Source organism: Nitrospirota bacterium (genome assembly GCA_016180645.1).
Classification (GTDB): Bacteria; JACPQY01; JACPQY01; order JACPQY01; family JACPQY01; genus JACPAV01.
Genome location: JACPAV010000004.1, coordinates 115,344 through 173,014 on the forward strand (window position 1 = coordinate 115,344; position 57,671 = coordinate 173,014).

At 60.1% G+C, this 57,671-nt stretch carries 54 protein-coding genes (2 of these 54 cut by a window edge); 28 read left to right on the forward strand and 26 right to left on the reverse strand.

The window, feature by feature from the left end; translation table 11 throughout:
- The 3 genes in view from HYT87_03575 to HYT87_03585 are tightly spaced (each overlapping or abutting the next) and all read left to right on the forward strand, a layout consistent with a single transcriptional unit that may run on beyond the window.
- Positions 1–640, forward strand: partial view of an Ig-like domain-containing protein gene (locus tag HYT87_03575; GenBank protein ID MBI2058827.1) — the 3' end only. 2,930 nt of this gene lie to the left of the window's left edge; only the last 640 of its 3,570 coding nucleotides appear in the window; the start codon falls outside the window, past its left edge; it ends in the stop codon at positions 638–640.
- Positions 624–2,432 (forward strand): tetratricopeptide repeat protein, encoded by a 1,809-nt coding sequence (locus HYT87_03580; GenBank protein MBI2058828.1) that lies wholly within the window; start codon positions 624–626, stop codon positions 2,430–2,432. The genes HYT87_03575 and HYT87_03580 overlap by 17 nt, the downstream gene beginning before the upstream one ends.
- Entirely contained in the window at positions 2,413–4,179 is a 1,767-nt protein-coding gene (locus tag HYT87_03585) for a HAMP domain-containing protein (protein MBI2058829.1), read from the forward strand. Before HYT87_03580 ends, HYT87_03585 begins: the two co-directional genes overlap by 20 nt.
- A gap of 92 nt (positions 4,180–4,271) precedes the next feature.
- On the opposite strand, the gene HYT87_03590 is transcribed toward HYT87_03585, so the two are convergent.
- Positions 4,272–4,568 (reverse strand): nucleotidyltransferase domain-containing protein, encoded by a 297-nt coding sequence (locus HYT87_03590; GenBank protein ID MBI2058830.1) that lies wholly within the window; start codon positions 4,566–4,568, stop codon positions 4,272–4,274.
- Positions 4,569–4,880: 312 nt separating this feature from the next.
- Positions 4,881–6,779 (reverse strand): response regulator, encoded by a 1,899-nt coding sequence (locus tag HYT87_03595; protein ID MBI2058831.1) that lies wholly within the window; start codon positions 6,777–6,779, stop codon positions 4,881–4,883.
- 241 nt (positions 6,780–7,020) lie between these two features.
- Here HYT87_03595 and HYT87_03600 point away from each other — a divergent pair, with 241 nt between their 5' ends.
- The 6 genes from HYT87_03600 (at position 7,021) to HYT87_03625 (ending at position 11,884) form a co-directional block, all read left to right on the forward strand.
- Entirely contained in the window at positions 7,021–7,575 is a 555-nt protein-coding gene (locus HYT87_03600; GenBank protein ID MBI2058832.1) for a DUF374 domain-containing protein, read from the forward strand.
- Between the two features lie 94 nt (positions 7,576–7,669).
- On the forward strand, positions 7,670–8,980 hold the full coding sequence (locus tag HYT87_03605; protein MBI2058833.1) for a hypothetical protein: 1,311 nt from the start codon (positions 7,670–7,672) through the stop codon (positions 8,978–8,980).
- A 25-nt stretch (positions 8,981–9,005) separates the two neighbouring features.
- Positions 9,006–10,088, forward strand: a complete 1,083-nt coding sequence (gene lpxK, locus HYT87_03610; protein MBI2058834.1) for a tetraacyldisaccharide 4'-kinase — start codon at positions 9,006–9,008, stop codon at positions 10,086–10,088.
- Positions 10,076–10,975: a lysophospholipid acyltransferase family protein gene (locus HYT87_03615; protein MBI2058835.1), complete on the forward strand. Its 900-nt coding sequence runs from the start codon at positions 10,076–10,078 to the stop codon at positions 10,973–10,975. The genes lpxK and HYT87_03615 overlap by 13 nt, the downstream gene beginning before the upstream one ends.
- A gap of 39 nt (positions 10,976–11,014) precedes the next feature.
- The gene (locus HYT87_03620; GenBank protein MBI2058836.1) at positions 11,015–11,230 is read left to right on the forward strand and encodes a hypothetical protein; all 216 of its coding nucleotides are present in this window, start codon (positions 11,015–11,017) and stop codon (positions 11,228–11,230) included.
- A gap of 111 nt (positions 11,231–11,341) precedes the next feature.
- Positions 11,342–11,884 carry a hypothetical protein gene (locus tag HYT87_03625; GenBank protein MBI2058837.1) on the forward strand — a complete coding sequence of 181 codons (543 nt, stop codon included), beginning with the start codon at positions 11,342–11,344 and terminating at the stop codon, positions 11,882–11,884.
- Between the two features lie 5 nt (positions 11,885–11,889).
- Here the strand turns inward: HYT87_03625 and HYT87_03630 are convergent, their stop codons facing one another.
- From HYT87_03630 to HYT87_03640, 3 genes are read right to left on the reverse strand one after another with little or no spacing between them, the layout of a single operon-like run.
- Complete coding sequence (locus HYT87_03630) at positions 11,890–12,972, reverse strand: glycosyltransferase (GenBank protein MBI2058838.1); 1,083 nt, start codon at positions 12,970–12,972, stop codon at positions 11,890–11,892.
- Positions 12,969–14,210, reverse strand: coding sequence for an O-antigen ligase family protein (locus HYT87_03635; GenBank protein ID MBI2058839.1), 1,242 nt, complete (start codon positions 14,208–14,210; stop codon positions 12,969–12,971). Before HYT87_03635 ends, HYT87_03630 begins: the two co-directional genes overlap by 4 nt.
- Positions 14,176–14,769 carry a class I SAM-dependent methyltransferase gene (locus HYT87_03640; GenBank protein ID MBI2058840.1) on the reverse strand — a complete coding sequence of 198 codons (594 nt, stop codon included), beginning with the start codon at positions 14,767–14,769 and terminating at the stop codon, positions 14,176–14,178. Before HYT87_03640 ends, HYT87_03635 begins: the two co-directional genes overlap by 35 nt.
- A 47-nt stretch (positions 14,770–14,816) precedes the next feature.
- On the opposite strand from HYT87_03640, the gene HYT87_03645 reads away from it, so the two are divergent.
- From HYT87_03645 to HYT87_03680, 8 genes are all read left to right on the forward strand, one after another.
- On the forward strand, positions 14,817–15,872 hold the full coding sequence (locus HYT87_03645) for a glycosyltransferase family 9 protein (GenBank protein ID MBI2058841.1): 1,056 nt from the start codon (positions 14,817–14,819) through the stop codon (positions 15,870–15,872).
- A 319-nt stretch (positions 15,873–16,191) separates the two neighbouring features.
- The gene (locus HYT87_03650) at positions 16,192–16,449 is read left to right on the forward strand and encodes a hypothetical protein (protein MBI2058842.1); all 258 of its coding nucleotides are present in this window, start codon (positions 16,192–16,194) and stop codon (positions 16,447–16,449) included.
- A 129-nt stretch (positions 16,450–16,578) separates the two neighbouring features.
- Complete coding sequence (locus HYT87_03655) at positions 16,579–17,952, forward strand: glycosyltransferase family 39 protein (GenBank protein MBI2058843.1); 1,374 nt, start codon at positions 16,579–16,581, stop codon at positions 17,950–17,952.
- A 227-nt stretch (positions 17,953–18,179) separates the two neighbouring features.
- Positions 18,180–19,097: an ABC transporter ATP-binding protein gene (locus HYT87_03660; protein MBI2058844.1), complete on the forward strand. Its 918-nt coding sequence runs from the start codon at positions 18,180–18,182 to the stop codon at positions 19,095–19,097.
- On the forward strand, positions 19,097–20,218 hold the full coding sequence (locus HYT87_03665) for an ABC transporter permease (protein ID MBI2058845.1): 1,122 nt from the start codon (positions 19,097–19,099) through the stop codon (positions 20,216–20,218). The genes HYT87_03660 and HYT87_03665 overlap by 1 nt, the downstream gene beginning before the upstream one ends.
- Positions 20,218–21,027 (forward strand): MBL fold metallo-hydrolase, encoded by an 810-nt coding sequence (locus HYT87_03670; GenBank protein ID MBI2058846.1) that lies wholly within the window; start codon positions 20,218–20,220, stop codon positions 21,025–21,027. The genes HYT87_03665 and HYT87_03670 overlap by 1 nt, the downstream gene beginning before the upstream one ends.
- 97 nt (positions 21,028–21,124) lie before the next feature.
- Positions 21,125–21,436: a hypothetical protein gene (locus tag HYT87_03675; GenBank protein ID MBI2058847.1), complete on the forward strand. Its 312-nt coding sequence runs from the start codon at positions 21,125–21,127 to the stop codon at positions 21,434–21,436.
- A 49-nt stretch (positions 21,437–21,485) separates the two neighbouring features.
- On the forward strand, positions 21,486–21,716 hold the full coding sequence (locus tag HYT87_03680) for a hypothetical protein (protein ID MBI2058848.1): 231 nt from the start codon (positions 21,486–21,488) through the stop codon (positions 21,714–21,716).
- Positions 21,717–21,786: 70 nt separating this feature from the next.
- On the opposite strand, the gene HYT87_03685 is transcribed toward HYT87_03680, so the two are convergent.
- Genes HYT87_03685 through HYT87_03695 form a run of 3 tightly spaced genes read right to left on the reverse strand, consistent with a single transcriptional unit; the run spans position 21,787 to position 24,399 of the window.
- On the reverse strand, positions 21,787–22,179 hold the full coding sequence (locus HYT87_03685; GenBank protein ID MBI2058849.1) for a hypothetical protein: 393 nt from the start codon (positions 22,177–22,179) through the stop codon (positions 21,787–21,789).
- Positions 22,180–22,188: 9 nt separating this feature from the next.
- On the reverse strand, positions 22,189–22,977 hold the full coding sequence (locus HYT87_03690; protein ID MBI2058850.1) for a hypothetical protein: 789 nt from the start codon (positions 22,975–22,977) through the stop codon (positions 22,189–22,191).
- 15 nt (positions 22,978–22,992) lie between these two features.
- Positions 22,993–24,399, reverse strand: coding sequence for a hypothetical protein (locus tag HYT87_03695; protein ID MBI2058851.1), 1,407 nt, complete (start codon positions 24,397–24,399; stop codon positions 22,993–22,995).
- Positions 24,400–24,480: 81 nt separating this feature from the next.
- On the opposite strand from HYT87_03695, the gene HYT87_03700 reads away from it, so the two are divergent.
- The 3 genes from HYT87_03700 to HYT87_03710 all read left to right on the forward strand — a co-directional run bounded on the left by HYT87_03700 (position 24,481) and on the right by HYT87_03710 (position 25,905).
- Positions 24,481–24,855: a helix-turn-helix transcriptional regulator gene (locus HYT87_03700; protein ID MBI2058852.1), complete on the forward strand. Its 375-nt coding sequence runs from the start codon at positions 24,481–24,483 to the stop codon at positions 24,853–24,855.
- 391 nt (positions 24,856–25,246) lie between these two features.
- Entirely contained in the window at positions 25,247–25,492 is a 246-nt protein-coding gene (locus HYT87_03705) for a hypothetical protein (GenBank protein MBI2058853.1), read from the forward strand.
- Positions 25,489–25,905: a type II toxin-antitoxin system VapC family toxin gene (locus HYT87_03710; protein MBI2058854.1), complete on the forward strand. Its 417-nt coding sequence runs from the start codon at positions 25,489–25,491 to the stop codon at positions 25,903–25,905. Before HYT87_03705 ends, HYT87_03710 begins: the two co-directional genes overlap by 4 nt.
- 16 nt (positions 25,906–25,921) lie before the next feature.
- Here HYT87_03710 and HYT87_03715 read toward each other — a convergent pair whose 3' ends face one another.
- Positions 25,922–29,176, reverse strand: coding sequence for a DEAD/DEAH box helicase (locus HYT87_03715; GenBank protein MBI2058855.1), 3,255 nt, complete (start codon positions 29,174–29,176; stop codon positions 25,922–25,924).
- A gap of 90 nt (positions 29,177–29,266) precedes the next feature.
- The gene (locus tag HYT87_03720) at positions 29,267–30,325 is read right to left on the reverse strand and encodes a hypothetical protein (GenBank protein ID MBI2058856.1); all 1,059 of its coding nucleotides are present in this window, start codon (positions 30,323–30,325) and stop codon (positions 29,267–29,269) included.
- Between the two features lie 114 nt (positions 30,326–30,439).
- Here HYT87_03720 and HYT87_03725 point away from each other — a divergent pair, with 114 nt between their 5' ends.
- On the forward strand, positions 30,440–31,753 hold the full coding sequence (locus HYT87_03725) for a hypothetical protein (GenBank protein ID MBI2058857.1): 1,314 nt from the start codon (positions 30,440–30,442) through the stop codon (positions 31,751–31,753).
- On the forward strand, positions 31,750–35,088 hold the full coding sequence (locus HYT87_03730) for a DNA polymerase III subunit alpha (GenBank protein ID MBI2058858.1): 3,339 nt from the start codon (positions 31,750–31,752) through the stop codon (positions 35,086–35,088). Before HYT87_03725 ends, HYT87_03730 begins: the two co-directional genes overlap by 4 nt.
- A gap of 135 nt (positions 35,089–35,223) precedes the next feature.
- On the opposite strand, the gene HYT87_03735 is transcribed toward HYT87_03730, so the two are convergent.
- On the reverse strand, positions 35,224–35,556 hold the full coding sequence (locus HYT87_03735) for a type II toxin-antitoxin system PemK/MazF family toxin (GenBank protein MBI2058859.1): 333 nt from the start codon (positions 35,554–35,556) through the stop codon (positions 35,224–35,226).
- Positions 35,537–35,758 (reverse strand): antitoxin family protein, encoded by a 222-nt coding sequence (locus HYT87_03740; protein MBI2058860.1) that lies wholly within the window; start codon positions 35,756–35,758, stop codon positions 35,537–35,539. Before HYT87_03740 ends, HYT87_03735 begins: the two co-directional genes overlap by 20 nt.
- A 201-nt stretch (positions 35,759–35,959) precedes the next feature.
- On the opposite strand from HYT87_03740, the gene HYT87_03745 reads away from it, so the two are divergent.
- The 3 genes from HYT87_03745 (at position 35,960) to HYT87_03755 (ending at position 38,332) form a co-directional block, all read left to right on the forward strand.
- Complete coding sequence (locus HYT87_03745; protein ID MBI2058861.1) at positions 35,960–37,597, forward strand: hypothetical protein; 1,638 nt, start codon at positions 35,960–35,962, stop codon at positions 37,595–37,597.
- Positions 37,598–37,673: 76 nt separating this feature from the next.
- On the forward strand, positions 37,674–37,853 hold the full coding sequence (locus tag HYT87_03750) for a hypothetical protein (protein MBI2058862.1): 180 nt from the start codon (positions 37,674–37,676) through the stop codon (positions 37,851–37,853).
- Positions 37,854–38,053: 200 nt separating this feature from the next.
- Complete coding sequence (locus HYT87_03755) at positions 38,054–38,332, forward strand: type II toxin-antitoxin system RelE/ParE family toxin (protein MBI2058863.1); 279 nt, start codon at positions 38,054–38,056, stop codon at positions 38,330–38,332.
- 121 nt (positions 38,333–38,453) lie between these two features.
- Here HYT87_03755 and HYT87_03760 read toward each other — a convergent pair whose 3' ends face one another.
- Together HYT87_03760 and HYT87_03765 are read right to left on the reverse strand one after the other, a co-directional pair.
- Positions 38,454–40,535 carry a hypothetical protein gene (locus HYT87_03760; GenBank protein MBI2058864.1) on the reverse strand — a complete coding sequence of 694 codons (2,082 nt, stop codon included), beginning with the start codon at positions 40,533–40,535 and terminating at the stop codon, positions 38,454–38,456.
- Positions 40,532–41,560, reverse strand: a complete 1,029-nt coding sequence (locus HYT87_03765) for a DUF72 domain-containing protein (GenBank protein MBI2058865.1) — start codon at positions 41,558–41,560, stop codon at positions 40,532–40,534. The genes HYT87_03760 and HYT87_03765 overlap by 4 nt, the downstream gene beginning before the upstream one ends.
- A 126-nt stretch (positions 41,561–41,686) precedes the next feature.
- On the opposite strand from HYT87_03765, the gene lexA reads away from it, so the two are divergent.
- From lexA to HYT87_03780, 3 genes are all read left to right on the forward strand, one after another.
- Positions 41,687–42,295 carry a repressor LexA gene (gene lexA / locus HYT87_03770; GenBank protein ID MBI2058866.1) on the forward strand — a complete coding sequence of 203 codons (609 nt, stop codon included), beginning with the start codon at positions 41,687–41,689 and terminating at the stop codon, positions 42,293–42,295.
- 192 nt (positions 42,296–42,487) lie between these two features.
- Positions 42,488–42,745: a hypothetical protein gene (locus HYT87_03775; protein MBI2058867.1), complete on the forward strand. Its 258-nt coding sequence runs from the start codon at positions 42,488–42,490 to the stop codon at positions 42,743–42,745.
- Positions 42,726–44,021 (forward strand): metallophosphoesterase family protein, encoded by a 1,296-nt coding sequence (locus HYT87_03780; GenBank protein MBI2058868.1) that lies wholly within the window; start codon positions 42,726–42,728, stop codon positions 44,019–44,021. Before HYT87_03775 ends, HYT87_03780 begins: the two co-directional genes overlap by 20 nt.
- Here the strand turns inward: HYT87_03780 and HYT87_03785 are convergent.
- The 12 genes from HYT87_03785 to HYT87_03840 form a co-directional block, all read right to left on the reverse strand.
- Positions 44,018–44,320, reverse strand: coding sequence for a (2Fe-2S) ferredoxin domain-containing protein (locus tag HYT87_03785; protein ID MBI2058869.1), 303 nt, complete (start codon positions 44,318–44,320; stop codon positions 44,018–44,020). The genes HYT87_03780 and HYT87_03785 overlap by 4 nt on opposite strands.
- Complete coding sequence (gene nadA / locus HYT87_03790; protein ID MBI2058870.1) at positions 44,307–45,509, reverse strand: quinolinate synthase NadA; 1,203 nt, start codon at positions 45,507–45,509, stop codon at positions 44,307–44,309. The genes HYT87_03785 and nadA overlap by 14 nt, the downstream gene beginning before the upstream one ends.
- 127 nt (positions 45,510–45,636) lie before the next feature.
- Positions 45,637–46,293, reverse strand: coding sequence for a tetratricopeptide repeat protein (locus HYT87_03795; protein MBI2058871.1), 657 nt, complete (start codon positions 46,291–46,293; stop codon positions 45,637–45,639).
- Between the two features lie 13 nt (positions 46,294–46,306).
- Positions 46,307–48,745, reverse strand: a complete 2,439-nt coding sequence (gene gyrB / locus HYT87_03800) for a DNA topoisomerase (ATP-hydrolyzing) subunit B (protein ID MBI2058872.1) — start codon at positions 48,743–48,745, stop codon at positions 46,307–46,309.
- Between the two features lie 11 nt (positions 48,746–48,756).
- Complete coding sequence (dnaN, locus tag HYT87_03805; GenBank protein ID MBI2058873.1) at positions 48,757–49,878, reverse strand: DNA polymerase III subunit beta; 1,122 nt, start codon at positions 49,876–49,878, stop codon at positions 48,757–48,759.
- Between the two features lie 165 nt (positions 49,879–50,043).
- Complete coding sequence (gene dnaA, locus HYT87_03810) at positions 50,044–51,372, reverse strand: chromosomal replication initiator protein DnaA (protein ID MBI2058874.1); 1,329 nt, start codon at positions 51,370–51,372, stop codon at positions 50,044–50,046.
- Positions 51,373–51,767: 395 nt separating this feature from the next.
- Positions 51,768–52,352 carry a riboflavin synthase gene (locus HYT87_03815; protein MBI2058875.1) on the reverse strand — a complete coding sequence of 195 codons (585 nt, stop codon included), beginning with the start codon at positions 52,350–52,352 and terminating at the stop codon, positions 51,768–51,770.
- A 3-nt stretch (positions 52,353–52,355) separates the two neighbouring features.
- Positions 52,356–53,453, reverse strand: coding sequence for a bifunctional diaminohydroxyphosphoribosylaminopyrimidine deaminase/5-amino-6-(5-phosphoribosylamino)uracil reductase RibD (gene ribD, locus HYT87_03820; protein MBI2058876.1), 1,098 nt, complete (start codon positions 53,451–53,453; stop codon positions 52,356–52,358).
- Positions 53,454–53,571: 118 nt separating this feature from the next.
- A complete protein-coding gene (locus tag HYT87_03825; protein MBI2058877.1) occupies positions 53,572–54,000 on the reverse strand; it encodes a hypothetical protein in 429 nt (142 codons plus the stop codon).
- A gap of 1,159 nt (positions 54,001–55,159) precedes the next feature.
- On the reverse strand, positions 55,160–55,618 hold the full coding sequence (gene nrdR / locus HYT87_03830; protein MBI2058878.1) for a transcriptional repressor NrdR: 459 nt from the start codon (positions 55,616–55,618) through the stop codon (positions 55,160–55,162).
- 15 nt (positions 55,619–55,633) lie between these two features.
- On the reverse strand, positions 55,634–56,944 hold the full coding sequence (locus HYT87_03835) for a serine hydroxymethyltransferase (protein ID MBI2058879.1): 1,311 nt from the start codon (positions 56,942–56,944) through the stop codon (positions 55,634–55,636).
- Between the two features lie 26 nt (positions 56,945–56,970).
- Positions 56,971–57,671 carry the 3' portion of a sigma 54-interacting transcriptional regulator gene (locus HYT87_03840; GenBank protein MBI2058880.1) on the reverse strand. 667 nt of this gene lie beyond the right edge of the window, so only the last 701 of its 1,368 coding nucleotides appear in the window; the start codon falls outside the window, past its right edge — the gene reads right to left on this strand; the stop codon is at positions 56,971–56,973.

Here is a 57,671-nt window from a genome sequence, read left to right on the forward strand (position 1 = left end):
GATCGGTCTCACGTCCTTTGAAGTTCACCGCTCGACCATCACTTCCTTTGTGGTTGAGGACGATGTATCGCCCACGGCGGCCGCCGCCGTCGATTTCATCGCTCTCCCGGAAAATCGGTTGTTTCAGAACTATCCCAACCCATTCGATCCGAGAGCGGAGGCGACGGTGATTCCGTTCAACTTGATGGAAGAGTCGCAGGCTTCGCTTATCATTTACGATTCAACGGGTCGGCCCGTGCGCACCGTTTTTGAAGGTTCAAGCCGGCCGCTGGGTCCACAGACGGAGAAGTGGGACGGAAAAGACAGCCGAGGCCGGGCGCTCGGGAATGGGCGCTACACCGCGCTGCTGAAAACCCGCGGTTACGCGGCCTCCATCGACATCGTCCTTCTCGCCGGGGGCAAGAGCTGTTTCATCGCGACCGCCGTATTCGGATCGAGCACGGCCCCCGAGGTGGTGAGCCTGCGAAGATTCCGTGATGATATTCTGCTGACTTCCGCCATCGGTCGTCGTTTTGTTGAATTTTACTACCGAACTTCGCCGCAGATTGCGCGGTGGCTCCAGGACAAACCGGCCCTACGCTCATGCCTGCGATTCCTCCTCTCCCTTCTCTCACGTCTCCTACATGCAGCGACCGCATAGACTCGCAGGGTGGACCGTTCCGATCCTCCTCGCTCTCCTCCCGCGGGTCGCCGGGGCCTTCACCACGGGCGCGCGCTTCCTCACCTTGATGGATCATCCTCGAGCCGTGGCCATGGGCCGGGCCGGTGCCGGGCTGGCCGATGACTCCAGGTTGGTCGGGCGGAACCCCGCTGCGCTCTCCGCTTCGACTCGATGGGAAGGAGGAACTTGTTTCGCTGTTCCAGCGGCCGACGCGCTGGGAGCCTGCGGTGAGGCCGCGTGGGGTCATCCCTGGTTGGGATCGTTCGGTGCGTATCTGTACGCGGAGAACGCGGGAGAATTTCCCGTGAAGGAGGACCAAGCCGCCTTGCCGAAGAGCGGCGGGGAGAATCGGGAAGTCGTTGCCGGCCGATTCGCGCGGGACATTATCCCGACGGTCAGTGTCGGAGGCACCGGAAAACTGTTCAGGCAGGAAATCTTGTCTGTTTCTTCGTTGGGTGCGGCAGTCGATCTGGGCGGCGTCTATCGTACGCCCGTGGAAAATCTCCAGGTGGGCCTGGCCGCTCTCAACGCGGGGCCGGCCTTTCGTTCAGGTTCAGCCCGCGAGCTTCCTCCGAGTGAATTCCGGATCGGCCTGGGGTACGGCCTACGCCGTCGCGATTTTCCTTTTCTCGCCGGTGATGCCGCACTCGCGGTGGATGGGGCGCTTCCGCTGGAGGGAGGATTCCGCCTCCATGCAGGTGCCGAGTACGTCCTTCTCGAACTTCCGCGCTGGATCGGGTGGGGCCCCGAACTCTCGGAGACGGCTCGCAATAACTCGGAAGCGTCGTTTCTGGACGAATGGAGACGGATTTCTTTCGCCGCGCGGATCGGGAGCGAAATCGCAGCCGACCGGACGGTCCTCAGTTTCGGGGGGGGGGCGGGGGCCGACGGACTGTCGCTCGACTACAGTCTCAGCATCGAGCCGATCGGAAGCGCGTCCCACCGCATGTCGCTCCGCTACGAGTGGGGGGCGCCGACCCGAAAATCCGCCGCCGACGTTCTCTACACCCTCAAGAAAGAGCGGATGCGGGAACAGAAACAGGAGATCATCCGCAAGGCCATCGACAGGACCTCCCGCAAATTCGTCCGGCAAGCCCTCGACCAGGCGGAATATCAGCTCGGTGTGGCGCGCGATCTCCAGGCGGAAACGCTCGGCTTGGATTCGTACCAGTCGGCGTCCTCGCTCGTCGAGCAGGCCAAGAGTCGGGTCAAGGAGAAGCAATACGATGACGCGTGGATTCTTGCCTCTCAGGCGCTGCTTGAGGCCCTGGATCTCAACGAAGATCTTCGGCGGGCGGCAGCGCTCAGCGAGGCGCGATCACAAATACTCGCGGAACAGAAAACCGAGGCGGAGAAGGCCGATCGGGAGGCGAAAGCAAAGGGGAGGAGAGGGCGAAGGAAGCCGCAGGCGCCTCCCAAGCTTGTTGAACCGCCCGCCACGGAGACAACCGTCCAATTGGACGAGGCGCAGGAGAAACGTCACACCGAGGCCGAGCGGTTTTACTCGAAGAAGGACTTCGAGGGCGCCGTCAAGATCTGGGAGGAAATGGCCCGCCAGATTCGTGGGTTCAAGCCGATCCTCGCGGGTCTCAGTAAGTCCTGCCGATTTCTTGGGCTGGCGGCCTATCGATCCGGAAATTACAGTGAGGCCGCGGAATGGTGGCAAAGAGGGTTGAAGCACGATCCTCTCAATCCGGAGATGAAGACGTTTCTGGCCAATGTGGAGACCAAAATTGAAACCATCCGATCCATTGAAGCCAAGACCCGGTAGCGCCGCGGAGGGGAAAGCCCCCCACGGCGATCCCGCGCCGGGGTCGCCCGCCCGCGCCGCCGTGAATGCCGCGCCTCCCACCGTGCGCTTCGGGCTTCGCGCAAAATTCTCCCTTTTCATGGCTGGCTTCACGGCGGTCCTCGTCGGGTTGATGGCGGCCTTGGTCATGCGACATGAGTCGCGTCTGCTCGAGCGCGAACTGCGATCAAGGGCGCAACTCGTGGGGCATTACCTGGCGGAGAACAGCCGGGATGCGCTCCTCATTCCCGACGACCTGAACTTGAAGCTGGCGCTCGATTCGTTCGTGGCCTCTCTCTCCAAAGAGGAAGACGTTCTGTTCGCCAACGTCCTTAACCACCAAAACGAGATCGTGGTTCCCATGTCGGAAGAGGGCGCGGCGAAGCGGTATGTCGAACCGCCGGGGGTTCAAGCCCGAGCATCAGCGGGAGTCGCCGAGGTGGAGGTGGCGCGGTGGGGCCGCATCTACCTCGTTGCCGCACCAGTGGCGGAGGGGGGAAAAACCATCGGCAGCGTGCGCGTCGGATTCAGCCGGGAAAAAATTCGCAAGGCTATTCGGGAATCGCTGGCCGTCCTCGGCGCCATCCTGGCCGTCCTTCTCGTGTTCGGCTTGGTCGCGGCGACTTCCCTGGGCCGTTTGCTTTCGACGCCGATCATCCGCATCTCTCAGACCTTGGAAAAAGTAGGGCGGGGCGACCTCAACGTCCGCGTATCGCAGAAAGGGCGGGATGAACTCGGTCAACTGGCCCTCACGGTCAACACCATGATCCAAGGCCTTCAGGAGAAAGAACTGATGCGCGATGCCTTCGGGAGCTACGTCGCTCACGAAGTGGCCGATGAGATACTCAAGAAGAAGAACAAGCTCCTCGGGGAGAATGTCGAAATCACGGTGCTGTTCTCCGACATCCGAAACTTCACCCCGCTGAGCGAATCCATGGACGCGCCCAGGCTGGTTGGCCTCCTCAACCGTTATTTCACTCGCATGGTAGAGGTTATCCACGCACACGGCGGGATCGTGGACAAGTTCATCGGCGACGCCATCATGGCCATCTACGGGGCGCCCCTTCCGAAGCCCGATCACGCCGAGCGCGCGGTGCAGACGGCGGTGGACATGATCGCCGCACTCAAGGAATTGAACGCTCATCTCAACGGCGATGGTCTGCCCACGCTCCGGATCGGTGTGGGCATCGCCACGGGGCCGGTGGTTGCCGGAAGCATCGGATCGCAGGATCGGATGCAGTACACCGTCATCGGCGACGACGTGATCCTCGCCTGGCGACTTCAGGATCTCACCAAGGCGCTGAAGGCTCAGATCCTCATTTCATCAAGGACGAAGGCTTTGATTTCCGCAGGCTTTGCCACGCGTCTCCACCCGGCCCAGTCGGTGAAAGGGAAAAAAGCCGCCACTGATGTATATGAAATTCTTCCGGAGGGGGAGGGCGCGGCCGTGACTCCGACCCCTGAAGTTGAGCCCGTGATCAGTCCGGACGATTCGCCGTCTCGCACCGTTTCGGAATCGGGCGCCCGTTCCGAGTACGAAAAGGCCAAATCCCGGCTGGCGGAGTGGCAGAAACGATTGCCCAACCCCATGGCCGATCCCACTTTTGCCAAGTCTGTCGCCCTGCTGCGGGAGGCCAAGGATCTCTATTTGAGGAAGGACTACGGAGCCTGCGTGGAAGCTTCGCGGCAGGTCACGCAGAACTTTCGAGCTGATTCAGGAGCGAATTGAAGCGCGTTAAGGCGGCCGGGAGTTCGCGGTAGATGCGATCCGCGAATCGATCAACCGCTTGGCGAAGTGCCGAGCGCTGCCAGCGCAGTCGGTCAGCGGTCATTCAGCGGCCGGCCGGTGGTGAGGACGGCCTCTCGAAACGATGGGGAAACGTTCCCGAGATCGACCAAATCAACCTTCTGGAGGATCGGAAGGTCCTCCAGGTCGCCGCGGATGCCGGACAACACGGCGAGATCAATGGGGTGGTCCGCCCAAATGCCCACGTCATAGTCCGATCGGACCGTAGCCCCTCCCACTGCGCGGGATCCAAACAGAAACAGACGGTAGGGCTGCGAGGGCATCCTGTGCGCCACCACCGCGGCGATTTGGCGTTCCGGGTCCATAGTCATTCCGGCATTGTATCACAGCTCCCACCCCGCATTCAGCGAGGTCGTCAGGCGCGTGTGACACGGTGGAAGGACTTCGGGATTCGATGCGCGGCCAGTCCGCCCGGAGGGCGGATCTGCGGATCACACGGGCATCGGCAGGGCGCCGGTGGCACCCCGCCCCGGTGGCCCGAACTCGCCCGGCGTTGCGCTTCGGCGGAGCCGATTCGGTTTCAAATCGCCAGGGTTGTCCGTTGTCTATTGACCCCCCCCCCGTTTCCACTTGATCGCTCGGCCGACGCCGTTGCGGCGTCGAGAAAAATGCAGCCTCATCGGCTAGTGCACGTCCAGAGTTTCGCGGACTTTTTGGGAGAGGAGATCGAGGCTGAAGGGCTTTTGGAGAAACGCGGCGCCAGGCTCGATACCCTCCAACGAGGCTGCGCCCCGCTCGGTGTAGCCGGACATGTACAGCACGCGGATCTCCGGTCGGAGTTTCCGGATACTCACCGCCAACTCGCGTCCGTTCATTACCGGCATGACCACATCCGTCAGCAGCAGGTGAATCCTCCCCGCCTGGCTCTCGACCAGCTTGATGGCCGATGGCCCATCCGCCGATTCCAGCACCGTGTAACCCTTCGTCCGCAACAACTGGCGGGTCAGGTCTCGAACCATTTCGTCATCCTCGACGAGCAGAATCGTCTCGTTCCCACCGGCGGCGCTCCGCTTCACTCCCGGAACTTCCGAAGGGAGGGCGTCGCCCGCGAGGGGGAGGTAGACTTTGAAGGTCGATCCCTTTCCGCGTTCGCTGTAGGCCCCGACATTCCCGCCCGCCTGCCGGACGATGCCGTACACGGTGGCCAGCCCCAGCCCGGTTCCTTCCCCCGGCGCCTTGGTCGTAAAAAACGGCTCGAAGAGATGGGCCATGACTTCCGGCGTCATCCCGAGGCCGGTATCGCTCACGGAGAGCATCACGTAGGGGCCCGGACGAGCTCCTTCATGTTCCCGCGTGTAGGCCTCATCCAGATCCACGTTCGTCGTGCCCACTTGGATTCGGCCGCCGGTCGGCATGGCGTCACGGGCGTTGACGGCGAGGTTCATGACGACCTGCTCCAACTGACCAGGGTCGATTCGCACCTTCGCGCGATGCGCCTTGAGATCGGTGGCCAGGTCCAAATCCTCTCCGATCAGTCGTTTGAGCATTTGGGCAATGGCTTTCAGCGATTCGTTCAGGTCGACCACTTTGGGTCGGATGACCTGCTGTCGGCTGAAGGCGAGCAGTTGGCGCGTGAGGGAAGCGGCGCGGACGCCCGCCGCTCGCACCCCTTCGATATCCTTTCGGATGGGATCATCCTGACGCATCGTGCGGAGTATGATTTCGGTGTGACCCAGAATCACGGTCAGAAGATTGTTGAAATCGTGAGCCACGCCGCCGGCCAATCGGCCCACCGCCTCCATTTTCTGGGCCTGCCGGAGCTGGGCCTCGAGACTGCCGCGCTCCGAAGTATCCATGAACGCCACCACGGCTCCCCGCACGACCCCATCCTCCCGCATCGGAGTGCAGATGAATTCGACGGGCAGGGGGGTCCCGTCCTTTTTCCAATAGACCTCGTTCCGGCCACGTCGGGTCTGGCCCTTCCGCAGCACATTTAGGATCGGGCACTGGTCCGCCGGGTAAGGCGATCCATCGACGTGGGAGTGGTGGACCGTGGCGTGCAGGGGCCGGCCGCACAGCTCGTCCTCTTCATACCCGAGCAAGTTTGCCGCCGCAGGGTTCACCAGCGTGATGGCCCCGGTCAGGTCGATGCCCACGATCCCTTCGCCGACGGAGTCGAGTACCAGCCGGTTCTGCTTCCGGAGGGATTCGGCTTCCCGGTGCGCCTGACTTTCGGATCTTCGAGTGCGTACTTCCCTGTAGAGGTCACGCATCCAGCCGGAGCCCACGCCGACGACGATCCAGCTCACGATGGCCGGCCACGCTTCCGTGAAAACGCCGACGGCTTTCACGCCATGACTCTGGAAAAGCCAGGCATTGAGGGGGACAGCCAGTACTCCGGCCGCGAGCCCGCCTCTCCATCCGAATAGGAAAGCCGTGACGAGGATGGGGAGATTGACCAGGGCAGCCGTGGCGTCCCCCACCCTCGGATAGAAAAAGGCGAAGAGGGCCACGTACGCCCCGGCGGCAGCCACCGAGGCCGCCCATCGGCGAAGGGGGCGGGTGGGAGGACTCTCTGTCATGTCGGACCCTTCATAACGCCAAAATCGGAAAATGCCAACAGGGAGTCACCCCAGCCATGGAGGGCGAGCGCCGAAGATCGGCGGCACGAGCCCCATTCCTCACCTATCGAGGCTAAACCTCCACAGCGGCTATCGAGGCCATGGTCCATGCCGTGCCCTCCATGGCACGGCGACATTGCATGGCCCCATACCGTCCTCGACATGGGGTTTAGCCTCGATAGAATTATGGTAGAATCCGCGGATGCTTGCCGCCGTTACTCGCTGGTTCCAGGAATCCCTCCTGCCGTGGCTGGGTGCCTTGTTGATTCGATCCTTGCGGCTCACGCTCCGGTTGCACATCGCCGGCGAGGAGCACGTGCGGCCCTACATGGAGCGGAACAGGCCCATCATCATCGCCTTCTGGCACGGCCAGCTTTTGATGATGCCCTATGCCTATGCGAATCGACAGGCGTCGGTTCTGGTCAGTGAGCACCGCGACGGGCGTCTGATCGGAAACGTCATTCGCCACTGGGGTTTCAATGTAGCGCACGGGTCCCGCACGCGGGGGGGACTCGGCGGCTTCATGTCCCTCGTCCGCTCCCTCAAACACGGCGTAACGGTTGCGATTACGCCGGACGGCCCACGCGGGCCGGCTCGTAGAGCCGACCCCGGCACGATCATGCTGGGCAAGGCCGCCGAGGTGCCCATTCTTCCCCTGGCGTTCGGTTGCTCAAAAAAAAAGTCCTCCGCACGTGGGACGGCTTCACCCTTCCCCTTCCATTCTCCCGCGCCGTGCTTCTCTGGGGCGAACCCCTAGTCGTTTCCAAGAACGCCGGGAAAGAAGATCTCGAAATCGCTCGCGGACGCCTGGAGAGGGCCCTGAACGAGCTCACGTCCAAGGCTGACTCCCTGTGCCGATCCTGATTTTCGCGTACAACGTTCTTTGGGGCCTCGCCCTGGTGCTGCTCCTGCCGGCCTGGTGTTTCGCCGCGCTTTTCTCATCCAAACTCCGGAAGGAATTGGTGGGGCGATTCGACGTCCTGAGAACGCTCGATCCTGGTTCGCTCGACCTCCAGGCCGGTGGATTCTGGGTTCACGCGGCGAGCGTGGGGGAGGTGGTCACCGTGATGCCGCTCCTCCGCCAATTGGAGGCGCGCGGCCGCGCGTGCTCGCTCCTCACCACGTCCACCTTGAGAGGATCCGAAATGGGCAGACGCGAATCCCGCGGCCGGTTTCCCTCCCTCGTCCTACCGCCCGATCTCTATCCGCTTGTTCGGCTCCTCTTCGCAGCCGCCCGCCCGAAGGCGCTCATCCTGGTCAACAGCGAATTCTGGCTGAATCTGATTTATCTCGCCCACGTTCGGCGGGTCCCGGTCCTCCTCGTCAACGGGAAACTCTCCGAGCGTTCGTTCCGGTCTTTCATGCGCTTCCGGTTCCTCCTCGCGCCGATCTTTCTGGTCCCCCGGCTATACTTGGTGAGAACCGTGGAGGATCGCGACCGCTTCTGCGCGCTGGGGGTGCCCGCGGAGCGGGTTCACGTGGTGGGAAGCCTCCGGTTTGCGGCCGCTGTCCAACGGGTGCGGCAGGGGTCGCCGGATTCTTCTCCGCTGGCGTGGCTTTCCACGCACAAGTTCGTGATCGGCGGCAGTACGCGTGCCGGGGAAGAACCGGTTCTCCTCGACGCCTTCGCAAAGCTCCGAAAAAGTTTCGACGACCTCAAGCTCATGATCGTCCCCCGCGAGTTGGAGAGAGTAGGGGAGATTGTACGGATGGCCACCGATCGGGGATTCGAACCGGTGCGCGCCTCCGGACTGATGGAGGCGGCCGGGTCCGCTCCTCCCTCCTGGACCGCACCCGTGCTGATCTGGGATCGATTCGGCGAACTGGCCCATCTTTATCCGCATGCCCGATTGGCGTTCGTCGGCGCCAGCCTTGTGAATCTGGGCGGCCACAATCCTCTCGAGAGTGCCCTCTGGGGAGTTCCCACTTTGTTCGGTCCGTCGCGTTTCAACGTAGTGGAGGAGTGCCAATTCGCCGAATCGCGTGGTCTCGGCTACGTGATCCGGAACGCCGATGAGATGTCATCCACCGCCGAGCGGCTTTTGCGGGCCGGGAACGGCCGACCGGCCAACGATTCCTACCGCCTGTTGGAGGACGCCGAAGCGCACGCCGAGAGCCTCGAACGCACGCTGGAGAAGCTGCGGGCGTATCTTCCGGCTTGACGGATCTCTTTCCCCATCTTGGGGCATGGGATACGATGCCCCCGCCATGGCCGTGATGCGATCTCTTCTGCCGAGGCTCACTTCCATGAATGCCGTGAGCATCTGGCTTCTTCCCCTCTACCTGCTTTATCGCGCGGGCTGGTGGATCCATTTCGCCTGGAAGAAGCTCGCCGCCCCCCCCTTGGTGGAGACCCGGGCGAAGGTCATTTCGATCGGCGGCGTCGAATGGGGCGGAAGCGCCAAGACCACGTTGGCCATCGAACTGGCCCGCTACCTCATCGGAAAGGGAAAGCGGGTGGCGGTCCTGTCGCGCGGGTACGGACGGTCTTCGGCTGGGGTCATGGAGGTTGATGCCGGGGACCCTCGGGCGGCGGAGATTTTCGGGGACGAGCCCACGCTCATCGCCAGAGAAGTGCCCGGCGCCGCGGTCTGGGTCGGCGCAGATCGCGCGGAGTCCGCGCGCGCCGCGGAAGGGGCCGGAGCCGTTGACGCGATCGTTTTGGATGATGGACTCCAAGTCATGAGTCTCCGGAAGGATCTCGATATCGTCGCGCTTGATCCCGACCTGACTCTGCGATCTCCCGGATGGCTGAGGCAACTCTTTCTTAGAACTCCGCTTTGGATGGTCCGTGGCGCGCGTGTGAGAATCTACCTCGGCAGCACATCCCCCGGGCAAACGCCGGGCGTCCGAGGCCTTCGAGTGGGTTACCGCCTCCAAGGCATGATCAACCTGTGGACCGGCGACCCCGTGCCCCTCGAAGCGATGCACGGTGCCACGATCGTCCCGTTCTGCGGGATCGCGCGTCCGGATCGATTCATCGAAACTCTCCAGGAGGGGGGACTAAGCGTTGCAGGCTCCATGGTCTTTCCCGACCATCATCTGTATCGGCCGCGGGACTTCGATGCCCTGACCGCCCTGGCGGAAAATCAGGGCGCCACCACTCTTGTAACCACGACGAAAGACGCCATCCGCTTCACCCCCGTGCTCCGATCAAAAGGCGGGAACGACACCGGCCGGTATCGATTCCTCGCGGCCCGGACTGAACTCTCCTGGCATCCCAATCGGTCGATGCTTGAAATCGAACTCGACTCGCTATGGAAATCGTGAGGCGCTCCCTCTGGCGGGTGGAATCGTACCTTCTGCAGGGCCTCCTGTGGTTTTTTCGTCTTCTTCCTTTGGCGGTCAGCCGATCGCTCGGCGCTGCTCTCGCGCGCGCTCTGTTTGGAATCGTTCCCTATCGAGTGAACATGATCGAGCGACACCTCGGCCAAGTGATTTCAGGTCGAGTGGAGTCCCGGCTCATGCGCCGGCGCGTCCTTTCCGGCGTGGGACACACCCTCGCCGAATACGCGCACCTGCCCAGGATCCGATCGGACAATCTGGAGCAGTACATCCGGTTTGAAAACGAACACCACTATGCCGAGGCGATACGAGCCGGAAAGGGCGTCATCGGATTCAGCGGACATTTTGCATGCTGGGAGTGGGTCGCCTGCCACACCCTCCGATATCCGACGATGAACGTCGGCGTCATCGTGCGTCCCATCAAGAATCCGTATGTGGACCGGTACGTCAACTCTCTTCGCCGATCCAAAGGTCTCCAGGTGTTCGACATGAGGGATTCCTTCAAGCCCATGCTCGGCCATCTACGAAACGGCGGCCACGTCGCGTTTTGGATCGACCAGAACTGCCTCCGTGGAGAGGGAATCTTTGTGGACTTCCTGGGAAGGCCGGCTTGCACATTCAAGGGGTTCAGCCTGCTTTCGCTGCGGTCCGGATCTCCGCTGATGCCCCTGTTCGCGCTCCGCGATCCGTCGGATGGACGGATGATCATCCGCTACGAGCCGCCGATCTTCCCCTCTCGGGAGGGCGGCCTCGATCGGGCGACACACGACCTCACGCAGAGATGCACGGCGGTCATCGAGCGCTTCGTCCGTCAGTACCCCGAACAGTGGTTTTGGCTCCACAACCGCTGGAAAACCAAACCCGAGCCCTGATACCATTCCAAGCCGGGGGACGGGAAACCGGAGGTGTTTATGCAAGATTTCGGTCAAGAACTTCGAGCGATTCGCAAAGTTCTGTGGGTCCTGGCCGCGTTATGGCTGGTGCAGATCATTCTCAGCCACGGAACGGTCTTCGCACCCGGCAGCGTGGTCGCCGAAGAGCCTGAAAACACCGTCAGCGTCGACATCGTCAAGATTGCGGGCCACACGATCGTTGGGCGAAAACTGCCGGTCGAAACCCAGGAGTAGGGGAGGGTCTTCAGACCCTCCCGGTGGGAGGGAGCATCTAAAGATGCTCCCCTACGATCCCCTCGTCGCTCGGAGCTAAAGGCCTCCGCCGGACCGTCCGATTTACCTCCTATGTGGCACCGCCATCTCCTGCGTCTGGCGCCCTGCCTGTTCGCCCTGCTGGCCCTGCGCTGTGGAACAAGTGAGTTCGATGTCCGAATCAGCGGTGTGACTCCTCTCTCCAAGTCCGCTGTCTCGCCCAGGACGACGACGAACAGCGATGTAGTGGAAGCGGATGGCTCAAGCCTCCCGGATGAGGTTTCCGTTACGATCGAGAACTTCATGGAGTTCCCTACCCTTGAACTTCGGATCGAGCAGTACCGGGTGGACTACCGACGGCTGGATGTGGAATCCGTGGAGGGCATCACCACCCCCCACAACATTGCCAACGTCCCGATCCTGGCCGTGGTCCCCGCAAAGAACAGCACCAGCATCGATGTGGAGATCGTCAAGGCCAATGAGAAACAGCAGCCTCCGCTCGCTGCGCTTCGTTCGGGCGGCGATCGGATCGAAGTCGTCGCCGAAATCACTTTCTTTGGCCGAGTCCTGGGGCGCTCGGCGGTGGTGTCCCTCACCACCCGCCACTTGATTACGTTCGCCGACTTCCCGGACTGACCTTCTCAAGCTCCAGGTAAGTGGGACTCCTCCAGCAACTCTCGGTAGATTCCGGCCGTTTTCTCCACCATGGTTTCCGGAAGAAATCCGGATCTCACCTGCCGTTGAGCTTTCTCCGCAATGTGGGAGCGAATGTCCGGATTCTCGATGAGCTTCCTGAGCGCCAGAGCCAATGCCGCAACGTCCCCGCTCGGATAGAGCAACCCGGTCTCTCCATCGTCGAGGATCTCGGGCACCCCGCCCACGCGGCCGGCCACGGCCGGAACGCCGGCTGCCATTGATTCGAGGACCACATTTGGTAGTCCCTCTCCATCGGAGCAAAACGCCAGGACATCGATGTCGCCGAAGAACTGCCGGAGGTCCGCCTGATACCCCAGAAGCGTCACGACCTCCCGCAGCCCCCTGGCCTGCACCTCACCCGCAATGCGGTCCTTCATTCCCCCCCCACCCGCCATCCGCAAAGTGACGTTCAATCCTTCCTTTCTCAGCCGTTCGACCGCCTCGATGGCATCGAGGGGCCGCTTGTTGTTTTCAAGGCGACCGGCAAATCCGACAACAAAGGCACCGCTCCTTGCCGAGCGGACCACGGGCTGACCGGCATTCCCAGCGCAGGAATAGACGACCGACACGCGCGCCGCCGCCACGCCTCCCCGCACCAGCGTGTTCTTCACGGCTTCGCTGACGGCGATGTAACGCTCCACTCCAAATCGATATTTCAGCCGGCTGAATCCGTTTCGGCGAATCGGGTAGTTCACACGCCGTGAGACCACGAGCCTGAAATCTGGAAATACGAGTTCCGCAAGCCGGGCTATAGCGTGAGAACGCGACGTGTGTGCATGCACGATGTCGGGCTCCTCTTTCCGAACAGTTCGGGCCAAGTGGAGGGCGGAGAGCATGTCCCCTTCAAAGCGAGGCCGGAACGCGCGCGTACCGGCCCGAATCGGCTGCAACCTTTCGCCCAGCGGGCTCCTCGGCCGGCAGAAAACCACGGATTCATGCCCCCGGTCGATCAGGCCTCGGTGGAGCAGGGTCAACTGGTTCTCGGCCCCGCCCCAGACGGTGGATTCATCCAAGTGAAATATCTTCATGCGACCGTCTCGTTCGAGCGCCGGCCCGCCAGCGCCAAGACCGCACAGAAAACGATGAAGGGTTCATCGCGGATCGGATATTCCACCAAGCCGTGAATCGCAAGCGCGCCCCAAGCCAGTAGCGCAGCCTCCGCCCCCGGTTCTCTGCGACGCTTCCAGAGCGCCCAAGGGATCGCGCCGACGAACGCGACCACACCGATCAATCCCGCAGGCCCTGCCTCAAACAGGCCGGCAAGGAAGATATTGTGAATGTGCCGATAAACCGAGGTGGACCAGCCCGGATCCAACTGCTTCGAGAAAGCTCCCAGCCCATAGCCGGTCCACGGCCGTGTCCGGTAGAGTTCCCACGCATCCACCCACACGTCCCGCCTCCATTGGAGACTGGATTCTTTGAAGCCGGCCCTGATGTCCGTCGTAAAACGCTCGCCCCCCCCCCCCGGAATGGCCAGCCAGACACCCAGGAGAATCAGCACGGGAATAACCCACCGCCGGCTCCGCTTCGACCATCGAAAGAGGGCATACACAAACGTGAGCGCCATGACCACGAAGCCGACTCGGGATAGCGTCAAGGCGATCCCCAGTGCAAGGACGGACCCGAGCAGCGCTGAGATCCAGGGCGCGCGGCGCCCAGGCGATTGGACGAAGTGCAGGATCGCCACAGGGAGAAGGAATTCCAAGTAGATTGCCGATGAGCTTTGGGCCACCGCGAAGATGGGGATTCGCTCCTGCGGGGTTGAGGCCAGATGCCGCCCCGAGGCCAAGAAAGCAACGATGGCGGCAAGCTCGACCGCGGCTGTGCAAGTGAGAAGCGACCATCCCAGCGTTCGACCCGCCCTGGGCGCCACGCGGAGGAGTCTGGAGAACATAAACAACACAAGCAGTCCCTGTGCGGTCTTCCACCACCACTTCAGCGTCAACGCCCGGTCCGGCGTGGAGAAGAGCGACAAGCCGAACCCTACGGCCAGCGCCAGCGACCCCGCATCCAGAAGAGAAAATGGGCGCGTACGGATACGCCCGGTTGTCCACAGCCCCAGGAAGATGATCGCTATCATCCCCAGGACGACGTTCTTCGGCCACTCCGCCCAGGGCAGGAAAAAGGCCAGCAGCGCAAAGACGACGGCGAGCACATTGTCCACCGACCTTGGGAGCGGTGCGGGCACCGTGCTCAATGCGCCGATGGGACTTGGCCGACCCGCCATCGGTTCAATTCCGGACGAGGAGCGAGAGCGTTTGGGCATGGACGAGCGGAAGCACCCTCTCCGTCCGCGTCACGCTGAATCCATGCGTCTCCGCCTCCTTCTCAAACTGACCGGGGGCCAGCATGTTGATCCGCACCCTCTTGCTGAATCGGCCCCCGATGCGGCGCGACAAGGCATGGAGTCCCGCCTGCCGGTAGTGCGAAACAAGGGCGTAGCGCGTCGAGACTCTTCCCAGCTCCTCCATCACGGCGGCCCGCACTTCCGCATCCCGCAAGTGGTGCCAGAGCCGGACCACGCAGACGAGATCGAAGGAGCCGCTTCGAAAGGGCAGGTGCCGTATGTCACAGCACACTCGAGGACCAGAACCGTCAGCCGCGTGGACCAAGGAGAGAATTTCCGCCGATCGATCAGCCTGGACCATGAAATTCGCCACCGCGCCGGCCTCACCGGCAATCCGGCCATATCCGCATGGTACGTCCAGGACTCGGAATGGACCGCGTGGAGCGATCTCCGAAAGGATGGACCGGATCGCCCTCCTCTCTAGAAGGTCGACGATTCTCTGATCCCGTTTGAAACGCTTTAGATAGGCTCGATTCATTCAGTGGTCCTGACAAGGCGTTCTGCGGCAGGTATCATAGTCCCCCCATGCCCACGTTGAAAGCACAGCGCACGACCGACGAATCGATCCACCTACTCTCTGGTCAGAAAGTCCTTCTGGTCCAGACGGCCTACCCGGGCGATGTTCTCTTCTGCCTACCTCTCGCGGTGGCCCTCAAGGCGAAGGAGCCGGGCATTCGATTGATCGGGGTAACGTCCCGCGAGGCGGCGGACGTCTGGCAAGGCCAGCCCTGCTTCCAAGATGTGGTCGTATGGGACAAGCGCGGCAAGGAACGAAATCCAGTGGACATGATCCGATTGGCCGGTCGGCTTCGACGCATGAGGCCGGACATCGCCGTCGTGGCGCACACTTCCGCCGCCTCGGCCGTCCTTGCTCGACTCAGCGGCGCGGCGGAACGAATCGGGTTTCGCAAAGGGCCGGGTTCTTTCCTGCACACCCGGCGGCTGGAGTTTCCCAAGGACACTTTTGAAGGCCGGTATCGAGACTTCTACCCGCTGCTCGGTCTGAGGTTGCCCCCCGACGGCATGATTTTCACCGTGAGCGATGTCCCACTGGGGCGCGCACGGAAGATTCTCTCGGAAGAAGGCTGGTTTGAAGCCAAGCAACGAATCGCCATCACCTTCGGGAGCAAGATCGCGACGAAGAAATGGCCGGACGAGAAATGGGCCGATTTGTTGAAGCGATTATCCGGCGAGCCGTCGACGAGAATGATCCTCCTCGGAACTTCAGGTGAAACCGAAGAAGCGGAGCGAATTCGTTCCGGAGCGCCGAACCACGTGACCAACCTGACCGGCCTGACCGTGCAAGAATCCGCCGCGGCTTTGCAGTCCGCAACGTGGGTCATTGGCGTGGACAGCTTCGGCCTGCACCTCGCCAGGTTCCTCGGCGTACCCAGCATTGGTATTTTCGGTCCGACCGATCCAAAGGCCCTTACCTGGCGTCCCAACCAGAAACCCGTCTTCGTTGAAGACCTCCCCTGCCGCCCCTGCACCGTCTTCCATGCGCCCCATCGCTGCCCGAAAGGCCATCACAACTGCATGAACCTGCTGGAAGCGACCCAAGTTGTCAGGGTTATGTTCTGATGCCATGGGAAAAATCCTACTTCATCTCCCTCTCGGAAAACGGGGAAGACCGACTGCGGGTTCACGTGTGGACCGAGAAGGGTCAAGTTCGAGGTTTCGCGGTTCAGCATGAGGCCCACTCGCGGGGGAAATGGCGCCCCGTAGTTCGATACGACACGGCGCACCCATTTGCCCACAAAGACATCCTTCACCCCGATGGTTCGCAGGACAAGCAACCGGTCTACTTTCCCAGTTTCAACATTGCACTTTCATTTGCTATCAAGGACCTCAGAACAATATGGCGATGGTATCGATCGGCCTATGAGCAGGAGATGAAGAGATGAAGCGGTTTGGCGCAGTGGAAAAGAACTTGGATCTGGCGCATTTGTTTCTTCTCTACACCCTCGAACATCCTGACCTGTTGGATCTCATCCCGCCCGGTGCTGAAGTGGTTTTCCTTCCCGCGCAGGATAGGAAATTGCTGGCCATCAACAAACGACTTGCGCAAAGTTTGAGAAGGAAGGGGCGGAGGGTCGTGACCTTTCATGTTCGCCCGGTCAGGCGGGAGACAGCCGAGTTCCTTCCGGAGGCCGCATAGGACACTGCTCCGCTCTTGCCGTTTCGGTTGCACTCGAAGAAAAGTTCCCCGTGGTCCGCGGTCACGCGGTGGATGCGAATCCAATAGGACCGCCCTATCAAGCGACCACGTTCCATGCCAAGATGGGACATGGCAGTAGTTGCCCGGAGCGCCGCCTTTGAGCCACGACCCCTGAAGGCGGTTGCCCTGATCCTCTCGCTGGCGGCCGTCCTGCGGCTACCTCTGTTTGCCACACCGTTCAACAACGAGCACGCCTGGAACGAAGGCCACTATGCAACGACGGCCCTCAATTTCGACCAGTACGGACCTTGGACGCAGATGAACGACCTCGGTGAAGACCACACGACAACGCCGTTGTATCCTTGGATCATCTACGCGAGCTTCAAGCTTTTCGGCGTGAGCGAAGCGGCGGCCCGCTTGCCCGGTTTCCTGTTCGGACTGCTCTCGGTCTATCTTGTCTTTTCCATAGGGAGAAAACTTCAGGACAGGCGAGTCGGCCTCCTAGCGGCACTGTGCGCCGCGGCAGCCCCCTCCATCATCTACTTCTCCAGGAACGTCCAGTTGGAGTCTATGTCCGGCTGCTTCGGACTCCTTGCCTTCTCGCTGCTCCTTTCCTGGCGGCAGAAGCTCGCGAACCGCTCCCTAGCCTGGGCGACTTCAGCCCAGGCGCTCTCGATCTTGACGAAACAGACGATGGTCCTTGCTTTTGTGCCTTTTTATTCCCTTTTCTTCAAGAGGGAGCCGAAGAAATTCGCGTGGTTCATGGGGCTCTCGGTTCTCCCCTCTGCGACATGGGTTGTCTTGAACTACCTTGACACGGGAGGCGGCACGGGTTGGTACTTCTCCAGACCGGGGGAGCACAACCTGCATGGAATTGTTCCGGCTCTGGCAAAGGGTTTCCTGTGGCTGCCTGAACATGTTGGCCCCCCCATTTTCCTTTTTGTCGTGATCGGTCTGATGAAGCCGCTTCCGGAGAAACGCCATCTTCTTGCCTACAGCTTAATTTGGCTTGCCCTGGCGGTCCCCTATCCCATAGCGTTCATGGGGAACAGGTACTACGACTATCCTGGCCTCTACGGTCTCTGCCTGATTGCGGGCAGCGGCCTCGCAACCCTGAGAAAGCAAAACATCCTCGCCGTGGCCGTGGCGGCAATTGTCTGCTTCGGTGGGGCGAAGGTCGTTCTGAGATACCGGGCCAACCGTTTCAGCCAGATGGCGAAGTCGGAAACGGTCCCGTTCTTCTCCGCCAAGGAGGTTCGGCGGATCAACTTGGACGGCGGGAGGGTTCTGGTCGACTATCCCCAAACGGCTTTCTATGCGGGGGGAGACCCAGCGTACATTCAGTGCGCCCATGGGGACGTTCGCTCCGGCGTCGACGGGAGTCACCCATACGTCATCGCAAACTATTTCGGCAAGTTCTACACCGCGGAAGAGTTCGATGCATTCATGACAGAACGCGGTTATGCAAAGATTCTACCTCTTGCCTATTCCAATATGAGATGAAACCGAAGCCCTCCGGGGTCAACCGAGGACCTGTTCGTACGCCTTCACGGCCCCTCCGACCATGGCATCCGGAAATTCCCGGGACAGGATCCTTCATTCACGGATAGGTATGGTGTCCCCCCATTACCCCGATCACAACAATTGCATAGGCCAACTGCCGCCGGACACCGTTCTTGAGGCCGCGAGGCGTTTGCTGTAGACCATTACTGCAAATACGGGCACCTGACATGAACACCATTGAGACCCACGCGCTGACCAAAACGTTCGGGGCATCCGCCGCCGTCGATCGGCTCAACCTGTCCATCTCGGAAGGAGAAGTTTTCGGGTTCCTCGGCCCGAATGGGGCGGGGAAGACGACGACGATCCGGCTGCTGGTGGGAATTCTTGCGCCCTCTTCAGGCGAGGCGAAAGTGCTAGGCTTCGATGTCGTGCGCCAATCCGAGGAAGTGAAGAAACGGATCGGCTACGTCGCGCAGGCGTTCGGACTCTATCCCGATCTCACCGTGGAGGAAAATCTCGAATTCTACGCCTGGCTCTACAACCATTCCGATAAATCGCGCTTCAACGAGTTGATCCGTGCCTACGGGTTCGAGGAACACCGCAGGAAACTCGCCCGCGAACTATCGGGTGGTTATAGGACTCGGCTGGCGCTCATCACGGCCTTGGCACACAAACCTTCGCTCCTATTCCTGGACGAACCCACGGCGGGGGTCGACCCCGTCACCCGGAAAGAACTCTGGGACATGTTTTATGCCCTGAAAGGGCAGGGCACCACGCTCTTCGTGACCACGCACTACATGGAAGAGGCCGAACGGTGCGACCGTCTCGCTTTCATCTACAAAGGGAAACTCATCGCGCTTGGAGCGCCGCGCGAAATGAAGAGCCTCCTCGCCGACCGGGACGTTTTCGAAATCCGAACGACCTTCCGTCCCGATGTCGTTCAGGCCGTGAAGAATTGCCCCGGCGTCGAGACCTTCAACCAATTCGGAAACACCCTGAAAGTGGTTTTACGAAAGAGCCGGGAGAACGGCACCGCGCTGGCGAAGGCCCTGAAACCCTGTGGATTGGACCCCGCGAGCGTGGCAACCGCCGAACCGACGATGGAGGATGTTTTCGTGGCGCTCACCCATCGCGGAGGATCCTGATGCGAATGCTTCGCGCGGTTGTCCGCAAGGAATTCATCCACATCCGGCGGGAGAGGCGGATGCTCGTCTTCATCTTCGGCGCTCCGCTCCTCCTCCTCGCCCTCTTCGGCTACGCCCTCCGGCTCAAGGTGGACAACTTGAACGTCGCGATCCTCGACGGCGACACCAGCATCTTCAGCATGCAGATCCGCGACACCATCATCTCCGAGGCGGGATTCCGCCTTATCGACGTGCGCGACGAGGATGAGATCCGCGAGCTGCTCTACAAAGGCAAGGCCCGGCTGGGACTCGTCATTCCCGACGATTTCTCGGACAAGCTGACGAACAATGAGACGGCCACGCTCAAGCTCTTCGTGGACGGGAGCATGCCCGTGCTTGCGATGGCCGCGATGAACGGCGCGAACGTCCTGACCGGGGAGGATCTCGCGGCCAACCTTGTCTTCGAAGATCCCGAGAAGGAGTCCCCCAAGTTTCGCCCACCGCCGGTGCGTGTGGACAAAGAGATCCTCTTCAACCCGGACCTCAAGGACACAGACTTTTTCCTGCCGGGCATCATCGGCATCATCATCATGCAGGTGACCCTCATCCTCGCTTCGCTGAGCATCGTGCGCGAGCGTGAGCAGCGTACGATTGAACAACTTATGGCCACACCCATCACCCGCCGGGCGCTCATCGTGGGCAAGATGATTCCATATGCCGTCATCGCCGCGGTGGATTTCGCCGTCATCATCGGGGCGGGGCATCTCCTGTTCGACCTCCCGTTCAAGGGCGCCCCCATTCTCATCGTGCTCCTCGCGGCGCTCTACATCTGTTCACTCCTCGCCCTCGGCGCCCTGATATCGTCGTTCTCACAGACTCAACCGCAAGCCGTGTTCCTCGCGGTGTTCATTCTCATCCCCTCGGTCCTTCTCTCCGGTTTCATTTTCCCCATCGAAGCGATGCCCACGTGGCTCCAGCCCGTCCCACGGCTCCTCCCGCTCACGTACTACATGGATGGCATCCGCGCGCTCACGATCAAGGGGACCGGCTTCGGGACGGTTGCCGTGGACTTCGCCGTCCTGGCCGGCTTCATGATCATCTTCACGCTCCTCGGCATCCAGAGATTCAAGAAAACCCTCTGATGAGCACGTCGAACGGTCTCTACAGCCGCGATGCCTTCGCGGGCCTGCCCACCGCCTCGGTTTGGGTCGGCCACTCCACATTCCTTTTCAAGATCCGAGACAAGATCTTCATCACCGATCCGGTCTTTTCGAAGCGGGTCACCATTCTCCCGCGCCTCAAACCACCCGCAATCTCGATCGATCAGATCCCGCAGCTGGACTACATCCTCGTCTCCCATACACACTTCGATCATCTCGACCGACCGAGTCTGAAGACGCTGGCCTCAGCTTTTCCCCTTGCCCGGCCTATCTTCCCGGCGAGGGCCCAGTCCTACGTGCGGGATGTGGCCATGGGAAGGAGCCTTTTCCTCGAAGTGGGTGAGTCGTATTCGCTGGACGGTCTGCGGATCACCCGCGTCCCTGCCCAGCATTTCGGCGGGCGCTATGGCTTCGATCAGCTCTGGAAACCGACCTACGGGGGGCTGATCGCGGAGTATGGCGGCACGGCGGTCTACTTCGCCGGCGACACCGGCTACTGCCGCGCCATGTTCGAGGAAATTGGAGCGAGAGCGAAACTGGATCTCGCCCTTCTGCCCATCGGGGCCTATTCGCCGCCCCCCATCCGTCATCACCACATGAATCCGGAGGATGCGGTGAACGCGATGACCGATCTCGGCGCCCGCGCGATGATCCCGATGCACCACTCGACGTTCATTCTCTCTGCGGAACCGACCAAGGAGCCGATCACGCGGCTCCGATCACTCGCCGCCCGCCGCCCCGAGCTGAAAATTCACTTTCCCCGCTTCGGCGAAATCCTGCCCGTGCCGTAGCCTGACCCCAGTACTCGCCCCATCGCAAGGATACAGCTTCAGGAGGTATACGTGCCCGGCTTCTTGCAATGCCCAACGGCCCTGCTAGAAATGCGACATGGAGGCCGTGCTGGTAGAAATCAAGCGGCTTGTGCGGGCCGGACGTTTTCTGTTCACGGACAAGGCGGGGCTTGAGATGGAAGTGGATGGCATCGATGAAGACGACGTTAAAGAGTCGATTCTCAACGCCTCAGCCATCAAGAAAACGATCCGTTCGCGAAGTTCGCGGCGAAACAAGCCGGGTGAAAAGCTTTACGTCATCCATGGCCCGACAAATCATGGCGTGTGGATTTACACCAAGGGCACGATTCGTGGGGAAGGGGAGGCCGCGATCTACTATTTTCTGATTTCATCGAAGGTGCTAGAATGAAATGGGTTGTATGGTGTTGAGTCGATGCCCGTCCTGCGACAGTCGGCGCGTGAAATACGTGATCTCCGAGTACACGGTGAGATTGAACCCCATGCACGGGGTCACCGTTCCGGCGCTGAGGCGTCTTCGGTGCATGAAGTGCAAGGGCGAATTTTTCGACGCCGAGGCGATGGCCGTGAAATCTCACTACCTCAGAAATGACCCCGTTTGGCGGGAGCGGCGTCGTGCGCTGTTCCAAAAAGTAGCCTTGCGTCGAAAGACGACGGCCCAGGCCGCGTAGCATCCGGGGCCGCTTGAGGCGGGTAGTTTCTCCCGGGAGTCAATCAATATTCAACTTTGACCCCCAAGCATTACTTCCCCCATTCGACACCACCCAGCGCCTTCAACCCAACTTTCATAACATACAGTTCGTCCGGGGTCGGGGGCGTGCTGCATTCATTTGGGTCCGAAGTGTCGAGCTTCCCCCCTTCGCCCAGTCTCACATAGACACAGTAGCTGTTCCGAATCATCGCCCCGAACGAGTTCTGAGCATCTACGACCACATGAACGATATATTGCGGGGGAGCTTGGTCCGCGATGGAAGCCGACACCCATCTTGCGGTCGAAGGTGCCTTCAGATACTCCGAGACCACTTTCTTCGCTTCAACCACCGGTCCACTTTCAGTCTTGCCACGACACCCTTGAAGCAGGACCAGCAGCACTGCTGTGAGCGACCTTCCGACGATGGATTCAAACCGATCCATATTGTTTTCCTACTCCTTCAGCCAGAAATTCGCCGCCGTTCTATCCGCGTTGGTGTAGATCGTTATCTTGTGGAATGGCATGATGGGAATATCTTCCTTTGTGAGATCCCGCTCTGGAACGTTGTTCACCAGCATTTGGGCCTGATTGAAGATGAACTGCGTCGCCGTGGGTGACCCCGCCGCGCCCGTGGTGCGAAACAGATTCTGCATGGGCTCGGGCAGCTTGGCAAAGGCTTCCGGTGGGTTCGTTGATGTTTCCCCGGTCAACGCACGAATTAGTTTAACGAACTTGGGGCCACTCTTATCCGCAGGAAGGCTCACCTCAATGAATTCTAGATCGTTAGGATTTCCTGCCAGTTGAACGTGAAATCCCTCTATCCCGACCTTTGATCCCCAGTGGATCACGTTCGGCTTGTTCGGATAGCTCTCATCGGTATCGATGGGCAGTTCCTCGCCGGGAGGCAGCGCAGGCAGGCCAGCACTCTTGTAGGCCTGATAGAACCGCTCGCGGCTCCAGCCGCTTTCCTGAACTTGCGCTACCTCGCCTTGGTCGGCGTCTTTTTCGGTCGCGTAATTGGTGTAGACGTAAGCGGCAAAGAGGAGGCCGAAGACAACGGTCATCAGGAGCTTCCGCGCCTTGTCCCAGATTTGACCTCCCTTCTTGGATACATCTCCAGTCCAAGCAAGGATCAGCCCGATGGGGAAGAAGAGGAAAAGCATGAGAACAACAAACCACGAACGTCGGAACCATCGCCCTTGTCTTGGCGAGGCTGTTTGGGTGTTTTGATTCTCAGTCATGGTGATCCTCCTTCGTCAAAACAGGCACCCGGCGGAAAAGGCCTTCCGCTTGAGCGTCTCCAACTCCGGGACGGTTCCCCCTCTCCGGTCTCCACCGTTGACCCATTCGTCAAATTCATTTCTGATTGGGCTCAGTTGCCCGTCAATGTCCTGCAATTGATTTATTGCCGTGCCCAATTCAGCCGGAGGACATCCATGTTTCTTGCACTTCTCAAGCTTCTTCATGAGGGCCCGCTCTTTGCCGGTGAGGCTGGCGCATTTGGCAATTTTCGGATTCAAGAGTTTGGTGATTCTCTGTGTGCGGACCTTCTCCGCACGCTCACGAGTCGTTGCTGCGGCAGCCTCCAGCCATGCTTTCGTTTTCGGAAAGATGGGCTTTTCTGAATGATAGAAATTACTGTCAGAAGAACTATAAATCCGCCGGCTCTCTTGTTCGACTTCCCAGTCCACATCGTTCATCTTGCACAGGATGTCATCCATCGTGCACTGGTTGTCATTGCGATCCCCCCCTTCCAGCGGCATCTGAGCGACCTGACTCTCCACGGCTTTGAACTTCGCCGTCCAAATTGGTTCCAGGACCTTCTTGACTAGAGCATCCGCCGGCTCGATAGCCTTCCGGGCCGCCTCGGGCAGTTCCTCGCGAGAATCCAGCAGGTTTTCATTTGCCTTCAGAAATGATGTCAGACTCTCGTAAGCCGCATCGGGTTTCCCCTCCTGCATCAGCGGCCCCACCAAGGATTCCAAGGACGTTCCGAATTCTTTGATCTGTTTCTCACGATCCATCTCCTGTCTCTCCAGATCCAATTGGGCAAGACCGTCGAATGGGAAGCAATAGTTTCCCGGCCACTTCTTCGAGATGATTTCTCCCGCTTCTTTACTGAGAAGCTGGATCTCTCCGGCCTTGCATTCGTTCTTCAGTCGGACCAAGTCCTTTACCGACTTGATTTTCTCGCCGCAGAAGGAATACATCACCAGTGACTGCCTCTGGATGCCCCTGTCGGCGTCGGCGCAGATATTCCGCTTGTGGTCGTCGTTGGGGCAGGGCCCCTCTTTCGGCTGAGGCCAACGCTCCCAATGACAGACGAGCGGGGAATCCCCGAGGTCTCCAGTCATCCGGTCAACTTGGACACGCATGGCCTGCTTGACTTCTTGTTCTTCCAGCGAACTGATTCGACCCCTGAAATTGGAGTGGAGGGCTTGGAAGTGTTGCTTGGCGTGATACTCGTCCATGCCAAACTGAACGGGAGATTCTTCGCAATCCTCCCTGAATTCTTCGAGCGCCTCAGTAGCCCCCGCCACCTCTCCTTTGGTAATGGCCTCTTCGACCCTTTTTGCCGATTTGTCTACCGACCAGCAGAATCCGGAAAACACGACCCAGGAGAGCGCGAGAGCAGTGAGAACTCGGATGTCACCGATATTCACGGCGGGCAGTATTCCAATATCTGTATATGTTGTCAACATCTACTTCTAATGATTCATCAGATTCAGGGGTTCGTAATACTAATGGTTGTGGGGAAGAAGGGAGACCCTGAGTTGAGCCGCATTTTCGGCAAGAACGTCCGCCGGGCCCGGCTGTCGGGGGGGTTGACTCAAGAAGATCTTGCTGAGCGGGCGAATCTTGCCGTCAATTACATATCCGACCTGGAGGCCGGCAAGCGGAACCCCGGATTGGACGTAGTTGCAAGGCTGGCACGCGCCCTTGACCGTCCTATAGAGATTCTTTGTAATGAGCAGAGGAAAGAGTCGTCAATGCCTCGCGCAACACAGACTCCGTGGGCGATCCGGATCAACAGCCTTGTCGGTTCCCTTGATCCGCGGACAGCTAGACAGATTTGGCAATTCCTGAACTTGGCCTTTGGCCGTAGGCGATCTTCGTAGGCCGCCACGGTTCCGTGAACGAGCGCGTGATCCGGTTCCTGGGGGGTATGGGGTCGAATCCAGGCATCGTACGTTTCATCATGCCGCCTGTTGAGGCCAAGCGGAAGGATGGGGATGAATTGTCAGGGGCCGCACTCGGCGTGAGCCTCGTTTGTGTTGGCGAAAAGACGGGATATCGGCGCCACGCAAGAGTTTCGTCCGGATTATCGCGGAATTTACCCTGAGCGGCGAATGAGCGATTCTTCGGCTACGCCTCGGAATGACGAGCGAGGTGCTCGGAATGACGCGTGGCGAAGGGATCAGGATGACAAGGCGGGGGATCTCTTGCCGACGGATTCAGGGCTTGACGGAACCCCGGGTGGATATGCGACATATGTGATATATGTCGATTATGGTCAAGACGCTTGTTTACCTTGAGGAAGATCAGCGCCTCAGATTGCTTCGGGAGGCGAAGCGGCAGGGGAAAACCGTTTCGCAACTGATGCGGGAGGCGGTCAATCTGCGCGTTCCTGCGCCGATAGACCGGAAGCGAGGAATGGGAATCGTTGGTCTGTTCAGTGGAGGTGGTGACAATGTCTCCGAGCGCCACCACGAAGTTCTGGGAGAGATTTTCAGGAAGAAGAATCCCCACGAATGATCTTCGTGGACGCCGGCGCCTTGTACGCATTGGCGGACGACGGCGACATCCACCACACCGCTGCGAAGGCGCTCCACGAATCAGAAATCGAAAAGGCTTCCTTGGCCACGTCAGCGCTCATCCTCACAGAGGTTTGGTCTCTGATCGAACACCGAGCAGGCATCAAACCAGCCTTCCTCTGGTGGGAAGCCATCATGGCCTCCTCCTATGAACTTCTGCCCGTCGAGCCGTTCGATCTCACGGAAGCGCTGAAGATTCGGAAGAGGTACCGGGACCAGAACTTTGGCTTGGTCGATTGCTCCACGTTCGCACTTTGCGAGAAGCACCGCATCAGCAGCGTCTTCACCTTCGACCGAAAGCACTTCTCCGTCTACCGACCCTCCTTTACGCCGCGCCTCGATCTCTTGCCCTGATTCGCCGGAACCGGCCTCACGACAGCAGGATTTCGAGGTCCGCCCGGGTGAGGCGGTGCAGGGAGGCGTTGTCCTCGGTGAGGATGGCGTCGGCGATCTCCTTCTTCCGGCCCTGAAGCTCGATGACCTTCTCCTCCACGGTGCCGCGAGCGACGAGCCGGAAAGCAAAAACGTTCTGCGTCTGGCCGATCCGGTGCGTCCGGTCGATGGCCTGCGCCTCCACGGCCGGGTTCCACCACGGATCGAGCAGGAACACGTGGCCCGCCGCCGTCAAGTTGAGTCCCTGACCCCCGGCCTTCAAGCTGATGAGAAAAAGCGGACACTCCGGATCCGATTGAAACCGTTTGACGCGTTCCTCCCGGTCTCTCGTCTGGCCGTCGAGGTATTCATACCGGAGGCTCTTGCGCTCCAGCCACGGCCGCAGGAGGGCGAGAAAGCTGGTGAACTGCGAGAAGATGAGCGCCTTGTGGCCTTCCTCGACGATTTCAGTCAGCCGCTCAAGCAGCACGTTCAGTTTCGTGCTCAAATCCTCCTTGTACTTTGGATTCAGGAGTCCCGGATGGCACGCCGCCTGGCGGAGCCGAAGCAATCCTTCCAGAACGTGAATTTTCTCCCGACCCGACAGCTCCCGGCCCTTCCCCAGAAATTCCCTGCGGTAGTGCTTCTTCAATTCCTCGTACAGCGACCGTTCATGGCCTTCCAAATCGAAAAGGATCGTTTGCTCCACTTTTTCCGGCAGATCCTTCGCCACCTGACTTTTCGTTCGCCGCAGGATGAAAGGCCGCAGGATCCGTCCGAGCATCCGCGCGTTTTCGGTGTCGGCCCGTTCCGCGGACCCGAACTCCCTCTTGAAGTGCGTCACCCGCCCCAGCATCCCGGGATTTAGGAATTCGAAGAGGCTCCAGAGTTCGCCCAGGTGGTTCTCGACCGGTGTGCCGCTCAGCGCGAGCCGGTGCCGGCTTTTCAAGAGACGCGCCGCCTTCGACGAGGCCGTGCTCGCATTCTTGATGGCCTGGGATTCGTCCAAGATGACGTAATCGAATTCGAAATCCTTGATCCCGGTGATATCGCGCCGCAACGTGCCATAGGTCGTGAGCACCACGTCAAATTTCCTCGGATGGTTCAGCCCCCGCTCCCTCGATGGCACGCTGTGGTCCAGCAGTCGCAGCTTCGGCGAGAACCGCTCCGCCTCGGCCTTCCAGTTGAAGATCAGCGAGCGCGGGACGACCACCAGCGACGGCCGCGCGGCGTCCTTCTTCCTCGCCGCGAGCAGGGCCAAAACTTCGACGGTCTTCCCGAGGCCCATGTCATCCGCCAGGCAACCGCCGAAGCGGAAATCGCGGAGGAAAGTCATCCATCCCAAGCCCTGCTTCTGGTACGGGCGAAGATTCCCATGAAAATCCGCGGGTGGTTCCACCGGCGCGATCCCATCGAACGCGGCGAGGCGCGAGCGGAGCTGTGAGAAGGCTTCATCGCACGTCGCCTGCTCGCCCGACGCAAGCAGCGCGTCGAGCAGAAGCGCCTGGCTGGGCTTGAACCGGATCGCTTCGCCGTGGATCTCCCCCGAATCCAAAGCGAATCCCATCCGCGTCATCCACTCCTCCGGCAGAAGACCGACGCTCCCGTCTCCCAGCCGAACAAAGTGCTGCCCGTGGCGGACGGCTTCCAGCAGCCTCGGCAGCGGCACTTTCTCATCGCCGAAATCCACCGCGCCGTTCAACTCAAACCAGTCCACGCCCGAACTGACGTCCATCCGAAATGTTCCCGCGCGGCGGAGGAGTCCGCCCTCGGCTTCCACTTTCCAGCCCGCCTCCATCGTTGCGCGCACGAGGGGAAGGAATCGGCCCGAGGAGACGGTTAAGCCCTCGTATGCTTGCTTCGCCCCCGCGTCCAGGAGCTTCTGCCGGGCGGCCTGTTCGAATTCCATGTCGCGCACCAGCACGCGGCCCGACTCGACCATTCGCGGGCGGGGCTCGTTCGCCAGGACCTTGACGCCCAAATAGTCGAAGGAGACTTCAAGCAACAAGTAGTTCTCCCGATCAGTCGCCTTCGCGGCGCGCAACAGAGGAACGGGCCGTGGTCGTTCTTCGGAAAGCCTCAGGGTCTCCGGCCACTCGATCCGCGGAGGATCGGACATCTCGATCGCCTGCTTCCGGAACACCTCGACTTCGCGTCCCGGCACCCGGATTTCCCTCCCTTGGCGAAGGGCCAGGACCCACGACCACGGACCTTCCAGGCGGAGGCGCGAGACGATCCCCGGCCTGAAGAGGAAGCCTGATGCCAGGATGAGGGGCGGATCGGACAGGATCATCCGTTCAGAATCCCTGACGATTTCCCCGCGGACCAACCAGGCTCCTTCCGGCGTCGGCGACAACTCGTAAACGACGCGCCACGGCGCACCCTCATCCCAGGTCAGAGGCTCGGACAACTCGCTCAGCTCCATCCCGGTGTCCCAGGCAAAGAATCGCTTCGTCCCACAGAGAAGCGGGAGGAGGGCGTTGAGTTGGGCCTCGTTCAGCGGGAAGGTCCCTTCATCGTACTCCCAGTATCGGGCTCCGTACGAGCGAGACGGCAGGAGAAGGCCAAGGACAGAGTGGTCCTCCTGGGTCATGGGAGCCGCCCCATACGGGTAGTCACGCAGCTTCAACGACCCCAGGCTCCAGCCTCCGTTCTTGAGGCGTTTGCGCAGGCCGGCGTGAAGGCGAAACTGGCCGCTATTCCTAACGTCGTCCGCGTTCATCCAATAGAAGACTTGGCGTTCGCCGCGCTGACTTTGTGCCTCGCGCGCCGCCTGTTGCGAGGGATACGTCTCGTGAAAAAGCGATCTCCAGGAGGCACTCTGGGGATTGCGGGGCTGCTGTGAGGGCGAACGAGATTCCGGCGGCATCCGGCTTCCCGGACGCATCTGTTCCACCAAGTCCGACTCATCGTCCCCCCAATCGCCCTCGTCGCCCGGGCCCTCGAAAACAGGACGATACCCGGGCCGAAGCAGCTCTGAAAGGTGACCGTTCTGTGCGGCCACCACCATGGCGGCCCAGAGGTGCTTGCAGAATTCACCGCCGGCGTAGAACTCGCAATCGCAGGAGAGGAGCGCTTTGCGTTGCGTGGCCTGAATGGAGACCACGTACGGATGGGTGCCTCTGACATAGGCAACAAGAGCGTTCGCGGAGGCCTTGGCGATCCTGACTCGCCCGGAGAGGGCGTAGTCCCATCCGCGTTGCTTGACCCCCGGCGAAAACCAATCGCGACAGAACGGAAACGGTTCCATCATTTCTGCTTCCCTGCGTCCTTGGCGGGAGCCTAGTGCGAATCGCGCATCGTTACAAGATCAGTTGAGGGGGACCGCCAACCTGCCCACGGTCTACCCGTTCGTTTCCGCTTTCGTGATTCGAAGATAGAGATCGCCGAGTTCAGCACTGGGTTCAATTTCCGTGCCCTCGTGCCATTCGTTGAAGCTCGTGATGAGGATCCACGGCGCGCCGGAGGCTTTGGCCGCTTTCCACATTTCGCGGTAAAGTTCGCCGCCGCGCCGGTCCAAATCGAATGCGTAGGGCCGGCCGATCTGTGTGTCGTTGTATCCCGGCACAATGGTGACGGCCGGAAGGCGACCCGATGCTTTCACCTCCTGCACATACCCCGAGAGATGTTTATCCAGATTCGATTGCAGGTAGCTCATTTCCGCAGACGGGTTGTAGATGTGGACGCCGGCGAAACCGTTTGCGATCACGCGGTGCACTCGCTTCGTCACCGGGCTGAGGCCGAGAGCGTCGCCGGTCAAGAATGCTGAGTCCCTGAGCCGTTCCATGTAAGGCGCCCAGTCTACCTCCACAGGCTGATCCGCCGGGCAGTTTTCCGCGAAACAGAAGAACGGCGGGAAGATTACGCGGCCGTAGAAGAAAATCACGGGCTTGCCGTCCTGTTTGTAATACGAGGGTCGCGCGCCGTATTCGCTCACGATGCGCTCGATCTCCGCCACGCCGTTTTCGATCCGGTCCTCGGGGAAACGTTCGTAGTAGATCACCACCCGGATTCGCCGTTGGTCCCTCTCGATCACATCGGTCAACTTCTTGAACGACTGGTCTTCGAACGATCCGAAGCCCCACCACGTGGCGATGAGAACGTCGATTCCGGCGGCCTCTGCGAGATCCAGGTGTCGGCGGATAACGGCATCGTCGTTCGAGTCGTACAGGCCTTCGGCGGGATGCCGGAGTGCGGCGATGTCGGGCAGACCTTGCACATCGAGTTTCGTCGGATCGTGCCCGGCGTCGGCCCAGTGCACCCATCGTCCTGAAACCTCCGGCGTTCCGTACCAGCCATAATAGAAGGCAAACGTGGTGAACGGCCTGGGTGCGGGTGAATCTGCGGACGCGCATGACGCCATGGCCAGCGCGATCAGCCGGGTGACACACCTCATTCTCACAGCGCGGGATTTTGACAGAACTGCACGGATTCCCCAATCGAGATCGCTGCGCCCGGGGGTCCTTCCCCACCACGCCGGCTGGTCATGGATACCATACTGGTGTATGCTATCGGTATGTTTCGGCAGATCGTTCACCTTGATCTTCCCCGCTTTATCGCCTCCATCGAGGCGGCGATCGAGCCGATGCTGAAGACCAAGGCCTTTGCCGTTGTCCCCACCGTTTCGCCCCGGGCGCCCGTGGTGGACGTCTCCCTTGAGGCGTGGCGGGACGGCGCGCGCAAGGGCATGAGGTTTCACGAGGCAAAAAAACTCATTCCGCAGCTGCGGGCCGTGCGGCCGCATTGGGGGGCGGCCCGGTCGGCCGGCGAGCGGCTCTTCGAGATCGCGCACGGCCTGTCGCCTTTCGTCGAGCCTGCCGGCCATGGCCATCTCTTTGCCGACGTGACGGGCGGCGAAGTTCCCCATGCCGATTCTGCTCGCCGTCCCCGTAGCGAAGCGGAGTGGGGGGGCGATGCGATGGCGAATCGGCTGCTGTCCGAAGTTCGGAGTCTGCGTATGTTCAACTGCGTACTGGGGGTGGCGACAAATAAACTGGTGTCAAAGGTGGCCGATCGGGCCTTCAAGCTTTGGCAGCCCTGTGGAGACGGGATCCTTCGCGTCGAACCGGAAAGAGAAGAAGAGTTCCTGGCGCCGTTACCCGTGACGTTGCTCCCTGAGATGCATTCCAAAACGGCCGGCCTCTTTGATCTGTTGAACATCCGGTTCATGCGCGATCTCGCCGGCCTCGATCCGGTGCAGGCCCACTCCGTCCTCGGAAAGAAGGGGCCCGTTCTCGTGCGGGGGGCGCGGGGGATCGATGATTCCCCGGTACGTCCTTATACGGAGGGAGCGGATGCGATCGACGAGCGGGTGATCTTTTCACCGGACACGAATGACTGGAGCCTCATCCGCGCGAAGCTGTTCGTGGCCGTGGAGAAACTGTCCGTCCTCTTGTACGAGCGGGGACTTGCGGCCCGCTCTTTGAGTGTGGAGGTGACCTACACGGATCTCGATACGGCGCGAAGGCACCGGGCCATCAAGCTGGAGAATGAGAGCCTATCCCAAAACCCGTGTAGGGGCGGACCTTTGGGTCCGCCCATGAAGAGGGAGCATCTGAAGATGCTCCCCTACATGCCTGGGAGTCTTGGTATAGGCTCCAAGCACTCTTTATTCACGGAGGCGGATGCGGCCCTGGAAGCGGCCTGTACACGAAGAGTGCGCGTCAAATGTCTTGTCGTCGAGGTTTCAGACCTCAAGCCCGCGAGCCGGCAGATCGGTTTGTTTCGAGACCCGCAGGAGGAGAGAAGACAACGGCTGGCCGGCGCCGTTCACGCCGTGCGATCCCGGTTCGGGTTCGACGCCATCCGGTTCGGCGCTTCGATCGTATGACCGGCCTCGGCTCGTTCGTTCATCTTCAAGTCCACAGCGGCTACAGCCTTCTGCGCGGGGTGAACCTCGTCGAGGAGATCGTGTTCTCGGCCCGGGAGCGTGGGTACAAGGCCCTCGCCCTTACGGATGTCAACAACCTGTACGCGTGCGTCCGGTTCTGGGATCTCGCGAAACAGGCCGGCCTGCATCCGATCTTGGGAGCCAAGGTCTGCCATGCGTCGGGAAACGCGGTCCTCCTGGTGGAGTCGAAAGCCGGATACGCCCGCCTGTGCGAAATCCTTTCGGCCGTCCATCAAATCCCGGGTTTCGACTTGGTCGAAGCCCTGCGAGAGGACGCCGGCGGCTTGGTGATCTTGTCGAAAAATCCACGGCTCTTGGAGGCGCTTCGCGTCGTCGTTCCTCCCTCCCACCTGTTCGGCCTCGTTACGCCTGGATGCGGACCGACGCCATATCCCGATCACTCTTCCACTCGTCGTCCCGGTGCCGGCCCCCACAAAGTTCCTATCACCGTCCCCGAAGGGGGTTGCAGCGAGGCGGAAAGGGCGACGTGGATCCGCCGTCTTGAAGCGATGAGGCTCCGGCCGGTGGCGACGACCGAAACCACGTTTCTTGATCCTGGAGAGCATTGGATCCACAAGATCCTCCGGGCCATTGATCTGAATACTTCACTGTCGCGCATGGCGGGAGCCGATATCGCACCGGAAACCGCCTGGCTGACGCCACCCGACGAGATCGGCAAGGTTTTCAGGGCCGTTCCCGCTGCGATCGAGAACTCCTTGGAGATCGCCGAGCGCTGTGTTCTCGATTCCCCACCGTGGGGCGAGACGATCTTCCCCTCGTTCGACGGTCTATCCGGAACGGATACTTTTGCCCTGCTCGAACGGTCTTGTCTCGAAGTGGTCGATTCGAGGTATCCGGGGCGCCCTCCGGAGGTTCTGGCGAGGCTGAGGCGCGAGTTGGAGATCATTCGGGACAAGGGATTCGCGGGCTATTTCCTGATCGTCCGGGACATCGTGCGAAGAGCAACAAGGAGCTGTGGGCGCGGCTCCGGAGCGGCGAGCCTCGTGTCCTACCTGCTGGGCATCACGGCGGTGGACCCGATCCGGCACAACCTTTTCTTTGAACGGTTCCTGAATCCTTCGCGAAAAGATCCTCCCGACATCGATGTCGATTTTGCATGGGACGAGCGGGACAACATTCTAAGCTACGTTTTCGAAAAATACGGAGCCGCACACAGTGCGATGGTCGCCAACCACGTCACGTTCCAACCGCGCATGGCCGTGCGCGAGGTGGCGAAGGTGTACGGGTTGGCGGATGACGAAATCGGCGCGGTGACGGAGCGGATCGGAGGTGTTTTTGAATCCACGGGGATGCCGACGGAGGCGGTTCGAGGAGCGAGAGATCTCGGCCTCAAGGAGCCCTGGCCCGAGATTTTGAAGATCGCCGACCGCCTTGTGGGTTTGCCGCGCCACCTGTCGGTCCATCCCGGCGGCGTGATCCTCACGCCCGGTCCCATCACCCGGCACGTGCCCATTCAAACGGCCCGAAAAGAAGTGCCGTGCCGTGAAGGGTTTCATAGGACTTCCGTCCTCCACCCTCCGGGTAGCCGCAAGCCATGGTCCATGCCGCGCCCTCCTGGGCGCGGCGACATATCATGGCCCCATTCCCTCCGCGGAATGGGGCTTCAGCTTGCGTCCCAGTGCCAAGCAGAGTCGCAGAAGGTGGCCATCATCCACTGGGAAAAGGACCAGGCGGAGGACGCCGGCCTCGTGAAAATCGATCTGCTGGGGAACCGAAGCCTGGCTGTCATCCGAGACGCCACCCAAATGGTGCGGGAGAAGGATGGCGTGCCGACCGAATTCCTCCGAACGAACCCTATCGATGATCCCGGCGCGCAGGAACTCATGCGCACGGGCCGCACGATGGGATGCTTCTACGTGGAATCCCCGGCGATGCGGCTTCTACTCAAGCGTTGCCGCAAACCGGATTACGACCATCTTGTGATCGCCTCGTCCATCATCCGCCCGGCGGCGAACGACTACATCATGGAATACATCGCCCGCGTGCGCGGCGAAAAGCCGGCCACGCCGATCCATCCGCTCCTGGAGCCGGTGCTGTCGGACAGTTACCAGATCGCCGTCTATCAGGAGCACGTCATGTTGATCTCCATGGCGTTCGCGGGATTTTCCATTGTCGAAGCGGACGGCCTCCGCAAGGCGCTCGGCAAGAAGGATTACTTCGTTCGGCTCGGGCAGTTCCGGGACAAATTCTTCGCCGGCGCCAGGGCAAAGGGCATCGCGGAGCAACAAATCCTCGAAGTCTGGAAGATGATCGAATCCTTTTCCGGCTACAGCTTCTGCAAGCCTCACAGCGCCAGTTACGCCATGGTGTCGTACCAGTCGGCGTTCATCAAAGCGCACCATCCGGCGGAGTTTTACGCGGCCGTCATCTCGAACCAGGGCGGCTACTACCACTGGTGGGCCTATCACAACGACGCCATCCGCGAGGGGCTGCGCGTTCTCCCACCGAGCATCAACCTGAGCGAGTGGAAGTGGCGGGGATGGGAACGGACGCTCCGCATGGGTTTCATGCAGATCAAGGGTCTGAAAAAGGAATCGGTGGACGTGCTTGTGGAAGACCGCCGGCGAGGTGGGCCTTACGGATCGCTACGGGAGTTCCTAGACCGCGTTCGCATCGACCCGTCCGACACGATTCTCCTCATCAAGGCCGGAGCCTTTGACAGAGTAAGCGTCAGCGTAACGCGAGCGCAGATGATCTGGTCCGTGCTAAGCGACGGGAATCGTGACGCGAGAACGAACGGGAACCTGTTTCCGTCCGCCGAACGACTGCCTGCGCTCAGCGCCTATGACGAACAGACGATGCTCCGGCACGAGGCGGACGTGCTCGGCTTTCTGGTGAGCCGCCATCCGCTCACGCTGTATCAGGACGAAATCCGCCGTTTGAACGCCATACCGGCGAAGGATCTGGACCGGTATGCCGGCAAGGACGTGACGCTCGTCGGCTGGTGGGTCACGTCGAAGCCCGCCGAAACGAAACGCGGCGAGCGCATGGAGTTCGTTTCCTTCGAAGACACAACGGCCCTCTTTGACGCGACGCTGTTTCCGAAAGTCTATGCGCGGGCCGTTCCGTATCGCCACCGCCCCGTGCCCTACGTCATCCGTGGAAAAGTCGAGGAGCAATTCGGCGCCTGCACCGTCACCGTCTCTTCCATCGCGCCCCTGAGTCCCATCCGAAGCGGCGCTTCAAGGCGATCCGGCTCGCGCCGCGGGCTGCCGGACGCCTCTCCGGAGGAGAACTCGTACCTTGCCGGATGACGCGAATGGCAGTTCTCGCTACCACCTTGCAGGGCGATCGAAGGTGATGGGTATGCTGGAAATCGTCAGGTAATTTGGCGGGTGGGTGTCTGGTGGAAGCTTTTCGGTCGCGAAGCCGGGAGGTGGAACCGGAGTCTATCTCCGGGCATTCTCCAATTGAAGCCAGACGCGGAGATTTTTGTCCAACTCCAATAGATCGCCAGTGGAAAGCGCTCCGATCCGCTTCCTCACGAGACGGCTTTCGATGGTGGCGATGTGTCCCTTGATCCCGCTGGCCACATTGAGCCCCGCGAATCTCCAGTCCTTGAGGGTGAATTCGCTGTTCTCAAGGCGTGAAGTTATCGGGACAACGATCAAATCTCCCGTTGAACGAAATTGACCTACGACAATCGCGGGCCGGACTTTCTTGCTTTCGAGATTGGAAAACGGGATGGGAAGAAGGACAGCCTCACCCTTGGAGAAGTTCATTGTAAACGTCGTCGTCGGGATTGTCCCAGACCTGCGTGAGCGATTGCTCGGATTCTCTCAGCCAGATCTTGCGTTCATCGTCATTCATCTCCTTCGGAGAATCCTCGACGGTGACGTAGACGCGTGCCTGCTCCGCAAACGGTAGCGGCTCGGCCAATTTGAGGGTGCCGTTTTCGTACACGGCCTCCGTTTTCCGTTTCACAAGAATAGGATACGACTCCAGGAGCGTAAAGGCAATGACGGATCGGGAGCGGTATGTACAGGAGGATCGTGAGGGGCGCGAGGGGAAATTCGACCTTCGCGCCTTCCACGATAATGACCTCAAATCCTGTCAACAGAGCCATAACCTATCTTCCAAGCAACGTCCCTCAACACCCAACCGAAACGTCAGGACCGGGACACCTTGACTCCGGACGTCCTCGCCAAGAGTCTTTCCGAGGACTTCAAGATTCCAACCGACCAAATCGCCATCGCCACCGGGCAGACACGGGGCGTGGAAGACGTCAACCTGTTCGCCCGGCAATGTCCTATCCGGTTCATCATTACGATCCAGGCGCTTCGGGAGGGATGGGATTGTTCGTTCGCATACGTTCTGTGCTCTGTCGCCGACACGGGATCGCAACGGGCGGTGGAACAGGTTCTCGGACGTATCCTCAGATTGCCCGGAGCCAAACGAAAGCGGTCGCCGGAATTGAATAATGCCCACGCATTCGCAACCTCCCCCCGATTTATCGAGGCTGCGAAAACTCCGAAGGATGCCCTTGTCGATAACGGCTTCGAGCGATTCGAGGCAGAACGGTTCGTAACGCCCGCAGGCGATACGATACCCCTGCTCGAGGGAAGCAAGATCAAAGTGAAACTCACCGAAGCCCCGGACCTCTCCAAGCTCGCACCCGAAATGCGGCAAAGCGTGGAATACGAAAGCTATTCCGGCACGCTCGCCGTGGACACACACCTTCTGGACAAGTTCTCCCCCAAGAAGCTGTATCAGTGCCTAAAGAACGATCCCGACCGTTCGGCCCTCGAATCCGCACTGCATGGGCTGAAACCGGCGGGGGCGATGGAGGATCCGCAGCGTCTGCTCCCGTTCAAGGTCCCACTCCTCTGCATTCGCGTAAACGGGCAGCTTGAATTGTTCGAGGACAGTCACTTTCGCGAGAGGCCCTGGAATTTGGCGGAGTGCGATCCGACGCTCACAGACGCGGATTTCCCGGCTGATTCCACGGGCGGCTCCGCCGGAGAGATTGATGTGAGCGAAGCCGGTCAAGTGGAGTTCAGGCAGTTTGTTGACCGGCTACACGAGCAGCTCAGTTTGGTGACATCGGAACCGGGATGGACCGTGCAGGGGCTGGCGAACTGGCTGGACCGGCAGATTCCACACCATTACAGTCGGCAAGCCCATTCGAGGCTCGTCATGCACAAGGTCCTCACCGCGCTGATCGAGGGTCGCGGCATTTCCATCGAACAACTCGCCCGGCGCAAATTCCGGCTGAGAAATGCCATCGAGAAGAAAATCCAGGAGCATCGGGCGGCCCAGGCCAAGAAGGAGTACAACGGGCTGCTGTTTGGGGTGGGGAAAGCTGCCATCGAGGTAAGCCCGGAGATCTGCTTCAGCTACGATGCGGATCGGTACTCGCCGAACTGGTACTACGATGGCGGGTACCGCTTCAACAAGCACTACTTCCCCGAGCGAATCGGGGAACTGAGATCAGACGTGGAAGAATTCGAATGCGCCCAGTTTATCGACCAACTTCCGGAGGTGAAGTTCTGGGTCCGAAATCTGGAGCGCCGTCCTGAGCATTCCTTCTGGCTCCAGACCTCCACCGACAAGTTCTACCCGGATTTTGTCGCCCTCCTGAACGACGGGCGGATTCTCGTAGTCGAATCAAAGGGGGAGCATCTCTGGAGCAACGACGACTCCAAGGAGAAACGCGCCGTCGGCGACCTCTGGGCCGATCTCAGCGGCGGTAGGTGCCTTTTTGTGATGCCGAAGGGCAAGGATTGGGGCGCCATTACGGATGTGGTCAGGAACTCAAGGTGACGATGACCCCTCAGGTGTCTGGACCAAGTGAAGGATCGAGTATGGGAGTACGAGGAAGCGTGGCGGATACCCAAGCGTGGTCATCCTGGCCGGGCCGAACGGGGCGGGAAAATCGACGGTCGGTCCGTCGCTTCTGAAGGAAACGCTCAGGGTGACGGAACTGGTCAACGCCGACGTGATTGCCCAAGGATTATCGGGCTTTCGGCCGGAAGGCGCGGTGTTTCAGTTCCTCGACAACCGGTTGAATCAGGCGTAATGTTTCTCCCATGCAGTCCCACTACGAAACCGCCGTGTCCGTTGCGAGAAAACTTCAGGGTAAGGACCGCATTCGTTTTCTCCAAACGCTTGCACGACACAGGGTATATCGCACGGCGATGGAAGACCTCGTTGATGGTCTCCTGATCGAGGAGCGTAGAACCGAGCCCAGCCGACTTCTTTCCGAGTACATTGCCGAGCATCGCCGAAGAAGGCGGTAGGGTCTCCGCCTACACGGTCCGACTCAAGAAGTCGGCGGAGAAGGAGCTCGATTCGATTGTTGATCCCAACCACAGGCGGATCGTCAAGCGGTTGGAGCAATTAGGTTTAACCCCTCGTCCACCCGGGACCAAAAAGCTTCAGGGAAGCGACGGATACCGGATCAGGGTTGGTGACTTCCGCATTCTCTATCTGGTCGATGACCAAGCGAAGGCAGTGGAGGTCACCGCAGTAGGCCACCGCCGCGAAGTCTACCGCTGAGCACCGTGCGGTTCGTCTTCCAAGTGCTGACGCATATCGCTCTTTTCGTCAGATCGAGCGCATCGGGCGAAAGAGGTCGATCAGCGGCCTGAGTGGGATCGATTCTGGATGGGATGGGCGATCAGGGCGGCGTGGGCGACGGCAGGGGCGCTGACGGTAAAGTGGTCCCCACCCGGGTATCCGCGCGGCGGGAGGGCGCTTGGACCCGCCCCGGGCCACCGGCGCGGAGTGATTCCACGAACGCGACCGCCAGATCCTGGACCATCTCGATGGGATTATCGACCCGCTCCGGCTGGGACAGGGAGATGAACGGGGGGAAATCGGGCTGATAGCGGCGGTCGCCGATGAAGCTCGAAAACATCGTGTGGAGCGCCGGCGCAATCTGGACCACGGCGATGGTGTTTTCGCCGATGCCGGCCTGATATGGCGCCCGCAAGGTGGGGAGATCGACGAACCGAAGCGGCTCACTCATTGACGGGAGGGTCACGAAAGTTGCGCCCATGGCGCGCGCGAGGAGTTCGGTAGCCTGATTTGGAATCAGTTCGTCTGAGCGGGCCTGCAAGACGAGGACGTTCCGTTTCCTTTCTGCGATCAGCGGCGCGAAGGAAAGCGGATCTCCAGGCGAGATGGCCGCGTCGAGAAGAGACAGCGATCGCTGCGCTTCCGCGGGAAGAGAAGCCGGATCTGAAACGTCAATGTACGGATCAAAAATCGACCGGATGAACGGGGAGAGCATCCCGGCAAACAAGGGCGACGCCGAGTACATCGGAAGGAAGACGCCCCCTCCGGCGACGGAAAGCACCGCCCCGGCGAGATCGGGTGAGACCGTGACGACGCTCGCGCCGAGGACCGACCCGAACGACTCGCTCGTGTAGACGATATGCCGGGTGTCGAAATCGAGTCCGGCGAACGCCGGACTAGACTTGGCAATCGCGGAAAGATCGCCGTGTCGAAGGAGCCGCGCCAGTTCCGTGAGATCAATAATGGCCTGGCGGAAATTGTCGCGCACGTAGCGGCCGTCGAACGGGCCGATACCCTGCTCGGGATCGCCGGCAAAGTCGAAGAGGTTCACGGAGGCACCGAAATCGTTGGCGTCGGCCAGCCCGTCGGGGCCGGGCGCTCCGGAAAAGTTGTGGACCGCGTCCGTCTTCTCGCCGGCGCGATCGCCGTGCCAGATCGCATCCACGCCGATCGTGGCGTAACCGGCGCGCGCATAGGTGTTCGCGCACGAAAGGACCTGTGAGCGTCCTGCGTTGAGCCCGTGTTGATAGATGAGGATGGGCAACCCCCCGAGGGCCGCAGGGTCTTTTGGCAAGGCCAGCAGAAACGGAATGGCCTCCGTACCCTTGATGATGGGAATGCCTTGGGTGTCCACTTCCACGCGACCGAGACGCGGGGGTGTGGAGGACAAGAATGAGGGGGCATCGAAGGTTCCGAGGACAATCGCGCCGAGCGAGTCGTGTACGATGCCCTTGGGGTCCCCGAGGCCCGGACGCGTCGTTGCCGGTGTGCCGGCGAACGCATCGAGTTCTGCGCCGCGCAGGACCCGGCTTACTTTTGCGACGGGTGGAACCAGGCCGGCCGCCACCTCCCGCATGAGGTCAACCCTTGTCGTGGGGTGACCCACGGTGAACACCGTTGCGGCACCTATCGTTCCACGGGGCACGGTCCGAACGAGCGGCGCGTAGATGGCGGCGAAAGGCCCGCGACCCTCGATGGCGTCCCGCATGGCGGGGGAGGGATCGACGCGCGGACTTTCCACCCAGACTGCATATCGGTGCCCCGCCGTCAGGGTCTCGCCGCGTGGCGCGAGCGCGACAAGATCGCCCGTCCGCGCGCGAATCCAAAGCCCGGTCTCGAACGTTCGATCGGGCGCGTCGAGATCGATCCATGTCGCTTTCCCCGGCACGGCTCCGTCTTCAAGGTCACCGCTGACGGGGAAAAAGACCGAGCCGTAGACAGGAGCGCCGTCCATTTCCGAGAGTGTAAGCGCCAGCGCGTCGAGCGGTCCACGTTGACCATCGAGAGGAATCGACTCCACAAGGATGTGTCCGTCCTGGAGGAAAACGTCGGAGGGCCACGGCGTGTCCTTCATCGAAGTCCCGCCCAGCAGCGCCTCGATGGTGGGTGCCGACCGAGGGGAATTGGCCCCGGAGGAGCAGGCGAGGCACACCATGACAGGTAGAAAGACGGCGCGCCTCATTGCGAAGCCTCTTGCAGATCTCGTTTTTCCGATGGAGACGCGAGAAACCGCTCCTTGATGCGGCGAGCGATTTGAGGGGCATTTCCGCCGGCACGATTGTTCACCGTGACCCAGGCCTCGACTTCTTGCTCAATGGCCTTCTTGGCGAGGGCCACGGTGTCATCGAACATCTTGGGGTCTTCGTCCTTCAATTCAGCGAACGGAAAATAGCGGCGGTAGGCGTCCTCGTATTTCACCCCGCGGGGTGTGAGCAGCCGGATGATGGCCGTACGGGGATTCGTGAAGCCTCCGGCCTGTTCGAGCTGCCGATCAAGCGCAGGAAGGAACGACCAGTGCGAGAAGACATTGCCGATCCCCCGCTCTCGGAGGAAGCGGAAGTAGTCGCCTGATTTCAGCCGATCGGTTCGTTCTTCAATGTGGTAGCGGGAATCCTGCGGAATCCTTCCAAAAAACGTCTCGTGCACTTTGATGTTTTCGTTCGGGGGGGGGCAGGTGGCGGTGCGCTGGTATTCATGCTCGAAGATGAATCCACTGAGCTTGGGACCGAGGAGGGCGTTTGCAGGTCTGTAAAACTGTTCGGTGAATACTTCAGGATCATGGAAGCGAGGGTTATCCGCAAAGTTTCGGGACTTCTCGGCGGGGTCGAAGACCCACGTCTTGTGGGCGGTGACGATCTGGGGAACCTTGAGCGTAACGCGTGCGTCCGAGGGCATGAAATCTGCGTAGGTGGCGAGGGTACGGTGCGTCCTTGTCGGCCGCCCCGTTCGGTCCAGCAGCGGTTCGTAAAAGGTGAAGTCCAGCTCGACGAATTCAAAGTGCTGGAAAAACTCCCGCGTACTCCTGACCTCCACGGTCTGTTCGGTGACCTTTTCAGCACCGACGGATTTCGAGCGCTTGGAAATCTTGTACTCTTCCAAATAGATCTGTCCCATCCAACCGGCATAACGGTCGGAGGCCGCGCCGAGGTGAACCTTCGGGTGGATCCCGCGAAACATGAAATCTTGTGAAGAGGCGCCCTCGGTCATCCAGGCCCATTCTAGCAAGGGTCGCCGCAAGGTTGAATCGTGGCGACGCGGAGGCCGTCCGGTAGACGCCGATGGCCGGAGCGGTGCCGTCTTGACGCCCATACTATTGTATGGTAACTCGTAGGCGTGGAAATGACGGAGAAACAGCGCAAGGTTCTCGCTTTCATCCGCAGTTTCATTCAATCCGAGCGACGGCCTCCCACCATCCGGGAGATCGCGGCTCATTTTCGCTACGCCTCGAATCGCACCGTGCAGGATTACCTCGCCGCGCTGGAACGGAAAGGTTTTCTCAAGGTATTGAAGGGGCTTTCTCGCGGCATTGATCTCACCGCCCAAGCCATCGGAATCCCCGTGGTGGGACGCGTTCCCGCCGGCGTACCGTTTTTCGCGGAGGAAAACGTGGAGCAATGGCTGGATCTTTCTTTGGGTTACTTCAAGGGCGGGGAGCCTCTGGACCGGATCGGTGGGCGGGTCTTCGCCCTTCGCGTGGTGGGCGATTCCATGGAGGGCGCGGGGATCGTCGATGGCGACCTCGTGATCGTTCGGAAGCAGCCCTCCGCTTCGCATCGGGACATCGTCGTCGCGCTGGTGAACGGACAGGCCACCGTGAAGCGCCTCACGGAAAAAGGCGAGCGCCGCACGCTTCTGCCCGAGAACCCGAAATACGCCCCCATCCCTCTTGGCGCCGACAGCGCCATCCTCGGCAAAGTCCTCGGCGTCGTCCGGCGATACTGAACTCTCCGATGAGCCTCCGCCCGGGATTCAATAAATTCGCGTAACCACCCAGTGCGCCTGGACTCCTTCCCGGGTCCAGGCGCAGCCTTCCTAGAGTGCCAAACTGCCATCCGCCGCCTAATGCGGCAAGTCCTGCCGACGATAGAGCCTATTGTCTTGGCATTCTGACATGCCGATGATACGAATTGATAGATGCGCACGACGATCCGGCTCGACGACGACCTGCACTGCCAAGCCAAAGCATACGCCGCGAAGCACGGCCTCACGCTGACCTCACTTATCGCAAACGCCCTCCGCGAGATGATGGCCAATCGCGGGAATCCTGAGCCGCGGATGCGCACCCATCTGCCAGTTTTCCGGGGCGGCGGGCTCATGCCGGGTGTGGATTTGGACGACAATGCCGCTCTTCTGGATCTTATGGAAGGCCGCGGTGCCCCGCTTCGACGCTGAGGCCGCCGGCTCCCCCTTTCGCGCTGCACGAAGCGCAATCCCCGGGGCCGTAATCGCTCTCCTGATCGCCTCCTGCGGAGGAACCTCGCGGCCCGCGGAGCTTAAGGCCGCCGAGTGCGGAGACAGTGCCGCACCCGGTTCAGTCGCCGCCCTGCCTCGGTGGCCGTACGTGCAGTGGGTCACCGAGACGGGCGCCGTCGTCGCCTGGGGAACCGGAATAGATACGAAACAGGGGCAACTTCGCTACGGGCGGGATACGTCCTATGTATCGGCGGTCGACGCCGATGTTAAGCTGCTCTCCATCGGCGAGGGATCGACTCTCCACCTCTTCAGCGCGTCGCTCTCCGATCTCGAACCCAATACAGAATACTGCTATCAAGTGCGCGCGGCCGGCGCGGAACTCGCCGGGGGATTGAAGTTCCACACCGCGCCCAAGGAGATGAATGCAACCGTCCGCTTTCTTGTCATGGGCGACTACGGCAGCGGCTCCCTCCCGCAGGTCATGGTGCGCGATCAGATGCTGGACTACCTGGACCGCACCGACCTCATTCTTACCACCGGAGACAACGCCTACTCCGCCGGAGCGTACGTGGAATTCCAAAAGAAAGTGTTCGAAATCTATCCCTCGCTCTTCGCGCGAATTCCCGTGTTCCCCTCCATCGGCAATCACGATTTCGCGTCGTCCGCCGCCCAGCCCTACCTGGATAATTTCTTTCTCCCTGAAAACGCGTGGCGCGAGACGGACCGGGAACGTTACTACTCGTTTGACTGGGGGCCGCTCCACGTCACGGTCCTCGACAGCGAATACGCCCTCTATGGGATCCGGGACGAGGAGACCGACGACATGGTGGATTGGCTGGAGGCCGATCTCTCAACCACGAATCGGCCTTGGAAAATAGTCACGTTTCACCAGCCCGGCCATACGAACAACCCCAAGCGAAGCCCGAATCCCATCGTCGTCTTGAAGATTGTTCCCGTTCTGGAGAAGTTCCGCGTGCCGCTCGTGCTCTCGGGGCATGAGCACTTCTACGAGCGGTTCCATCCCATTCTGAAAGGGCAACGCGCCACAACCTCCGAGGGTGGCGTGACGTATCTGACCTCAGGTGGAGGCGGTGCGTCTCTCTACGACATCAATCTGGGAACAGATCCTCTCCAGGCCTTCGGAATGAAAATCCACCATTTTCTCGCCGGCGGAGCTGACGACTGCACCCTTTCCGCCCGCGCGATCGACTTCACCGGCCAGGAAATCGACCGCTTCTCGCTCACCCGTTGCTAGCCGTTGGCCAGAGGGTCGATGAAGCGGCGCTTGATCTCGGCGAGGTCATCTTTTGTGGCGCGGTGGTACCAGACGTTGTCCGGCATGATGGCGATATTCGGACCGAGGGCGCACTGGCCGAGGCACATGACGCGGGAGACGCGCAGCCGCCCTTTCAGGCCCTTCGATTTGGCGTAGGCTTTCAGCTCTTCCTGAAGCGGCTTCGAGCCGCGAGGGGCACAAGCATCCTCCCCCGCCGGGCGCTCGTTGACGCAGACGAAGATGACGCGATCGAAGGGAATCTTCTCAGGCCGCGGCACGTAGAGGGGAAGAGGCTTCCGTGATTTCGATCATTCGATCCAGAGCGGTGCGCGCGCCCGGCGCGATCTCAGGCGCTACCTGAATGCGATTCACCACGCGTCCGCCTACCAACCCCTCCAAGACCCAGAGCAGATAGGACGGATGAATCCGGTACATCGTGGAGCAAGGACATACGATCGGGTCGAGGCAGTAGATCAATTTGTCCGGATGCTTCTGGGAGAGCCGGTGCACCAGGTTGACCTCGGTTCCCACCGCCCACTGAGATCCCGCGGGAGAGGCCTCGATGGCGTGCGCGATCTGCTCGGTGGAGCCGACGTCGTCCGATGCCTCCACCACATCCCACGTGCACTCCGGATGAACCATGACACGAATGCCGGCGTGCTCCTCGCGGGCTTTTCGGATCTGGTCCACGGTGAACCTCGTGTGGACGGAGCAATGACCCTTCCACAGGATCATCCGCGACCGACGAATGGCCTCCGGCGCATGCCCCCCATAGGGCTTCCGAGGATCCCACAGAATCATGCGGTCGAGAGGGATGCCCATCTTCAGCGCCGTGTTGCGGCCCAGATGCTGATCGGGAAAGAAGAAGACGCGCTCGGAGTGCTCGAACGCCCATCGAATGATCTTGGCCGCATTGGATGAGGTGCAGACCGCGCCGCCGTTATCGCCGGTGAGCGCCTTGAGCGATGCCGCGGAGTTCATGTATGTGACCGGCACCACCTCGCGGGTGACTTCCTGAAGCTCTGCCCAGGACTCGCGGACTTGATCCGGTGGGGCCATGTCCGCCATGGAGCATCCGGCCGTGAGATTGGGGAGAATGACCGCCTGCCGATCCTGAGTAAGCACATCCGCCGTTTCGGCCATGAAGTGGACGCCGCAGAAGACGATAAAGTCGCTCCCCTGCGCAGCGGCAGATTTCGAAAGTTTGTAGGAGTCTCCCGTGAAGTCGGCAAACCGGATGATTTCGTCCCGCTGGTAGTGATGGCCCAGTATCACCAAGCGATCGCCCAGCTTGGACTTCGCCGCCGGGATGCGTTCGGACAGCTCCTTCGACGGGAGGTGGAGATAATTCTCCGGAATCCGCTGCCATGTGTCGCGCGCTTCCGCCGGAACTTGGTCCAGCGGTTCGATCGCATACGACGTTTCGTGGTCGTCGAATTCACACAGGGCGTCGGGCGCAAGAGCCATTAGAGAAATGGTAGTCCTCATCGGAGGGTGAAGCAAGGTCGTGGTTCGATCCGCCGTGGCGGACTCACCACGAGCGGCGTTCCGGGCGGTCTGCCTGCCCGCCAATCGGCAGGCGGGGAGGCCGCCCCTACTGCTGGATCGCGGGTCGGACGGAGCGGCCGCAGGAGGTCTTGGCCACACGCGCATCGGCGGCCAGGGCGTGGTTCGGAAAATCGTCCACCACGCGGGCGTAGTATCGGCCGGCCTCGCTACAATCGCTCTCCGCGTAGTATGAGTTCGCCACCTGATAGTACGCGAGGGGAACGAACCGGCTCTTCGGGTAGTCCTTGGCCGCTTGAAGATACTCCACCCTCGCCTGGTCATACTGGCGGAGCTCCATGTAGCTCTCCGCGATGAGATACTGGCTCTCAGCGGCCTGCGGGCTTCGCGGATATTGCTCCGTCACCATCCCGTAGTAGACGATGGCTTTCCGGAGATCGCCCAACCTCTGCCGATGGAGATCGCCCACTTTCTTGAGCGCTTCCGGGGCGAGATCGGTTGAAGAATACTTGCGTGAAAGTGACAGATAGGCGCTGACCGCTCTGGGGTAGTCGTGAAGCTGGCTCGCGTAACCCCCGGCTGCAAGGTAGAGCGCCTTCGGCGCAAAGCTGGTCTTCGGAAATCTGAGGCTGAAGGCGTGAAATTGTTCGACGGCTTCCGAGTAGTTTCCCGTGCGCCAGAGACGGAACGCCTCCTCCAGCACGCGCTCGGGCTCGCGGCTGCAGCCGGCCCCGAAAACCATCACGCCGCAGAGCAGACTATATGTCCAGGTTCGCCACATTGAGCGCGTTTTCCTGAATGAATTCCTTGCGGGCTTGAACGTTTTCTCCCATGAGCATGCTGACCGCCGAGTCCGCCTCCTCCACGTCCTCCAGAGTCACCTGCATGAGCGATCGTTTCTGGGGGTCCATCGTCGTCTCCCAAAGCTGGCCCGGGTTCATCTCGCCCAGCCCTTTGTATCTCTGGATGGAGAGCCCCTCGCGACCCGCGGCGAGAACCTCTCCCGCCAGTTCCACGCGGCGATGAATCTCCTTCTTGTTCGACCCCACCACCAGCACGTACGGGGGTGCTCCCAGTTTGTCCGTTTCCTTCATCCGGTGAATCCACTCCAGATACTCGGGGCTCCCGAGGATTTCCCCGTCGAGTCGACCCGCCCACTCGACTCCCATCTTCCGCAGGAGGTAGGTGATAGCCGCGGTTTGATCGCCCTTCGCCGATTGGTGCTCGATATCGATCGTCTGGAAGCCGTCCACTTTCTCGATCCACTTGATGGCCTTCTTGAGTTTGGGCTCCAAGCTGGATTTCGACTTCAACTCTTTGGCTTCGTCCACTCCGGCCAAGGCCAGGGCCTCCAACACCAAGGCGCTCAACCCCTTCCTCTCGAAACTTTCCAAAACCCGATGCGCGCGCGTCAAGCTCTTCAGCATCTCCTTGAGCTTTGGCCCCGTGAGGACGTGCCCGTTCGCCTCCACTTTCGCTTGTTCCACCGCGCGCTCAACGACGAATTCCTCAAATTGTCCGTCGTCCTTCAAATACTGTTCCTGCTTGTTTCCTTCCTTCACCCGATAGAGCGGCGGCTGGGCGATGTAGATCATTCCCTTCTCGACGAGGTCCGTCATCTGCCGGAAGAGAAACGTCAAGATGAGCGTTCGAATGTGCGAGCCATCCACGTCGGCATCGCTCATGAGAATGATTTTCTTGTAACGGAGCCGTTCGAGATTGAAGTCCTCTTTCCCGATGCCCGTTCCCACCGCCGTGATGAGGGCGCAGATCTCATCGTTGGTGAGCAGCCGGTCGAGTCGCGTCTTCTCCGCATTCAGAATTTTGCCCTTGAGAGGAAGGATGGCCTGGAACCGACGGTCGCGCCCTTGTTTTGCGGATCCGCCTGCCGACTCGCCCTCGACGATGAACAGCTCGCTTCGCTCCGGATCGCGCTCCTGGCAGTCGGCCAGTTTTCCCGGCAGCGAGAAACTGTCGAGCAGGCCTTTGCGCCTCGTAAGCTCCTTGGCTTTTTTCGCTGCTTCACGCGCCAGCGCCGCTTCGAGGGCCTTCTCCACAATCGAATTCGCCACGCCGGGGTGCTGATCGAGATACCCTCCCAACCGCTCGTTGATGAATCCTTCCACCTGCCCCTTGACCTCGCCGTTCCCGAGTTTGGTCTTGGTCTGCCCTTCGAACTGGGGGTCGAGAATCCGGATACTGACGACGGCGCTCAGGCCTTCCCGAACGTCATCCCCATCCAGCGTGGATTGGAGCTTCTTCAGGTAGCCCTTCTTCTCGGCAATGTTGTTGATCGTGCGCGTCAGCGCGGACTTGAATCCTGTCAGGTGTGTGCCGCCCTCCCGCGTGTTGATGTTGTTCGCGAAGCTCAGCATCGTGTCCGAGTAGCCGTCGTTGTACTGAAAGGCCACGTCGATAAAGAGGTCGTCCACCTTACCATCGAAGTAGATGACCTTCGGATGAATCGCGTTCTTTTTCTCGTTGAGATGGGCGACGTACGCCGCCAATCCGCCGTCATAGTGATAGGAAACTTTCTTGTCGCGCCGCTCATCCTCGAGCTCGATTTCCAGTCCCCGATTCAGGTAGGCCAATTCGCGCAGGCGGTGGGCCAGCGTCTCATAGGTGTAATCGATCTCCTTGAAAATTTTCCTGTCGGCCTTGAAGGTCACTTTCGTGCCCGTGTGCGTCGACTTGCCGGTCACCTTGAGCTGGGTTGCCGGCTGTCCACCCTTCTCGAACCGCTGGTGGTAGAGCTTCCCATCACGGCTGATCTCGACCTCCAGCCATTCCGACAACGCGTTGACCACGCTCACGCCCACGCCGTGGAGCCCGCCGGAAACCTTGTAAGCATCGTGGTCGAACTTGCCTCCCGAGTGGAGAACCGTGAGGATGACTTCGACGGCCGGTTTCTTCTCTTCCGCGTGCATGTCCACGGGGATGCCGCGGCCGTTGTCCTCCACGCTCACGCTGTTGTCGTCGTGGACCGTGACCGTGATCTTGTCGCAGTGGCCCGCCATGGCTTCATCCACGCTGTTGTCGACGACCTCATACACCAAGTGATGGAGGCCCTCCGGACCGGTTGATCCGATGTACATCGCGGGTCTCTTCCGAACGGCCTCAAGATCGCCGAGCACCTTGATCTTATCCGCGCCGTAGTCCTTGACCGCTTTCTCCTTTTCCTTGGCCGAAGCACTCATGGGTTCTCTCGCTATGATCTCATGGGCATGACCAGCGCGAGGTAGCCCTTTTCTTGCGGCGTCTGCACCAGCACCGCCCCTTCGCTGCCGCTGAAGCCCAACTCGATGGAGGACTCGGCGCTCGCGCCGAGTGCGTCGATCAGGTAATGGACGTTGAGCAGAATCTCGAATCCGTCCTGCGCGTTCTTTCCTTCCATCGGCACCTTCGCGGTTGCATCGCCCTGATCCGGATTCTTGAGCGACAGTTCGATGTGCTTCGACGAAACCTTCAACCGAACGCCCTGAGTCAATGGCGCCGACAGGACGGCCACCCGCCGCAGCCCGGCCATCAAGGCTTCCCTCTCGCACTGGATCTGAAAGATCAGTTTTTTGGGAAGGACTTCCCTGTAGTTTGGAAACTTGCTCTCCAGCAGACGGACCATCACTTCCACGTCGCGTGACTTGCCGTCCTTGTTCCAAACCGACAGAAATCCATCGCCCACACTGAGTTCAACATCGCCCTCGAGCTCGGACAGGATTCTCCGGAGTTCGCGGGCGCCTTTTTTCGGGATGACCACCGGATCGATTTTCGGCGTGCCCGAATCCACCGCTTTCTCATGCAGCGCTAAACGGTGACCGTCCGTTGCCACCATCCTCATTCCCTCTTTGTCGGACTCCAGAAGGATTCCGTTGTATTGAACGTAGTCCGCTTCCAGAACCGCATAAATCGTTCGATCAATCAAATCCAGGAAGACATCCCGGCCGATAGAGGCTCTCTTGGTTTGTTTGTTTTCAAATGCTTTTGGATAGTCTCCTGCATTGAGTCCGACCACTTGGAACGTCGATTCCTCGGTTTGGAGTTTCACCCAGTGGTTTTCCAGGCCTTCCATTTCAATATTCTCTTCGCCCAGTTCCTTCACAATTTCGTACAATTTCTTTTCCGGAAGGCATGCCTTTCCCTGTTGTTTTATTTCAGCTTTACAATTGGTCGATACGGCAATTTCCAAATCCGTCGCAAAGAGTTTGAGATCATCTTTTCCATGAGTCTCCATCAGAAAATTTCCAAGGATCGGCATGGTCGTACGCTTTTCACATATTCCATGAAACAATGAAGTCGCTCTCAGAAAATCATTCTTAGAAATTCTAAATTTCATGAAGAGATGAGACTCCTTTCTTGTGGAAGACGGCTGAAGAGTTCAAGAGATCGATCTTTTTCGTTTCGAAGGATCGTGGGAAGCCTGTGGATACAGATGTTGAAAACTGAGAGGGAAAAAGGAGGGGGAGTTTTCCACGGACTTATCCACGGGGAATCCCATGGGTTATGCATATCCGAACGCCTTGCGAATGTCATGCAAATCTTTCTTCGTTCGATCGTCGGTGGTGGAAATGCCGTGAATTTTACGGCAGGCATGAAGAACGGTGGAATGGTCGCGACCACCGAACTGCATGCCTATTTCCGGGAGTGACGTGCCCAGGATGGTTCGCAGGAGATACATGGCGACCTGGCGCGCGTAGGCGATCGACTTGATGCGCCGCTGCCCCTTGATATCGGTGAGTTTGATATTGAAATGTTGGATCACCGTGCGGATGATCTCGTCGGAGGTGGGCTTCTCTTTTCGGCCGGGAAGAATCGTATCGATATTGGTCTTGACGTAGTCCAGGCACAGATCTTGTTGGGTGAACTCCAGGTGCGCAGCCAAACGCGTGAGGCAGCCTTCAAGGTCGCGGATGTTGGAATTGATCCTGCCGGAAAGGAAAAAGGCCACGTCGTCCGGAAGCTGGACGCCGAACTGCTCCGACTTCTTCTGGAGGATGGCCACTTTTGTCTCAATGTCGGGCGGCTGGATGTCCGCCATATGGCCCATGGAGAAGCGTGAGACGAGACGCTCGTCGAGGTCGGGAATTTCGTTCGGCGGGCGGTCGCTCGTGAAGACCATTTGCTTCCGTCGTTCGAAGAGGGTGTTGAACACGAAGTAGAACTCCTGTTGGGTCTGTTCCTTCCTCGCCCAGAAGTGAATGTCGTCGATCAGGAGGACATCCACTTTCTTGTATTTCGCGCGGAAGTCGTCGAGGGCGCGGTTGCGGACGTGCGAGATGAAGTCCTGCTCGAAGCTTTGCGAGGTCGTCATGTGAATGGTCAGCGCCCGTTCACGGCCCAGGTGGCTTCCCACGGCATGGATGAGATGCGTTTTTCCCAGGCCCACGCCACCGTAGAGGAGAAGGGGGTTGTACTTCCGACCCGGTTCCGTGGCCACGGCGAGGGCCGAGGCGTATGCGAACTGGTTGGAGTTCCCGACCACGAAGTTCTCGAAGGTGTGTTGGCCGACCGGACGGTCGTCCATCTGCTTCTGTTGCTTGGACAGCAGCGATTCCGTGGGCACGTTCGTGTCGCCGTGGCCGTTGCCGTTCGAGTGGATCTCGATTTCGATCTCGCTCGAAGTCGCGTCGCTCCATGTTTGCCTCAGGAGAGGCAGATAGTTCGTCCGGATCCAGTCCGCCTGGTAGGCCAGCGGAGCCTCCACGACGATCCTTCCCTCTTCCACTCGACCCAGGACCACGTTGGAGAACCATCTTTCAAACTCTTTTTGACCGAGCCGCTCCTTCACGGATTTGAGGCTCTGCGTCCATATTGTTTCTGCGGTTTCCATAGAATAAAACTCCGTTTGATTATGAAAATCCACGCTCAAAATTTATTTCTCACGAAGATTGAAAAAACGACGAACTTCGGAAGGATTAGGCCCAGTTACACACAGATTTATCCACAACTGTGGATAAGCGGAATTCTGGCGAAACCCAAAGGGGTTACGGGCAACTCCCCCCCCATCGAGACCTTCTTGCCTGTGTGTATCGGGCGAAAATGGGTGGTTCGATGGGCAATGATGCATATGGTAGTTGTCCACAACCGAGCCACAAACCCTTGTATGCGATTCCTCCATTAGACGTGTATTCTAACATTGGTTGTCGGCATCAACAAGACGCATCCGCGGCGAATGACGCGACGAGTCAAGATTTTTCGAAGTGGAGGTTCGGCTTGGAGCGGCGCTCAGTGCCGGCGAAGAAGTTTTTCGGCGTGGCGCGCCAGCAGATCCGTTTCGATATTGACAGTCTGTCCATTGGCCACCGACGCGAGCGATGTGTGGGTGAGCGTAAAGGGAATCAGGAAGACTGAAAAGGAGCGCCGGTCCACACGATTGACGGTCAGGCTCACTCCGTCAAGGCCGATGGAACCTTTTTCAACGACGTAGCGGCGGATGGAAGAGGACAGGGAGACCTCCAGGGCCATCCCCTTCGTGGTGCGCAGGGCTTTCAGGACGCGGCCCACAGCGTCCACATGCCCCTGGACGAAATGCCCGCCCAGTTCGGAGCCCACGCGCAAGGGGCGTTCAAGATTAAGAGTTCGTCCGACACTCCATTCCTTCAGCGTCGTGCGGGCGAGGGTTTCGCGCGCGGCGTCGACCGTGAACGACCCGGCCCGGACTCGCACGATGGTGAGGCAAATCCCATTCACGGCGATGCTGCCGCTGATCTTCAGGCCGCGAAGGTGCGACGAAAGGGTGAGCGTGGCCAACTCACGCGATCGGTCGATGCGCGTGAGGGTCCCGATGTCTTCAATGATTCCGGTGAACATGGATCAGTGCTTGACGACACCTTCAACGAGAAGGTCGGTTCCGATCCGGCGGATACGGAGCGACGACACGCAAAGCGCCTCGGCGATCTTGTGGACGCCGCGGCCGGAGATCATGGGAATGGAGTTTCGACCGCCTATGATTTTCGGCGCGAAGAAGAAGCGAACTTCGTCGACGGCTCCGAGGTCCACCGCGGTTCCGGCGACCAAGCTTCCGCCTTCGATGAGGAGCCGGCCGACGCCCATCTTTGCAAGCTTTTGGAGCAGAACGTTCATGTCGACGAGATCGCCTCTCTTCGGGATAACGAGGACAACTACACCCCGCTCCAAATAGGGCTGGTGCCGATCCGGAGCGGTGACCGAAGTGGCCAGCAGCGTCGAGCCCGGAGGACCGGAGTTGAAAATCTTCGAAGTGAGCGGGGCTCGAAGATAGGTATCGATCACCACCCGGAGGGGAAGCCTCTTGACCGGCACCTCTCGCGGGAGGAGAAGGGGATTGTCCCGTTCGACGGTGCCGTGTCCGACCAGCACTGCGTCGCACTCGGCCCGAAGACGGTGCGCCCATCTCCGCGCGGCGGGGGAAGTAATCCACTTCGAGTCGCCCGTGTGGGTTGCGATCTTGCCGTCGAGAGTTGCCGCAAGCTTGAGAATCACATACGGACGGTTTCGGCGCACGCGCATCGAAAAATCGGAGATCAAGTCTTCACATTCCTTGCGGAGCACGCCTGAGATCACGCGAACCTTGCGTCGAAGAGTTTCGACGCCGCGGCCTCGCGAATCCGGGTGGGGGTCCGTCGCCCCGATGCAAACTGTTCTAACGCCCGATTGGAGGATGGCTTCGGTACAGGCTTCGGTTCGTCCCCAGCGCGAGCACGGTTCCAGCGTCACGTAGAGCGTTGCGCCCTTGGCCCGCGGTCCGGCTTGGTGGAGCGCCATGCCCTCCGCGTGCGGCTCGCCGGGGCGACGATGATATCCCTCGCCGACGATGCGGCCTTGCTTGACCACCACCGCCCCCACCGGCGGATTCGGCGCCGCTGTTGGCCGGCCTCGCAGCGCCAGCGCGATCGCCCGCCGCATGAAAGTCTCGTGCTGCGATGAGGTCATTGTGATCGTCTTGGCAAAGGCAGCGTTGCAGTTTCCTCCAGAGGGCTGCGGGTAGTATCTCCGCGGTCACCTTCCTGCTTCCACTCTCCCGGCGGAAGAGCCGAAGAGTGGGTCGCGCTCAATGGGGCCGTGTGTCCTTGGTCCCGGGGGGCTGAGGGCTAGGCTTCGAGGAAAGGACCGAGACTACGTGCTGCGCAACATGATTCCCATTGAGCAGCAGCTCGAAAACTAGGTCTCCGGCGCCGTTGATAGGGATTTGCTCCAACCGAACCGCAACTCGATGTCGTAGGTTTCCCTGACGAAACTTGAGATTGGCAGGAAATTCTTGCTTCTGGATACCCGGTCCCATGACTCGTAGGATGACTTGCCAGTCCTCGTTCCAATCGGCTTGGCCAATACGCCAGAGTGAAAGAGCCGCACATTTTGGAACAATTGTCGGAAAGGCATCTGCACCAAGTTCCTCGAGAATATTGAATACGCTTGCTTGATTTGTTGCCTGATCAATAGATACGCTTTCACACACCACAAAGAATTCCAGCTCAGGCATCACGCTGCCAACCTAAAGTGGGTGCTCGTGTACCCCACGCGTGGCACGGTGGTCGCACTCGCCTCGCGGGCTTTTCCTGGGTGCCGCGGCATGGGGGCACGAAGGCAGTACCTCTTTGCAGTGGTTTCAGTCAGTAGCCTATTGCGCTCTCGCAACATCATTACCGCGACCCGTGGGCTCATGGGCAACTCGATGGTATGGGTAGAACCTAGTTCATTCAAGAAAGAGTAGATAAAATCGCCAGGAAGTGATGCGAGGGCAACCGCGAGCCCGCAAAGCGCCACGTCTCCTGGGAACCTCCGGCCCCGGATGAACGATGCTGACAACGTAGAGACGAAGTCCCGGACGTCGGCTTCTTGAAGCGAACCCGATTTCCAGGCAGAGCGAACCGATAGGACTTCAGCCCGACGCTTGAGAATGACGATCAAAGCGTCAGATGTGCCGACCGCAAGGCATGTTTCAGCGAGATCGTCGCTATTCAGCTCATCGAGCACGGTCATGGTCTATCGGTCCAGAATGAGATGTCAGGATCGAATGTCCAAGGAACGTCTTTGAAATGGTGGAGTACTTCACCATACGAATCACTCCATTTGCTCAGGATCCAGGGGATTGGTCCTGCCGCAGGACTCCCTGTAAGACTCAAGTGTTCTATATTGCTCACCATTCCTACATGGAGTGCCAGCCGGAATGCCGGGACATAGTATATGACCAGATCGCCCGATCTGGGTTCCTCATCGGCCTTGAGCATTCTGTAACCATCCTCCCTAAGGACGAGTTTCCACAACTCATCATCTCCCTCATCATCTCCATAGATGGCGGTTCTTCGACTGGCCCAGACATGCCCTGCGCAATTGTATCCGCCGCATGCCGGTTTCCGCTCCCGCCATCTCGGATGATCCCGGAGAAGCTTGTTGAAGAGATTCAACGATCTTGAGTCTGGACCGGGCGCTTGGGAGTTTGGAATGTCGGAGCCCATGGTTGTTTGTAGCTCAATAGAAACTCGCGGAGTCCCTAAGAGCCTCAGTTCCTCGAACATCTTGGCTGAATTCTACATCAAAGAGGTCGAGGTGTCACAGAAATTTCGAAGTCAACGTTGATTGTTGACAGACCTACCTCCGAGCCATTGAACACTCAACCTTGACCCCATCGGAGGGTGGGGTCAGTTGTGCCGTTCTCGCACCAAGCCGCGGACTTCGTCCATGAACTGGGCGACGTCTTTGAACTCGCGGTAGACGGAGGCGAAGCGGACGTACGCCACCTGGTCCCAATCCTTGAGGGCGGCCATGACTTTTTCGCCGATCACGGAGCTCGGGATCTCCTTGCCCATTTCCTGAAGCTGGGCCTCCAACCGTTCGATGAAATCCTCGATCTTCTGGAGCGGAACCGGGCGCTTCTGGACCGCCTTCCGAATGCTCTGCATGATCTTATCTCGCGAATACGTTTCCTGCCGGCCGTCTTTCTTCACGATCACCGGAAGGGAGTCCTCCACCTGCTCGTACGTGGTGAATCGCTTGCTGCACTGGATGCAGCTTCGCCGCCGCCGGATGGCCGCATTGTCCTGGCTGAGCCGGGAGTCGGTGACTTTATTCTTGATCGATCCGCAATAGGGACATTTCATATCAAATAAGGTGGGTTAGAACGGGGACAGCTCGGCCAGCTTGGTGAGCTTGTCGGCCGGCGTGGCCATCGCGCGATATCTTTCGAGCCGGTGCGCGTAGAGGGGAAACTGGCCGCACAGGGCGTGGACGTCGTGGCGGATCCGCTTTAGGAGTTTTTCATCTTCGATGTGATCGAGCGCTTCCTTGATCCAGTCTGCGATCTTTTCCATCTGCGGCTCCTTCATTCCCCGCGTGGTGACGGCGGGCGTGCCGATCCGGATTCCGCTCGTGACCATCGGCGGCCGCGTTTCAAACGGCACGGTGTTCTTGTTGACCGTGATCCCGGCTTTGTCGAGCGCCGCCTCGGCATCTTTGCCCGTGATTGAGGTTTCACGAAGATCGACCAGCATGACGTGGGTATCGGTCCCACCGGAAACCAGCTTGAAGCCGTGCATCATGAGGCGGGCCGCCATGGCCTGTGCGTTCTTGACGATCTGCTGCTGGTAGGCCCGGTAACTTTCGCCCATCGCTTCCTTCAGCGCCACCGCCTTGGCGGCGATCACGTGCATGAGCGGTCCGCCCTGCATCCCGGGGAAGACTTTGCTGTTCAGCGCCTTTGCGTATTTTTCCCAGCACATGCTCATTCCGCCGCGCGGGCCGCGGAGCGTCTTGTGCGTCGTCGTCGTCACGAATTCGCAGTGCGGGTTCGGGTTCGGGAAGATCCCGGCGATGACGAGCCCCGCATAATGGGCGATATCGGCCATGACGAGGCAGCCGACTTCATCCGCGATGGCGCGGAACTTCTCGAAATCGATTTTGCGGGGATAGGCGCTCGCGCCGACGACGATGAGTTTCGGCCGGTTCTTGAGCCCGAGGTCTCGGACTTCATCATAGTCGATCCGTTGATCGTCCTTCCGCACGCCGTAGGGGATGACTTTGTAGAGGATGCCGGAGAAGTTCACGGGCGAGCCATGAGTAAGGTGCCCTCCATGGCTCAGATTCATCCCTAAAATTGTGTCGCCCGGCTGGAGAACGGTGAAATAAACGGCCATGTTGGCCTGCGCGCCGGAATGGGGCTGCACGTTCACGTGGTCCGCCTTGAAAAGTTTCTTCGCGCGCTCGATGGCCAGCGATTCGGCGACGTCCACGAATTCGCAGCCGCCGTAGTAGCGTTTTCCGGGGAGGCCCTCGGCGTATTTGTTCGTGAGCACGCTCCCGAGGGCTTCGAGGACGGCCTCGCTGACGAAGTTTTCGGAGGCGATCAGTTCGAGAGTATGGGATTCCCGCTCCGTCTCCTTATGGATGGCGTCGAAGATTTCGGGGTCGGTTCGGTAAAGGTTTTCCACCGAGGCGAATCCTTCATGAAGGACGCCTATTTGTCAATGCTCTTGGCGACGGTTTCGCCGAGGCCCCACTGCTTGATTTTCTTCCAGAGGGTGACGCGCGTGATGCCGAGGAGGGCGGCGGCTTTCATGCGGTTGCCTTTGGATTCTTGAAGCGCCTGCTCGATCACTTTTTTCTGCTTTTCGGGATCGAGGCCGCGGAGGAGGTTGACAGGCCGTGAGGGTTTGGCGGCGGGACCGGCCAAGATTTCGGGTGGCAGATCTTTTCGTTCGAGGGTGTCCGAGCCGCACCGGACGAAAGCGTACTCGACGGCGTGTTCGAGTTCGGTGACGTTTCCCGGCCAGGGATATCCCATGAGCTCGGCGAGCGCCTTTTCAGAAATGCCGGAGATGTCCTTCCCGTAGCGGCGCTTGCTTCGCTCCAGAAAGTGCTGAACGAGGAGGGGAATGTCCTCGCGTCGCTCCCGGAGGGGAGGGAGATGGATCGGGATGACTCGCAATCGGAAAAGGAGGTCTTCCCGGAAGTGCCCCTCGGCCACGAGGCGGCGGAGATCCAAGCTGGTGGAGGCGATGATTCTGGCCTCGGACCGGCGGGCGCGGGTCTCCCCCATCCGGCTGTACGACTGGTCCCGCAGAAGTTGAAGTGTTTTCTGTTGGAGGAGCGGCGGAAGTTCACTGACCTCTTCAAGATAGACGATTCCCGAACCGGCCAAATCGACGCGGCCTTGGC

Coding starts and splice junctions, on each gene's coding strand:
- HYT87_03625 (MBI2058837.1), top strand. CDS start 11,342: ATGTGGCACCGCCATCTCCTGCGTCTGGCGCCCTGCCTGTTCGCCCTG.
- ribD (MBI2058876.1), bottom strand. CDS start 53,453: ATGACCTCATCGCAGCACGAGACTTTCATGCGGCGGGCGATCGCGCTG.
- gyrB (MBI2058872.1), bottom strand. CDS start 48,745: ATGAGTGCTTCGGCCAAGGAAAAGGAGAAAGCGGTCAAGGACTACGGC.
- dnaA (MBI2058874.1), bottom strand. CDS start 51,372: ATGGAAACCGCAGAAACAATATGGACGCAGAGCCTCAAATCCGTGAAG.
- HYT87_03725 (MBI2058857.1), top strand. CDS start 30,440: ATGTTTCGGCAGATCGTTCACCTTGATCTTCCCCGCTTTATCGCCTCC.
- HYT87_03700 (MBI2058852.1), top strand. CDS start 24,481: ATGGTTGTGGGGAAGAAGGGAGACCCTGAGTTGAGCCGCATTTTCGGC.
- HYT87_03825 (MBI2058877.1), bottom strand. CDS start 54,000: ATGCCTGAGCTGGAATTCTTTGTGGTGTGTGAAAGCGTATCTATTGAT.
- HYT87_03735 (MBI2058859.1), bottom strand. CDS start 35,556: ATGAACTTCTCCAAGGGTGAGGCTGTCCTTCTTCCCATCCCGTTTTCC.
- HYT87_03665 (MBI2058845.1), top strand. CDS start 19,097: ATGCGAATGCTTCGCGCGGTTGTCCGCAAGGAATTCATCCACATCCGG.
- dnaN (MBI2058873.1), bottom strand. CDS start 49,878: ATGAAATTTAGAATTTCTAAGAATGATTTTCTGAGAGCGACTTCATTG.
- HYT87_03650 (MBI2058842.1), top strand. CDS start 16,192: ATGAAGCGGTTTGGCGCAGTGGAAAAGAACTTGGATCTGGCGCATTTG.
- HYT87_03670 (MBI2058846.1), top strand. CDS start 20,218: ATGAGCACGTCGAACGGTCTCTACAGCCGCGATGCCTTCGCGGGCCTG.
- HYT87_03690 (MBI2058850.1), bottom strand. CDS start 22,977: ATGACTGAGAATCAAAACACCCAAACAGCCTCGCCAAGACAAGGGCGA.
- lpxK (MBI2058834.1), top strand. CDS start 9,006: ATGGGATACGATGCCCCCGCCATGGCCGTGATGCGATCTCTTCTGCCG.
- HYT87_03640 (MBI2058840.1), bottom strand. CDS start 14,769: ATGAATCGAGCCTATCTAAAGCGTTTCAAACGGGATCAGAGAATCGTC.
- HYT87_03655 (MBI2058843.1), top strand. CDS start 16,579: ATGGCAGTAGTTGCCCGGAGCGCCGCCTTTGAGCCACGACCCCTGAAG.
- HYT87_03705 (MBI2058853.1), top strand. CDS start 25,247: ATGGTCAAGACGCTTGTTTACCTTGAGGAAGATCAGCGCCTCAGATTG.
- HYT87_03765 (MBI2058865.1), bottom strand. CDS start 41,560: ATGACCGAGGGCGCCTCTTCACAAGATTTCATGTTTCGCGGGATCCAC.
- HYT87_03760 (MBI2058864.1), bottom strand. CDS start 40,535: ATGAGGCGCGCCGTCTTTCTACCTGTCATGGTGTGCCTCGCCTGCTCC.
- HYT87_03730 (MBI2058858.1), top strand. CDS start 31,750: ATGACCGGCCTCGGCTCGTTCGTTCATCTTCAAGTCCACAGCGGCTAC.
- HYT87_03630 (MBI2058838.1), bottom strand. CDS start 12,972: ATGAAGATATTTCACTTGGATGAATCCACCGTCTGGGGCGGGGCCGAG.
- HYT87_03685 (MBI2058849.1), bottom strand. CDS start 22,179: ATGGATCGGTTTGAATCCATCGTCGGAAGGTCGCTCACAGCAGTGCTG.
- HYT87_03635 (MBI2058839.1), bottom strand. CDS start 14,210: ATGCCCAAACGCTCTCGCTCCTCGTCCGGAATTGAACCGATGGCGGGT.
- HYT87_03660 (MBI2058844.1), top strand. CDS start 18,180: ATGAACACCATTGAGACCCACGCGCTGACCAAAACGTTCGGGGCATCC.
- HYT87_03645 (MBI2058841.1), top strand. CDS start 14,817: ATGCCCACGTTGAAAGCACAGCGCACGACCGACGAATCGATCCACCTA.
- HYT87_03775 (MBI2058867.1), top strand. CDS start 42,488: ATGCGCACGACGATCCGGCTCGACGACGACCTGCACTGCCAAGCCAAA.
- HYT87_03595 (MBI2058831.1), bottom strand. CDS start 6,779: ATGACAGAGAGTCCTCCCACCCGCCCCCTTCGCCGATGGGCGGCCTCG.
- HYT87_03710 (MBI2058854.1), top strand. CDS start 25,489: ATGATCTTCGTGGACGCCGGCGCCTTGTACGCATTGGCGGACGACGGC.
- nrdR (MBI2058878.1), bottom strand. CDS start 55,618: ATGAAATGTCCCTATTGCGGATCGATCAAGAATAAAGTCACCGACTCC.
- HYT87_03600 (MBI2058832.1), top strand. CDS start 7,021: ATGCTTGCCGCCGTTACTCGCTGGTTCCAGGAATCCCTCCTGCCGTGG.
- nadA (MBI2058870.1), bottom strand. CDS start 45,509: ATGGCTCTTGCGCCCGACGCCCTGTGTGAATTCGACGACCACGAAACG.
- HYT87_03615 (MBI2058835.1), top strand. CDS start 10,076: ATGGAAATCGTGAGGCGCTCCCTCTGGCGGGTGGAATCGTACCTTCTG.
- HYT87_03715 (MBI2058855.1), bottom strand. CDS start 29,176: ATGATGGAACCGTTTCCGTTCTGTCGCGATTGGTTTTCGCCGGGGGTC.
- HYT87_03580 (MBI2058828.1), top strand. CDS start 624: ATGCAGCGACCGCATAGACTCGCAGGGTGGACCGTTCCGATCCTCCTC.
- HYT87_03590 (MBI2058830.1), bottom strand. CDS start 4,568: ATGACTATGGACCCGGAACGCCAAATCGCCGCGGTGGTGGCGCACAGG.
- HYT87_03675 (MBI2058847.1), top strand. CDS start 21,125: ATGGAGGCCGTGCTGGTAGAAATCAAGCGGCTTGTGCGGGCCGGACGT.
- HYT87_03815 (MBI2058875.1), bottom strand. CDS start 52,352: ATGTTCACCGGAATCATTGAAGACATCGGGACCCTCACGCGCATCGAC.
- HYT87_03620 (MBI2058836.1), top strand. CDS start 11,015: ATGCAAGATTTCGGTCAAGAACTTCGAGCGATTCGCAAAGTTCTGTGG.